Genomic DNA, 57,671 nt, shown 5'->3' on the forward strand with positions numbered 1-57,671 from the left:
CGGGCAGCAGGTAGCAGGCCAGCTTGTCCCCGGCGAACCAGGGAATCTCATCGAGCAGGCGCTGGCCGTCGCTGGCACTGGCCACGATCACGGTCAGCATCTGGCTCCTGGCCTTCAGGGCCAGCGCCGCGGTGGCAAGCGCATAGGCGTCGCTCGAGCCGTGCAGGCTCGGCAAGGCAAAACGGTTTCCTGGTTTGGGCAGGGTTTTGGTGAGATCGAGGGGCATTGAGCGCGCGTGGACGTTTGCAGGAAGTTCGCAAAAAGGTTCGCAAAAAGGGTGGTCCATTATAGACGAAGGCGCCTGTGGCCGCCGGGCGCCGCTGCTGTCTGCGTGTGCCGCGCGCGGCCTAGGGCAGGGCCGGTTGCGGCGCGCCGGGGCGGCGGTTGGCGACCCCGAAAGGCACGTGTACCATCGGAATGGTACCGCCCGGTCCGGACTGCAGGTGGGTCAGCTGGTCGTCGAAGAAGATATGGGGCCGGAAGACCGACAGCACGCGCGCCTTGTCCATCCCGCCCAGGAAAAAGGTTTCGTCGGCCGACACGCCCCAACTGCGCAGCGTGGTGACCACCCGTTCGTGCGACGGGGCGCTGCGCGCGGTAATGATCGCAATGCGCACGATCCGGCGGTAGCTTGGATCGCGTCGCTGCGCCTGGTCTTCCAGGCGCTGCATCATGGCCAGCTTTTGGAACAGGTCAGCCAATGGGCCTGGCTGGTGCGGCCGCGCCATGTGCAATCGTTCGTGCGCATGGAATCCGCTCAGGCCGTCCTGCTTGAAGACGGTTTCCGATTCGTCGTCGGCCAGCACGCCGTCGAAGTCGAAGGCAACGCGCAGCTCGACGTCGTCCTCGTCGTCCGCGATGCGCGAGGGCAGCACCAGCCCGGCCGGATAGTCGATGGCGATGGCGCTTTTCACGTCTTCCTCGTGTGCGCTCAGGAACAGCGAAGCATTAAAGGCCGGCAGGTAGGAGTAGGGCGAGCCACCGTTCATGAAGGCCGCGCGCGAAATATCCAGCCCGTAATGGGCGATCGAGCGCATCACGCGCAGGCCGGTTTCAGGCGAATTGCGCGACAAGAGCACGACTTCGACCGGCGCCTCTTGCGGGAAGCAGCGGTTGATGTTCAGGAAGCGGCGGATGAACGAAAACGCCACGCCCTTGCCCAGGATAAGGTCGAGATTGCGCTCCTGGTAGCCGCGGTAGGCATCGGGGCCCTGGTCGATATACACCTGGTGCGATTCGGACAGGTCGAACAGTGCGCTCGAGGCGACCGCGATGACCAGTTTCTGCTCGATCTGGAAACCCATCAATCGTCCCCGCTGCGAAGTTTATCGAAGATCTGGCGCTGTTCGGCGCCGAGCGTTGCGGCCAGCGCCGCGGCGCCCTCGATGCCATTGTCGACCAGCATGCGCAGCTTGGCGAGGCGGTCGCCCCCGTGCAGCGCCCGGGCCAGCGCCAGGGCGTCCGGCTGACCTGCCTGCATGATTGCCGCCGCCACCGGCGGCGGTAACTCCCACAAGTAGGCGATGCGGGCCGACAGCGTGCGGGCGCTGCCCAGCAGGCCATGGGCAAAAGCGTCCGAGCGTGGCAGTGCACTGGCGCCAGCAACCTGGTCGACCAGGCGGAAGGCCACGATCAGGCCAACGTTCTGCATCAGCCCCGCGAGATAGGCCTCGAACGGGTCGGCGCCGAGCGCGGGCGCCGCCATGCCGGCGGCCAGTGCGCATTGTTCCGACTGGGCCCAGAGTTGCGGCGCGACCTGGCGCGCCAGGCGGCCGGTCTGGGCGCTGATCACGGGGCGAAAGGCCACCCGTGCCAGCAGCATGCGCAGACCGTTCTGGCCCAACAGCATGAGCGCGCCCTCGATCGTGCGTACCGGCGCGGTCGGCCGGTAGTACGGGCTGTTTACTTCGCGGATGACCTCCGCGACCAGGGTTACGTCCTGCGACACCTGGCGCGCCAGGTCGGTGGCCGACACCCCCTCGTCGCGCAGGCTGCGCAAGAGTTGCGGAATCACGGCAGGCACGCGCGGCACCAGCCCGGCCGCAGCTTCCGGCTGGCGCACGAGACGCTCCAGCTCATCGAGTATTAATTGCTCCGGCGCTTCGCCTGCGTGGGAAGCCGCGCCGGCAAGCCAGCGATAGTAGACCAGGTCCAGATCGATGGCAGGTGGCGCCGCATCTGGCTGCGCGCCGGCCTCACCGGTCACGGCCGGCGCGGCCGGCGCGCTCGCGCTGGCTGGCTGTACAGGAGAAGCAGCCTGGCCGGGACGGAACGATCCGCCCAGCCAGCGCGTGAACCAATTTTTCATAAGGGGAGCAAGTAAAGCCAGCGGGCAGGACGATTCTACCTGAGGGGGCGGCGGCGTGGGCAGCCGCGCGCAGATCACCGGGGCAGGCATTGCAGCGGCGCCCACCCGGTTACCCGGGCACACTCAGGCCTGCGCGGCCCGGTGGCTGGCCAGCCAGGCCAGCAAGTCGGGGGCCGCCAGCGGACGGCTGAAGAAATAGCCCTGGCCCTTGCCGCAGCACTGGGCCCGTACCACATCGGCTTGCGACTGGGTTTCGATTCCTTCGGCCACGGTCTTCATGCCCAGGCTCTGCGCTACCTTGACGGTGGCCTCGATCAGTACCCGGTGATGCTCGCTGGTATCGGCCTGGCTGACGAAGGAGCGGTCGATTTTGACAGTGTCGACCGGCAGCAGGTGCAGGCTCGAGAGCGACGAATAACCGGTGCCGAAATCGTCGAGCGCGAGTTCGATGCCGAGGGCCTTGAGCTCATGCAGGCGTTGCTGGATGCCCTGATCCTGGGCAGCCAGGCTTTCTGTTACTTCAAGCTGCAGTTGCCCTGCCGGCATGCCGGTCAGCTCGAGGATGCGGCGCACGTTGTCGATCCAGCCGGGCTGGCCCAGCTGGGCGCGCGACAAATTGACTGCGACCAGGCGCGGCGCGTCCTGGCCCAGGCGCGCGCGCCAGTCCATGAAGTCACGGCAGGAGCGTTCCAGCACGAAGTCGCCCAGCGCGCCAATCAGGCCGCATTCCTCGGCCACCGTGATGAATTCGATCGGCCCCACGACACCGCGCAGCGGGTGGCGCCAGCGCACCAGCGCCTCGACCCCGGCCGAGTAGTCGGTGCCGCCATCGGGCAGCAGGCCGACCACCGGCTGGTAGACGACGAACAGCTGTTCTTCGGCGATGGCCTGGCGCAGCTCGGCCTCGATGCCAGCGCGCTGCGTGGCGCGTTCGCGCATGGTCGACTCGAACACGAGGTGGCGTGCACCGCCGGCCCGTTTGGCCTCGGCCATCGCGATGCTGGCGTCGCGCAGGATTTCATCGGCGTCGCGCGCGCTGTCCTGGCCCCAGGCCAGTCCCAGGCTGGTGCCGCAGACCACTTCGTGTCCCTGCACGCGAAAGGGCAGCGACAGCGAGTCGAGCAGGCGCCCGGCAACGCGCTCGGCATCTTCGCGCGAGCGGATGCCGTCCAGCACGACGACGAATTCGTCGCCGCCGACGCGTGCGGCCAGCTGGCCGCTTCCGCCACGGGTGTCGATGCGGTCGCTCGGAGGTCGCAGGGCGCCACGGATGCGCTCGCCGATCTGCACCAGCAAGGCGTCGCCTGCGGCCTGGCCGAGCGTGTCGTTGATGCGGCGGAAGCGGTCGCAGTTCATGAACAGTACGGCAAAGCTGGCGCCCGACGGTTCTGCGCCCGGAGCGGTGCGTGCGATCAGGCGCTCGAGCTGTTCGCGCACCGCCTCGCGGTTGGGCATGCGAGTGAGCGCATCGGTGCGGGCGGCGCTGCGCAGGCGGCGCGTGAGCGTCTCCTGTTCGCGCTGGACCTCGAGTGTGGCGTCGGCCACCACCGCCATCAAGCGTTCGCCGTCGAGCTTCATGAGGCTGATCGCCAATACCTGGGGGGCGCCCGCTGCAGTCATTTCCGGCGGCAGGGTGGCGCGCAGGCCCTCGCAAATCACGCCGGCGCTATCGGTAAAGTCGCGCGCGAGCTGCGCCAACTGGGGTGCGATCGGCGCCAATACCGCGAACAGGTTGTCCAGGCCGCTGTAGTGTCCATCCGCCGTCGCCAGCGGCATCAACAGGCTCGAGGCCATCGGGTTGAGCATGTCGACGGTGCCGTCGACGCTCAATTGCGCCAGTCCGATCGGAGCCCGGTACAGAAACTGCACCAGGGCTTCGTAGGCTTGGCTAGGGTCAGACTGCAAGACTTCCTCCTTCAGGTTGCGGCAGGTTGGCCGGGTTGGCCGCCAGCGCCGGATGCCAGCGTTCGACCCGATTGCCGCCGGCGCGCGCGGCAGCGCGCAAGGCCTGGTCGGCGCGCCTGAGCAGCGCGTCGATTCCGCCCGGCGCGCCTTCGCCGGGTTCGAAACAGGCGACGCCGGCGCTGACGGTATAGCGGGTCGGACTGCCTTCGACGTCCAGCGCTTGCGAGGCCACCGCGGCGCGCAGGCGCTCGGCCTCCAACACCGCGCGCTTGAGGTCGGTGGACGGCAGCAGCACGGCAAACTGCTCGCCCCCGATGCGCGCCACGAGGTCGACCGCGCGGAAGGTCTCGGACAGGATCGCGGCCAGGTGCTGCAATACCTGATCGGTGCCGGCCTGGCCGTGGCGGTCGTGGATGCCCTCGACGAGGTCGGCGTTAATGCTGATGACGGAGGTGGCGCGCGGCGCTGACTGGCCGCGCGCGAGTTCTACTCCGGCCGCGTCGACAAAGGCGCGGCGCTCGGCCAGGCCGCTCAGGTAGTCGCTGAAAATATCGCCCCGGCGCCGTTCGCTCGCTTCGCGCTTGTCGCTGATGTCGCGCAGGATCAGGCAATAGGCTGGACCGTCGGCCTCGCGCTCCGGCAGCGGGGCGATCAGGGCGCTGCCCCAGAATCTGCTGCCATCGGCGCGCAGGCACTCGCCTTCGTCCAGGCTCCAGCCATCGCCGTCGGCATTGCCCAGGCGCTCAAGCAGGCGCTCGGGCGTCAGCGCGCCGGGCGGATAGAAGATCGAACAGGGTTGCCCCACCGCTTCACTGCCATGACCGGTGACGCGTCCGATACTCGGATTCCATTTGGTGATGGCACCACGAACATCGATTTCAGCCAGCGCGTAATCGGTAATCCCGGTGAGAATGGCATCGCGCCAGGCGTCGTTCTGGCGCAGCTGGCGCTCGCGGCGTACTTGCACGGTGATGTCGTCGATGACCGCCATCAGGCGTTGATCGTCGAGTTTGAGCAAGGTAATCGCCAGGATTTGCGGTGCGTCCTTGGCCGACGGGCCCGGGTTCAGGCGCACGCGCATGCCGTCGCAGATCTTGCCGCTCGGGCGGTCGAAGCTGGCGCACAGGTGCCGCAGCTCCGGTGCGATGCTTTCCAGCGCGGTAAACAGGTTATCGAGCCCGCCGTCACGCGATAGCGGCATCAGCAGCTGGGCCGAAATCGGGTTCATCATGGCGATGACGCCATCGAGGTCGGCCTGCACCAAGCCCACCGGTGCCAGGTAGAGAAATTGAATCAGCGCTTCGTGCTCGGCGCGCAGCTGCGCTGTCTCATCGACCAAGTCGTGTTCCGAACCGTCCAGGTGGGAGCGCATGGGGCTTAGCGCACTTGGCGCTGCACGAGTACGTAGCTGGTGCTGCTGCCGGGCGCGGCCAGCAAGCGCAGCTTGACTTTCACCGGGCGCATGCGCAGGGTCAGCACGTAATCGATGGTGTCGTCCAGCGTCGCGCCATCGTCGGCGGCGTCTTCGAAGCGCTGCGCGACCATGAAATTATTCAGGCAGGGCGCGACATTGGTAAACAAGGGCTGGCCCAGCACACGTTGCGGCGAGAGCCCCGCGGCCTCCGATTCAAAGGCGTTATAACGCTGAACATTGGTGTCGGCATCGAAGCCAATCACGCCAAAATCGAGCTGATCGAGCTGTTCAGATGTGCATTTTTCGAGCTGCAGGGCCAGGTCCGCGGCCGAAAACGACGTGGTCGCTGGATTCATTGCAAGCTCCAGTGAGATTGTTGATTTGAGGAAATTGATGATGGCACAGTGCATGCTCCTTGTCAATAAAAGGGCCGGGTACTGACACGGTGCATTGTCTGTTTTCACATTGCCAGCCAGACCAGCGACCCAGTTAGCAGGCCGGGGCAGGGTGCACGCGCGTCAGCCTTCGACTACCATGTGCGCCATGATACCAATTACCGAGATCAATGCACTGGATGCCATTCCTGCGCCGTGGTGGCGCGACCGTGCTACTTTGCTACGGGTGGTCGCCGACCTGCTGGCCGCCGAGCTGGCCTTGATGCGGCCCGGCCTGCCCCGCCGCCGCATGCCCTGGTCCGCCGATCTCGACCTGGCCTCCGATCTCGGTGCAGATTCGCTCGAGCTGCTGGGACTGGCCAGCGTCTTGGAGCAGATGCTCTCGATCGGCTGCATTGGCCAGGAGCGCGTGCTGGCGCATCCGCGCCTGGGGGCCTGGGCCGACGCCGTTGCGGCCGGGCTCGAGGGTGGGGCCGAGCTTGTCAATTTCCGCACTTCCGGCAGTTCGGGGGCGCCCAAGACCTGTCGCCATGCGCTCGCCGAGTTATGGCAGGAGAGCGTCGCACTGGCGCGCCTGTTTCCCGGGACGCGCCGCATATTGAGTATGGTGCCGTCGCACCATATTTACGGTTTTCTATTTTCGGTCTTGCTGCCGCGTGCACTCGGACTGGAACCCGGGCTCGACGGCGACATCGAGTTGGCCACCGTGGCCGACCTGCGCGCCGAGTCGCCCGGGGCCGTGGCCCGGCAGCTGCGCCCGGGAGACCTGGTGATCGGCCATCCCGATTTCTGGCGTGCCTTTGCGGCGGCAGCCACCCACCTGCCCGACGACGTGGTGGGCGTGAGCTCGACCGCGCCGTGCCCGGCCGACGTGGCCAACGCGGTCGCGGCGGCGGGCGTCGCGCGCCTGGTTCAGGTGTATGGCAGTTCGGAGACGGCTGGCGTCGGCTGGCGCGACAGCCCGGACGAGGATTACCGATTGTTTCCCTACTGGGAAGCCGGAGCGGAGCCCAAACGAGCAGCGGGCGCCTCGCCGGGCCCTGCCGTACTGACGCGCCGCTGCGCCGACGGCAGCCGCCGCTCTTATCCGCTGCAGGACAGCCTGGTCTGGTCCACGCCCGGGCGCTTTCGTCCAGCCGGCCGGATCGATCATGCGGTGCAGGTGGGCGGCACCAATGTCTACCCGGGCTATGTGGCAGAGGTGCTGGGCATGCATCCGCAGGTCGCGCAAGCGGCCGTGCGCCTGATGCGTGCGGACGAAGGCCAGCGGCTGAAGGCCTTTGTGGTGACGCATGCCAGCTCGACGGGCGACATGGCCAGCCTGCGTGCCGGACTGGGCGAATGGATGGCCCAGCGGCTGTCCACGCCCGAATGCCCGGCAGCGTATTCGTTTGGCCCAGCGCTGCCGCGCCAGGCCAACGGCAAGCTGTGCGACTGGATCATCGAGGCCTGGGAATAACAAGCTATCGGGCCAAGCCAGCCTCACTAAGCTTAGAACAGCGGTGACGGCGCCGGCGGTGGCGGCACCGCAACAGGAGCGTGCGGTGCCCACGCCGCGTCCGGCTCGTCGGCCTCGTCGGCGTCCCCGGAAAGCGCCGTGTCTTCTGGCGCCGGCTCGATGTCGATGACGCGCAGGTCGGGGCGTTGCGCGAACTCGGCATAGATCCAGTCGTCGTCTTCGCGCATCACGCCCGCGGGTTCCACTGGTGCGGCTGCTGGCGGCCGTGGCGCCAGCGCGACGCGCATATAGTCGATCCAGATCGGCAGCGCCAGGGTGGCGCCGAACTCGCGCCGCCCCAGCGAACGCGGTTCGTCATAGCCCATCCAGGCCACCGCCACCACCTTGCCGCCATAGCCGGCGAACCAGCCATCGAAGGCGTCGCTGGTGGTGCCGGTCTTGCCGGCGATATCGTTGCGACCCAGTTTCTGCACCGAGGCGGCGCCGGTGCCGTAGCGGGTCACGTCGCGCAGCATGGTGTCGATGATAAAGGCATTGCGCGCGTCCAGCACCCGCTCGCTGTCCTGACTGGCCGGCTGCGGCCGGTGTTCCAGGATGACGCTGCCGTTGCCGTCGCGAATCTGCGCAATCAGGTAGGGCTTGACCCGGTAGCCGCCGTTGGCGAACACCGCATAGGCGCCTGCCAGCTGCAGCGGAGTCACCGCTCCGGTGCCCAGGGCCAGGGTCAGGTTGCTGGCGTGGCGCGCCGGATCGAAGCCGAAGCGGCCCAGGAAATCGTGCGTGTAGTGCACCCCGATGGCGCGCTGCAGGCGCACGGTGGTGACGTTCTTGGAATGGGCCAGCGAATGGCGCATGGTAATTGGCCCGCTATAGACGCCATCGTCATTCTGCGGCGACCAAGTGGCGCCGGCATTTTCGCCCGGCATGTCGAGCGGTGCGTCGAGGATGCGGGTGCCCGGCGAATACCCCTTGTCGAGCGCTGCCGCGTACACGAAGGGCTTGATCGCGGAACCTGGCTGGCGCCAGGCCTGGGTCACATGGTTGAACTTTTGCAGGTTGTAGTCGAAACCGCCGACCAGCGCATGGTAGGCGCCGGTGTCGGCATCGATGGCGACAAACGCGGCGGCCACCTGCGGCACCTGGACGATTGCCCAGGCATGCTGTGCGCGCCTGCTGATGCGAATCACCGCGCCCGGGGTGAGAGCAAGGGCTTGCCTGGCCCCCGGCGCCAGCGCGCGTGCCGCGAACTTCAGGCCGGCGCCCTCGATCGTGATCTCCTCGCCGGCCAGGGTTGCGACGCGCACCGTTGTGGCGGAAGCAGCCAACACCAATGCCGGCACCAGGCCGTCGCTGGCCGGGCGTTTCTGCAGCGCGTCGGCGATGGCCTGGTTGCGTTCGGCCGGCTGCTGCGGCAGGTCGATGCGCGCCTCCGGGCCGCGGTAGCCGTGGCGCTGGTCGTAGTCGAGCACATTGCGGCGCACCGCCTCGTAGGCCGCATCCTGCTGTGCCTTGAAGATGGTGGTGATCACGACAAGGCCGCGCTCGTAGGCCTGCTCGCCGAACTGGGCGAACACGGCCTGGCGCGCCAGTTCGGCCACATAGTCGGCCCTGGTGTCTAAATCCGGGCGGCCGCGCCGGATGCGCAGGGGTTCGTCGAGCGCCTTGCGGTAACTGCTTTCGGTAATGTCGCCCAGTAGGTATAGACGTTCCAGCACCGCATGCTGGCGCAAGCGCGCGCGTTCCGGGTTGACCACCGGGTTCTGGCGCGACGGGTTCTGCGGCAGGCCGGCCAGCATGGCCATCTCGGCCAGGCTCAATTCGTCCAGCGATTTGCCGAAATAGCTGCGCGCCGCGCTCGAAAACCCGTAGGAGCGGTTACCCAGGAAGACCTGGTTCATGTACAGCTCGAGGATCTGGTCCTTGGTGAGGGCGTCCTCGATCCGGTAGGCGAGGGCGATTTCGGTGAGCTTGCGCGAGATGCGCTTCTCGCGCGACAGGAAAAAATTGCGCGCCACCTGCATGGTGATGGTCGAGGCCCCCTGGCGGAAGCCGCCGCGCAGGTTCGATCTGGCCGCGCCGGCCGCACGCCTCCAGTCGATGCCACCGTGCTCGTAGAAGCGCGCGTCCTCGATTGCCAGCAGCGCTGTTTTCATCATGGGAGGGATATTCGCGATCGGCACGAACTCACGGTGCTCGACGCCGAACTCACCGATCAGGACCTGGTCGGCGGTGTAGATACGCAAGGGAATCTTGGGCCGGTAGTCGGTGACGGCGTCGATTCGGGGCAGCTTCGGCAAGATCGCCGACATCAGGTAGACCAGGGCGCCGGCGCCGAACAGCACGATCGCAGCCAGGAGCATGAGAAAAGCCTGGCGCACGAAACCGCGGGCAGGGTGGCGCCGGCTTGCGCGATGCGGGGTCGGATGCTTGCTCACTGCTTTGCTCTCATGATAAGGCCGATACTGCCAATGGCCGCGAATGCCGATTCTACCCCTGCATTCGGGCGATGCCGCGCTTTCATTCCATTTCGGCATGTGCGATAGTCACGGATTCAGCCCCTCCCAAGACTGTATTCCGAAGGAAGCCCATGCCTTACGATCCACCGCCCGATCACGCAACAGCCACATTCAAACCCTATATTCCAGCCGACGCGCAACTGCCCGAAATGACGCTGCGCGCCCTGCTCATGGGCGTGGTGCTTGGCATGATATTCGGCGCTTCGTCGCTCTACCTGGTACTGAAGGTCGGCCTGACCGTCAGCGCCTCGATTCCGGTGGCCGTCATCGCGATCACGCTGTTCCACACCGCCAGGAAATTTGGCGCGCGCGAGTCGACCATCCTGGAAAACAGCATCACCCAGACCGCCGGTTCCGCCGGCGAATCGCTTGCCTTTGGCCTGGGGGTGACAATGCCGGCGATCCTGATCCTTGGCTTCGACCTGGAGATTTCGCGCGTGATGCTGGTGGGCGTGCTCGGTGGCCTGCTGGGCATCCTGATGATGATCCCGATGCGCCGCACCATGATCGTGGACGCCCACCGCGAGCTGAAATATCCGGAAGGTACCGCCTGCGCCGAAGTGCTCAAGGCCGCCGCCACCGAAACCTCGCGCGCAGCCGCCGGCGAAGTGCGCGAAGCCGGCTCGGACGCCGCGCGCGACGCCAAGCGGCGCGCCATGATCATCTTCGGCGGCTTCGGCATCGGCCTGCTGTACAAGACGCTGAGCGTGTCGTTCAAGGGCTGGCGCGACTACGTCAACTTTGAATTTTCCGCGCCGCTGCGGGGCGGGTCGGCCGGCGCCGAAGTCTCGCCGGAACTGCTGGGCGTCGGCTACATCATCGGCCCACGCATCGCCTTCACCATGGCGGCAGGCGGCGTGCTGTCCTATCTCCTGATGATACCGATGATCAGATTCTTCGGCGAGCTGCTGACCGTGCCGCTGTCGCCGGGAACGATCCTGATCCGCGACATGGGCCCGGACGACATTCGTAACGCCTATGTACTGTACATCGGTGCCGGCGCGGTGGCAGCGGGCGGCCTGATCTCGCTGGCGCGCTCGATGCCGACCATCTGGAAAGGCCTCACCGGCGGCCTGGCTGGCCTGGGTCGGGGCAAGGTCGCCGCCGCGGCCAGCGGCCCATCCCTGCGCACCGACCAGGATATTCCACTCAAATGGGTAGTCATCGGCTGCCTGGCCATCATCGCCATCATCACGGTGGCTACTCCCCTGCATATGAACCTGCTCGGCGCGCTGCTGATCCTGGTGTTCGGCTTCCTGTTCGCTACCGTGTCCTCGCGCCTGACCGGCGAGGTCGGCTCGTCGTCGAACCCGATCTCGGGGATGGCGGTGGCAACGCTGCTGTTTACCTGCCTGATCTTTCTGCTGATGGGATGGACCGGCGGCCAGTATTACGTCACCGCGCTGTCGGTCGGCGCGATCGTCTGCATCGCCGCCAGCAATGCCGGCACCACCTCGCAAGACCTCAAGACCGGCTACCTGGTCGGCTCCACGCCACGCATGCAGCAATACGCGATCCTGTGCGGCGCATTTGCCTCGGCATTGGTACTGGGGCCGATCCTGCTCAAGCTCAATGACGCGGGCACGGTCTATGTGCCGGCGGCCCAGGTCGCACCTGGGCTGAGCGTCGACGCATCGACGCTGACCGAGACCGCTCAGCTGCAAGGCCCGCAGGCGGCAACCGACGCCAATACCTACAAGGTCTGGCAAAAACGCGACACCGTCGGCGGCCCGGCTGGCAAATACCTGGTAACTAACGAGGGACAGCTGGCCTACCTGGTCGACCCGGGCATCAACGGCACCCACAAGACCCGTCCGGACGGTACCGAGGTAAAGAAATACGATGCGCCGAAGGCGGTGCTGATGTCGTACATCATCAAGGGCATTCTCGACCAGGAATTGCCATGGACGCTGGTGCTGTTCGGCGTGATGATCTCGGTGGTGCTGGAGATGGCCGGCGTGCATGCGCTGGCGTTTTCGGTCGGCGTCTACCTGCCGCTGATCTCGACGCTGCCGATCGCGGTCGGCGGCACGGTGCGCTGGCTGGCCGACCGCGGCAACCGCAAGCTGCCGCAATACCAGAAATTCAATGAAGAAGAACGGCAGGCCGCGGGCGACCGCAGCTCCGGCACGCTGCTGGCGTCGGGCTATATCGCCGGCGGCGCGCTGGCTGGCATCATTATCGCCATCACGGCCGGCGTGCTGACCGACTTCGACAGCACCATGGTCGAGTGGGCCGAGGCATCCAACCCGTTCTTCGCGGGAGACAGCGCGAACGTGCTGACCTTGATTCCGTATGCGCTGATTATCATTGTGCTGTATTGGGTAGCGCGCGAGAAAGCCAGGCGTTAAGTGAAAATGGCCCGGATCTCCGGGCCATTTTTTCATCGCGCCCTCGCCCCAGGCGGCGCCTCGCGGTGCGGCGCAAGCTGGCGCAGTGCCTGTCAGGCGTTGCAGCCGCGTGGCAAGGACGGCCCGCCCGATACCGGGAGCGTACGCCTAACGCACCCGTAACGCACCAATAAAAAACGGCGGCCCCAAAGGACCGCCGTTTTGATTGGTGCGCGAGACGCTTATTTCACGCCGTGCATCAGTTTCTGGATCAGCGGTGCGAGCAGGAACAGCAGCACGCCGCCCACCAGCAGAATCCAGAAGCCCGAGGTGTAGCCGTCCAGCGCCGAGGCTACTGACATGCCGGAGCTGCCCGAGACGTGCGAGGCGAAGATGCCCGACAGGTTGTTGCCGATACCGGTCGACAGGAACCAGCCGCCCATGCCCAGGCCGACCAGGCGGGTTGGTGCCAGCTTGGTGACCATCGACAGGCCGATCGGCGACAGGCACAGCTCACCGATCGACTGGATCGTGTACACCGCCAGCAGGGTCCACGCCGGGATCTGGCCGATCGGGTCGATCAGCTGCGACAGCGCGTACATCAGCAGGCCGAAAGCCAGGCCGTTGATGATGATGCCCAGGCCGAATTTGCGCGGAATCGATGGATTGACGTTGCGCCGGCCCAGCATGACCCAGACGGCAGCGATAATCGGTGCGAACACGATGATGGCTACCGCATTCACCGACTGGAAATACGCGACTGGCATTTCCCAGCCGAAGATATTGCGGTTGACGATCTGGTCGGCCAGGAAGGTGAACGAGCTGCCGGCCTGCTCGAAGAAGCACCAGAACAGAATGTTAAAGAAGAAGATGATCATCATTGCGATGGTCTTGTCGCGCGATACCTTGCCTTCGCGCACGCCCTCGATGATCAGCATCAGCGCCAGGATCACGAACATGACCGACAGCAGGATCTGCAGCGTGCCCGCGCCCAGGCGCAGCAGCAGGTACACAATCGGGATCACGACCAGCGAGCCGACGATCACGCCGATCAGGCGCTTCGGGCTGGCCAGTTCGCCGACCGGCGCGCCGATACCCTTGAGCTGCTTGCGGCCAACATAGAACCACACCAGCGCCAGCAGCATGCCGATGCCGGCGGCGAAGAACACGGCCTTGTAGGCCGGGACCGCGCCATCGCTGAGGCGCTCGGCCAGTTCGCCGGTGATGATCGGCGCAAAGAAGGCGCCGGCGTTGATGCCCATGTAGAAGATGGTGAAGCCGGAATCGCGGCGGGTATCGTGCAGCGAATACAGCTGGCCCACCATGGCCGAGATGTTCGGCTTGAACATGCCGTTGCCGACGATGATCGTGGCCAGGCCGAGCTTGAAGATCTCCTGGTCTGGCAGGGTAATCATGAACAGGCCGGCGGCCATGAAGACCGCGCCGACAATGATCGAGCGCTGGTAGCCGATGACGCGGTCGGCGACATAGCCGCCAAAGACGGCGCCGGCATACACCAGCGCGAGGTAGGAACCATAGGTCAGGTTGGCGTCGGCCTGGCCGACCGAGTCGCCGCCATAGAACTGGGCAACGATGTAGAGCACGAGGGCCCAACGGATGCCGTAGAACGCGAAGCGCTCCCAGAACTCCGTCATGAACAGCATCCACAATGGCGCCGGATGGCCCATGATCTGTTTGAACTCTGGAATGGCCTTGTCGCCAGGTGTCGCAGCTGCACCGCTCATGCGGGTCCTCCCGAAATGGTTATCTGAATAGACTGTTTTTTTACTGGAGCGATCGGATGTCCGAAAATTCCAACTGGCACGCATTCTAGTGTAAATCGGTCATCGCCAGCGAACTTTTTGCCGATGTGGTATTGACAGTGTCGGCAGGCGCGGCCAGCCCCGCCGGGCTCCGTGCGCATGCCTGTAGCGGGGCGCATAACCCCCGACTTTGGCGTATATTGGTAACAGGCCACACCGTCACACCGCTAGATAGGGAAAATAAAACCATGACCCATGAAGTAGTCGATATTCTTATTTCGCCGGAAGGCCGCCTCGAAGTATTGTCGAAAGCCGAAGTCAGCAAGCTTTTGGATACCAGCAAGGCAGGCCTGTACGACATTTTCCGCAAATGCGCCCTCGCGGTGCTCAATAGCGGCAGCTCGATCGACGACGGCAAGGAGTTGATGGAGCGCTATCGCGATTTCGAGATCAGCATCCTGCAACGCGAACGCGGCATCAAGCTCGACCTGCGCGGCGCGCCCGGCCTGGCCTTCGTCGATGGCAAGATGATCCGCGGTATCCACGAACACCTGTTCGCGGTGCTGCGCGATATCGTGTATGTCCATTTCGAAGTCACCGAGAGCCCGCGCTTCGACCTGAATAATCCGGAAGGCATCACCGATGCCGTGTTCCATATCCTGCGCAATGCGAATATCCTGCAGCCGCAGCGCAGTCCGAACCTGGTCGTATGCTGGGGCGGCCATTCGATCAGCCGCACCGAATACAACTACACCAAGGAAGTCGGCTATGCGCTCGGCTTGCGCGAGCTCGATATCTGCACCGGCTGTGGCCCGGGCGCCATGAAAGGCCCCATGAAGGGCGCGGCTATCGGTCACTCCAAGCAGCGCATGAAAGGTGGCCGTTACCTGGGTATTTCCGAGCCGGGGATTATCGCGGCCGAATCGCCCAATCCGATCGTCAACGACCTGGTCATCATGCCGGATATCGAGAAACGTCTCGAAGCCTTCGTGCGCACCGGGCATGGCATCATCGTGTTCCCGGGCGGCGCCGGTACCGCCGAAGAAATTCTCTATATCCTAGGTATCCTGCTGCATCCGGACAACGCCGAAATGCCGTTCCCACTGATTTTTACCGGTCCTGCAACTTCGCGTGCCTATTTCGACCAGATCGACCAGTTCATCGGCCTGACGCTGGGAGCGGCGGCGCAGCGGCGCTACAAGATCATCATCGACGATCCGGATATGGTGGCGCGGGAGATGGCGGCCGGGATCGGGCAAGTGCGCGCCTTCCGCAAAGACCACAGCGATGCCTATTATTTCAACTGGCGTCTCAAGATCGATGCCGAATTCCAGAAGCCGTTCCGGCCGACCCACGAGAACATGCGCAACCTGAAGCTGCACCGCGACCAGGATGCACACGTCCTGGCCGCCAATCTGCGGCGCGCGTTCTCCGGCATCGTTGCCGGCAACGTCAAGGAAGAGGGCATCCGCGCGATCGAACAGCACGGCAAGTACGAGATCCAGGGAGAAAGCGCGATCATGGGGCCGATGGACGCGCTGCTGACGTCGTTCGTGGAGCAGAGCCGCATGAAGTTGCCGGGCAAGGCGTACACGCCGTGCTACACGGTCGTGCAGTAGGCATCCCGAACCGCGCCTGACAGGCGCGAAACAAGAAAGGCGGCCACGCTTGCGCGAGGCCGCCTTTCTTGTACCGTCAAGCCGCGTGCGCGGCTCGACGCTTAGTCTTCCTTGCGCAGATGCGGGAACAGCAGCACGTCGCGGATGTTCGGCGAATCGGTGATCAGCATCATCAGGCGGTCGATCCCGATGCCGCAGCCACCGGCCGGCGGCATGCCGTATTCGAGCGCGCGGATGTAGTCGGCATCGTAGAACATCGCTTCTTCGTCGCCCGCGTCCTTGGCGGCCACCTGCGACAGGAAGCGCGCAGCCTGGTCTTCAGGGTCGTTCAGCTCCGAGAAGCCATTGGCGATTTCGCGGCCGACCATGAACAGCTCGAAGCGTTCGGTGATCCCTTCACGTGCATCCGAGGCGCGCGCCAGCGGCGAGACTTCGACCGGGTAGTCGATGATGAAGGTCGGTTCCCACAGCAGGGCTTCGGCGGTTTCCTCGAACAGCGACAGCTGCAGCGATCCCAGGCCGGCAGTGGCGAAGGGCTTGACGCCGAACTTCTTGAGCTCGAGCTTGATGAACTCGGGATCGTTGAGCTGCTCCGGGGTGTAGCCCGGCGCGTACTTGTCGATCGCTTCGACGATGGTCAGGCGCTGGAAAGGCTTGGACAGGTCGAGTTCGCGGCCACCGTAACTGAGCACCGCGCTGCCGTTGGAATCGATGGCGGCCTGGCGGATCACCTGTTCGGTGAAATTCATGATCCACTTGTAGTCGGTATAGGCCGCATAGAATTCCATCATCGTGAATTCTGGATTGTGACGGACCGAGACACCTTCGTTGCGGAAGTTGCGGTTGACTTCGAACACCCGATCGAAGCCGCCCACCACCAGCCGCTTGAGGTAGAGCTCAGGCGCGATGCGCAGGTACATTTCCATGTCGAGCGCATTGTGGTGGGTAACGAAAGGCTTGGCCGCGGCGCCGCCCGGGATCGGGTGCAGCATCGGGGTTTCGACTTCCATGAAGCCGTGTTCTTCCATGAAGCGGCGCATCGAGGACATCGCGGCGGTACGCGCCTTGAAGGTGCGGCGCGTGTCTTCGTTCATGATCAGGTCGACGTAGCGCTGGCGGTACTTGGTTTCCTGGTCGGCCAGGCCGTGGAACTTGTCCGGCAGCGGGCGCAGCGACTTGGCGACCAGGCGCAGCTTGCTGACCTTGACGGTGAGTTCGTCGACCTTGGTCTTGAACAGCGTGCCTTCGATACCCAGGATGTCACCCAGGTCGTAGCTGCGCAGCGCGTCCATGGCATCGATGCCGGCGGAGTCGAGCGTGACATAGATCTGGATCCGGCCGCTGGCCGTCGGCCCCGAGCTGTCCTGCAGGGTTGCGAAGGCGGCCTTCTTGCCGGCTTCGCGGCGCAGCATCATGCGCCCGGCCAGCACCACCGGCACCGGCTCGGCTTCGAGCTCTTCGCGGGTCTTGTCCTGGTAGCTGGCCACCAGGTCGGCAGCCTTGTGCTGCGGAACAAAGTCGTTCGGGAAGGCGATGCCTTGCTGGCGGATGGCGGCCAGTTTGGCGCGGCGCTCGGCCATGATCTTGTTCTCGTCAAACGCCGATGCCGGCGCCTGTTCTTGGTTTTCCGTAGTCATGATGGGAGTGTAGTTCTTGTTGAAAAGCCGAGCAGTTCGGGAGACAGCTCGGAAAAATCGTTGGCGATCGCAATGACGTTGTCGAATCCGGCGAAGCTCGCTGCCGGCAAGGTAGTTGTCAGCACCACGCAGCGCATGCCTGCGCGGCGCGCCGCTTCCACGCCCAGCGGCGCGTCCTCAAACACGATGCAGTGTTCCGGCGCGACGCCGCACAGTTCGGCCGCCTTCAGGAACACGTCCGGATGCGGCTTGCCGCGGGCGACATCGGCGGCGCCGACGACCACCCCGAAATGGCGCCGCAAGTCCAGGCCATCGAGGGTGAACTCGATGTTGGCCGGGGGCGCCGCAGTAGCTACTGCCAGCGCGATCCCGTCTGCCTGCGCGCGCACGACCAGCGCGTCAAAGCCGCCTACCGTCTTGCGATGCGGGGCATAGATCTCGCGGTAGACCGACTCCTTCTCGTGGTTGAGCAGCGCGACTTCGTCGTCGCCCAGGTGCTCGCCCAGGGCCGCGCGGATGATCTCCTGGCCCTGGCGGCCGGCGGTGGTGCGGAAGAACTCGTCCGCATCGATCGCCTGGCCGCGCCGCTCGAAGAAGGTGATCCACGACTTCGTATGAAAGTCCATGTTGTCGACGATGGTGCCGTCCATGTCGAACACGAAGGCGCGTCTGGCCTGGGTCATGCGCCGACGCCCTGCTTGAGCGAGGCCGAAATGAAGTCGTCCAGGTCGCCGTCGAGCACGTTCTTGGTGTTGCCGGTCTCGAAACCGGTACGCAAGTCCTTGATGCGCGACTGGTCCAGCACGTACGAGCGGATCTGGTGGCCCCAGCCGACGTCGGTCTTGGAGTCTTCCAGTTTCTGTTGCTCGCTCATGCGGTTGCGCATCTCCAGTTCGTACAGCTTGGCACGCAGCATGTCCCAGGCTTCGGCCTTGTTGCGGTGCTGCGAACGGTCATTCTGGCACTGCACCACGATGCCTGACGGAGCGTGCGTCAGGCGCACCGCGGAGTCGGTCTTGTTGATGTGCTGGCCACCGGCGCCGGACGCGCGGTAGGTGTCGATGCGCACATCGGCCGGATTGATCTCGATCTCGATCGAATCGTCCACTTCCGGATACACGAACAGCGAGGTAAACGAGGTGTGGCGGCCGTTGGCCGAGTCGAACGGCGACTTGCGCACCAGGCGATGCACGCCGGTCTCGGTACGCAGGTGGCCATAGGCATATTCGCCATCGACCTTGATGGTCGCGGTCTTGATGCCGGCGATTTCACCGTCGGACTGCTCCAGGATCTCGGCCTTGAAGCCCTTGCGCTCGCAATAGCGCAAGTACTGGCGCAGCAGCATCGACGCCCAATCCTGGGCCTCGGTGCCGCCGGCGCCGGCCTGGATGTCGATGAAGCAGTTCGCATGGTCCATCGGGTTGCCGAACATGCGGCGAAATTCCATCTGCTCGATGACAGCCGCGATCGCATCGACATCGCTGCTCACCGCTTCGATGGTGTCGTCGTCGCCTTCTTCGCGCGCCATGCCAAACAGATCCAGCGCGTCGGCGAGGTCGGCCCTGGCTTTTTCAAGCGTGTGCACGACGCCTTCGAGGGCTTTTTTCTCTTTGCCGAGATCCAGTGCCCGCTTCTGGTCGTTCCAGACGGTTGGATCTTCGAGTTCTTCGTTGACTTGCTCTAGCTTCTCGGACTTCCGATCGAAGTCAAAGATACCTCCGAAGTTCGTCCTCACGACCGGTCAGGTCGTTGAGGAGGGCGGAAATGGCGTTGATGCGTTCAGCTTCCATGATCTTGGCAGTCTCGTGAGTGGTTTGAATCGAACCTTCGATTATACCCCAGGACCTGCACCCTGCTGCGCCGCCGGCCGCACTGCTTGCCCTGCGGGGCAGCGCTGCCTTATCATCGCCGCATCATTCCAATGTTTCCGCCCACATTCCGACATGGCCAAGCTCCTGCGTTATCAAATCTGCCTCGCCTGCCTCGGGTATACCGCGATGCTCATCGGCGCCCCGGCTGTCGCGGCCCGGCCTGCCGCCGGCACTAGCGCGACACTGGCCTTGCTCGAGACTACCGACCTGCACGCCAACGTGGTTGGCTACGACTATTACAAGCTGGTGGCCGAGCCTTCGCTTGGCATGGACCGCACCGCCACGCTGATTCACCAGGCGCGCAGGGAATTCGCCAACACGCTATTGCTCGACAACGGCGACACGATCCAGGGCAACGCGCTGGCCGACTACCAGGCGCTGGTCAAGCCGCTGGGCTGTGGCGAGACGCTGGGCATCTACAAGATCATGAACCGGCTGCGCTACGACGGGGCGGGGGTGGGTAACCATGAATTCAATTACGGGCTAAGTTTCCTCAACCAGGTGACCGGCAGCCGCTTCCAGGTGGCCGGCGTGCAGCCGGCGAAACGCTGCGCTGGTCCCGGCTTTCCCATGGTGCTGGCCAATGTCTACAGCCTGCAAACCAAGAAGCCCTTGTTCAGTCCCTACGCCATCATCGACAAGCAGCTCAGCGGCATCGATGCGAACGGCAAGCCGGTGAAGGCCCTGGCGCGGGTGGGGATCATTGGCTTTACGCCGCCGTCCATCATGTCCTGGGACAAGCGCTGGCTGGAAGGCCGCGTCTACACCACCGGGGTGCGCGAGGCGGCCCGGAAGTACATTCCCGAGATGCGCCGCAAGGGCGCCGACCTGGTGGTGGCCATCTCGCACGGCGGCCTCGACGCCGGCCCATACACGCCGGCGATGGAAAACGCCAACTGGCACCTGGCGCAGGTAGGCGGCATCGACGCCATGCTGCTCGGGCATGCACATCAGTTGTTCCCGAACCCCGCCAGCACAGTGCCGCAATTTGACCTGCCGGGCGTGGACAAGGCCAGGGGCCTGGTACATGGCGTGCCGACGGTGATGGCCAGCCTGTGGGGCAAACACCTGGGCGTGATCCAGCTGCACCTGAAGCATGACGGCAAGCGCTGGTCCGTCGAAAAAGAGAAAACCGTGGTCCAGGCGCGCGCGGCGCAGCTTGGGGGCAAGGCTTTCGTCGACCCCGACCCCACGCTGATGGCATTGGTAAGAAAAGAACACGAGGCGACCATCGACTATGTACAGACGCCGGTGGGCACGACCGATTTTCGCATGTCGAGCTATTTCGCCGACGTTGGCGACGGTTCGGCGATCGAGGTGGTCAACCAGGCGCAGGCCGCCTACGTCGCCAGCTTCGTCGCCGCCAACCTGCCGCAATACAAGCACTTGCCGGTGCTGTCGGTGTCGGCGCCGTTCAAGAGTGGCGTGGCCGGCGCGCTCGACTACACCGACGTCAAACCGGGCAACCTGGCGCTGAACAACGCGGCCGACCTGTACCTGTATCCGAACGCGCTGTATGCCGTGAAGGTCAATGGCGCCGAGCTCACCGCCTGGCTGGAAAAGGCGGCGCAGCGTTTCAATACCATCGATCCCACCAAGCCCGAAGCGCAGCTGCTGGTCAATTTGGCGGTGCCAAGCTATAACTTCGATACGATTACCTCGCACGAGGTGTCGTACGAGATCGACGTGACCCGCGCGCCAGGCCAGCGCATTGGCAAGCTGACCTGGCGCGGCAAGCCGGTGGCGGCCGGGCAGGAATTCCTGGTCGCGACCAATAACTACCGGGCCAGCGGCGGCGGCAATTTTCCCGGCCTCGATGGCAGCCGTACCGTGATCGCCTCGCCCGACAACAACCGCGAGGTGTTGATCAATTATGTGCGCAGCGTGAAAAAGCTCACGCGCGCGGCCAACGGTTCCGCGCGCAGCTGGCGCTTTGCCCGGGTGCAGACGGCAGGTCCGGTGGTGTTTCACGCGGCGCCGGGGATGCTCAAGCTGGCGCACGAGGCCGGGCTGCAGCATGTGTCGCAGCTGGCGGCGGACGACGGCCGCGGCAAGGGCACGGCGCTGTACGCGCTGGACCTGTCGAAATGAAGCGGATACTGGTAATGACGCTGGCGGCCGCGCTGCTGGTGCATCCCGCGATGGCGCAGCATGGCGACGAGGTCGATATCGCTTTCCAGCGTGCTTTGGTGCACCGCAGCGGCGATCCGGCGCTGGCGCTGCATTGGCTGGGCGTGGCGGCGGCGCGCGGCATGCCCGAAGCGATGTTCTTGCTGGCCAACATGCTGCTCGAGGGCGAAGGCAAGGGCGGCGTGCGCGACGAAGCGGCGGCGCGGCGCTGGCTCGAGGCAGCGGCCGAGCTGGATTATCCGGAAGCCTGGCAGCAGCTGGCCCTGCTGGAACCCGACCCGCAGCGTGCGGCTCAATTGATGCGCAGGGCTGCGCATGCATTGACGCATCGCTCGGAAGGCAAGCGTTAGGCACTCTGCTGCACGACTGCATGACTGCATGACTGCGCGACAGGCCGATACTGCTGGTCGTCGAGCCGGCAATTCGGTTAATGCAGCGCCGTCTTCTCGGCCTGCACCAGCACGAACGGGCTCACCACCGAGGCCCACACGGTAGCGTCGGAATCGGTCCAGGCCTGCGCCTGCTGGTCGCTTACCTTGGCCACCGTGCCGGCCTGCATCCACGCCAGGATGCTCGCCTTGTCGTCATGCGCCACCCGTAGCGCTACCTCGATCAGGTCCAGCGCCTGGCTCACGTAGATCACCGAGCCGCTGGCAAAATGGCGATCGAGCTCGCGCCATTTCACGCGGCCGGTTTCGCGATTGATCTTGTCGTGCAGCTCGGTGTCTTTGTCTGGGTTCGTCTTCATGCGTTCTTGCTTTGTCAGGTAATCTGGACCGCCGGTTGCGGTGTACCCGTCCATGTTAACCGATAGGTCTGCGCCTTGCGTACATTGCCCACCAATGCCGGGCGAAAGCACGCCAGGTTGGTGCCACCCGGATGGCGCACGCTCGGGTAGATGATGCCCATCGAGCCGCCGTCGAGCAGGCGGTTGGCCAGGGCTTGCGAAGCAATATAGCTGTTCGGGTCGAGGCAGGCACGGTAGGTATCGGCATCGCGCAAGTCGTGAAAGCCCGCGCTGAAGTCGGCCAGCAGGCACTGGTAACTGACACTGTCGTCGAACCGTCCGATCTCGTGGTATTCGACCGTCTTGTGGAAGATGACTTCGGCCAGCGCCGTCTCGGCTGCGAACGCGCAGTACCAGGCGCCGCGCTCGCCGTCATTGAAGCGGCTGCCTTCGGGACGCGCATAGGTATAGGCCGCATTGATGATGCGAAAGTTCGGAACGCCAAATACCAGCTCGTCCATTCCGATGCCGGGCAGTAGTCCGGATTCGCCGCGCAGGCGTTCGTTGGTGGCGTTGTCGAGGTCGAACAGGTCGCGCAGGATGGCGTCGTCCTCGGCCAGTGGCGCCAGCACGGAGTCTTCGACATCGGCAAAGCGCGATGGAATCAGGCGGCAGGTATCGTTCTGGCGTAGCTGGGTCAGCTTATGCGGCGGCAAGATCAGAGGCCTCCGCGGCGTGCGTCGAGCAATTTGCGCACGGTCTGCATGGCCACCAGGCCGCCGCCGAGCATGTAGGCCAGCGGTGTGCGGCCGGCGAAGACAGGGTTGGTATTCGGAAGGTGCACCCATTCGTCGGCGAGCTTGTCGCCATAGAGGATATGCAAGGCCTTGTAGATGCCAAGCAGGTAGGACACGCGGGTGATGCGGTCGACTTCGAGCACCCGGTCGGGGTTCTTCTTCCATTCGTAATACGAGGACGATGCCAGGCCGCCGAGCAGCTCGCGCGCGTCGTCGTCGCGTACTCCCCAGGCGGCAGCGAGCTTGAAAAAGCCCTTGAGTGCCGAGCGCGACAGCCGTTCGCGCTCGGGGCGCGAGTTCAGGTCGACCAGTACCGCTGTCTCGAACCGGCTCTTGGGGTAGCAGTAGGCTAGGCTCATGAAGTCCTCCGTAATTGGACCTTTTATACTCCGATTCCAAATCAATTGCAACCGGCAGTCGTCATGCGTGCGCCTGCCAGCGCGCCGCGTCAGGCCGATTCCGCGTGCTCGACCAGTAGCTGGACCTTGGTGACGCCGTTGTATTCGTTCGCATCGAGCCGGAATGCCACCCGCGCGCGATCGGCCAGGCTGGCGGTATGCCCGAACCAGATCGCGTCGTAACGGCGGCCGTTCTTTTCCAGCTGCAGCTTCAGGTGCCGCTCCTTCAGGATGCGCTGGCTGAGCACGCGGAACTCGTCGCAAAATACCGGTGGTGCAAAGCCCTGGCCCCATACCTGAGCATCGAGCTGTTCGATGAACTGGGTCGAGTAATACTCGTCTTCGAGCGGGCCGTCGGTCTCGACGATGCGCTCGAGCTGGGCCTGGGTCAGCCAGGCGCTGCCGACCGCTTCGAAGGCCTGCGAAAAGGTGTCGAAGTGTTCGGCGCGGATGCTCAGGCCGGCCGCCATGGCGTGCCCGCCGAACTTGTCGATCAGCCCCGGCACGCGTTTGGACACCAGGTCGAGCGCGTCGCGCAGGTGAAAGCCCGGGATCGAGCGGCCCGAGCCCTTGATCCAGCCCTCGTTGCCGGGCGCGAAAGTGATGGTCGGCCGGAAGAACTTTTCTTTCAGGCGCGAGGCGACGATGCCGATCACGCCCTGGTGCCAGCCCGCGTCGAACACGCTGATGGTGCTCGAGCTGGCCGGTTCGAAGCTGTCCAGGTGGAGCAGCGCAGTATCTTGCATGTCGGCTTCGATCTCGCGCCGCTTGAGATTGATGTCGTTGAGCTGCTGCGCGATCGCCCAGGCGCGGCCCGGGTCGTCGGTGAGCAGGCATTCGATACCGAGCGACATGTCGTCGAGCCGGCCGGCGGCGTTCAGGCGCGGGCCGAGCGCAAAGCCCAGGTCAAACGGCGACGCCGAGCGCCCTTCGCGCCCCGCCACGCGAAACAGCGCCGCCACGCCCGGATGCATGCGCCCCGCGCGCATGCGCTTGATGCCCTGTGCGACCAGGATGCGGTTGTTGGCGTCGAGCCGCACCACGTCGGCCACCGTGCCCAGCGCCACCAGGTCGAGCAGGCTGTCGAGTTTCGGCTGGGTCTGGGCATCGAACACGCCGCGCCGGCGTAGTTCGGCGCGCAGCGCCAGCAGCACGTAGAACACCACGCCGACGCCGGCCAGGTGCTTGCTCGGGAAGCCGCACTCGGGTTGGTTCGGGTTGACGATCACGCGCGCCGGCGGCAGCAGGTCGCCCGGCAGGTGATGGTCGGTGACCACCACGTCGATGCCGCGCCGGTTGGCTTCGATCACGCCCTCGACGCTGGCGATGCCGTTGTCGACCGTGACGATGATGTCGGGCGACTTTTCGCGCGCCGCCAGATCGACGATTTCGGGAGTCAGGCCATAGCCGTGCACCACCCGGTCGGGCACGATGTAGTCGACGTTCGCGCCCATCATGCGCAGGCCGCGCAGTGCGGTGGCGCAGGCGGTGGCGCCGTCGCAGTCGTAGTCGGCGACGATGGTCATGCGCTTGCCGGCGGCGATGGCGTCGGCCAAAAAGCTGGCGGCCGCGTCGATGTGGCGCAGGCCGCCCGGTGGAATGAGAGCGGCCAGCTCGCTCGAGAGCTCGCGCACGTCGAGCAGGCCGCGCGCGGCATAGATGCGCGCGAGCACCGGGTGCACGCCGCCCTGGCGCAGCATCTCGGAAGTGCGCAGCGGACAGGGGCGGGTAGTGATGCGGGTCATGGTAGGGCTGCGGTCAATGCCGGAGCCAGGCGATGGGGCGTTCAAATCAAGCGTTCCAGGGTCGGCCGGCACCAGAATTTGCGCTGGGCCATGGCGGTGGTGGTGAATTCGGCAAGGCCGTCGCGGCTGCTCGCGACCAGGTGCAGGCGCGTGACGCGACCCTGCATCAGCGCCGCGTGCAAGGGGGCGAACAGCTTGTCTTCCAGGTTTAGCACGTGCTGCAGCCACACGCCCCAGTCGGCGGCAATCGCCGCCTCGGCCAGGTGGCCCACCACCAGCAGGCCATCCTGCGCCAGCACGCTCTCGAGCTGGTCGAACGAGTCGAGGCGGCGCTCGGCCAGCGCCGCGATCCAGCCCGGCGTGCCGATGCTGGCCATCTTGCCGTTCATGGGCGCCTTGTCTTGCGCCGCGCCCCACAGCCAGAAGGCATTCACGCCCGGCAGGCGCCTGGCTTCGCGCGCGGCGTTCACAGGATGGGTGTGCCAGGCCATCTGGACTTCGTTCTGCAGCTTGCGGTAGGCCAGGGCGCGCGCGCCGCGCGGCACGAAATCGGTCAGGTCCATGCCGGCCACGGTGTCCGGGGTAGCGCTGTCGATATGCGCCCAGTCGTCGGCGCGCAGGAACCAGGTCTGGGCGTCGCCGTAGCGCAGCGGACGGTCGATCTCCTGGCACAGGGCACGCGCGGTCTCGAACAGCGCGCGGCTTTCGTCCTCGTCCAGGTCGAGCTGGCGCAGGTCGGCCATCATCGAATGGCTGCGGGCGATCTGGACGTGGGCCGGGTTGACAATGAACCAGGTGCCGTGTTCCGGGTCGAGCCCGAAGCCGCGCATGGCGGCGGCGGCAAAGGCTGGCTGCCCATCGGGCGCCAGGCCGAGCGCGCGCGCCAGCCATTGCTCGTGCGGCAAGGCGCGCGCGGTATCCACCGTCGCAAGGCGTCGGTGGGCGACGGTGCGGGCCAGCAGCGTGGCCAGCATCGGGGTCTGCGGCGCGGGCGTGGTCAAGGCCCGTACCAGGTCGGGCGCGAATTCGGGGAGCGGGAGCAGGTGCGGAACAACGAGCGTGATCTGGGACATGCCGCCATTTTACGGCATATGCGCGCCCACCGAATGGACCGGTGCCGCCCTGGCGGGCGGGCTGCTACAGGTTTTTGCGACATGATGGCCCGATGTCTGGCAAACTGTCGGGTTGGCAAACCAACAACCGGATTTCATGAGCATCACCCACAAGCTGCCCTACGAGTGGCAGGTCGGCCTGCGTTACACCCGCGCGGGCAAGCGCAGCGGGCGCAACAGCTTTATTTCCTTCATTTCGATGGCATCGGTGGCGGGCATTGCGCTGGGCGCGGCCGCGCTGATCATCGTGCTGTCGGTGATGAATGGTTTTCAGAAAGAAGTCACCGCCCGCATGCTCTCGGTGCTGGCCCATGTGGAAGTATTCGACGCCAGCGGCGCGATGCCGCAGTGGCAGGCGTCGCGCCAGCAAGCGCTGCGCAATCCCGAAGTACGCGCCGCCGCGCCTTTCGTCGAGACCCAGGCCATGCTGCTCAGCGATGGCGTGATGAAGCCGGTGCTTCTGCGCGGGGTTGACCCGGGCCAGGAGGCGAGCGTCTCGGATGTGCCGGAGCACATGCGCGAAGGCCGCTTCGACGTGATTGCGCCGGGCTCTTACAACATCATCATCGGGCGCGCCCTGGCAACTTCGCTGGATGTCGGCGTGGGTGAGCGCATCACGCTCCTGATGTCATCGGCTGCCGATGGCCAGGGAGTCGGCGCAGGCACCATGCCGCGCACCCGGCCCTTGACCGTGGCGGGCATCTTCGAGGCGGGTCATTTCGAATTCGATTCGACGCTCGCCTTTGCCCATATCGACGATGCCAGCGAGCTGGCGGGCTTGAGCGCCCCGTCCGGATTGCGCCTGCGCCTGGCCGACATGCAGCGCGCGCCCGCGGTTGCGGCCCAGCTGCAGGCGAGCATGTCGGGCGAGCTGTTCATCCGCGACTGGTCGAAGGTCAATGCGATGTGGTTCGCGGCCGTGCAGTCGCAAAAGCGCATGATGTTCATCATCCTGACCATGATCGTCGCGGTAGCGGCGTTCAACCTGGTGTCGACGCTGGTCATGACGGTGCGCGACAAGCAGTCGGACATCGCGATCCTGCGCACGCTGGGGGCCTCGCCGCGCTCGGTCATGACCATCTTCATGGTGCAGGGCACCCTGGTTGGCGTGCTCGGCGCACTGCTGGGCGTCGGGCTGGGTGTGCTGGTCGCGCTCAACATCGATATCATCGTGCCTTTCATCGAACGCAGCTTCCAGGTGCAATTCTTGTCGCAGGAGGTGTACCTGATCAGCGAGATTCCGTCCGAGCTGCGCTGGGCCGACGTCGGCTGGATCGGTGGGGTAGCGGTACTGCTGGCCTTCCTGGCGACGCTTTACCCGAGCTGGTCGGCTTCGCGCGTGAAACCGGCAGAGGCGCTACGCTATGAATAACCGCGTCACCGCCCCTGTCGCCAGCACGCCTTGTATGGCACACTGCGGCCCTGAAAAACAAGGCCGTACACCATGAGCATCACCCAGAAACTGCCCTACGAATGGCTGGTCGGCCTGCGCTATACGCGCGGCGGCAAGCGCAGCGGCCGTAACGGCTTCATTTCATTCATTTCCCTCATTTCCGTATCCGGCATTGCGCTCGGCGTGGCTGCGCTGATCATCGTGCTGTCGGTAATGAACGGTTTTCAAAAAGAGGTGACCGACCGCATGCTGTCGGTGCTGGCGCATATCGAAGTGTTCGACAACCGTGGCAGCATGCCGGACTGGCGCGAAGCGGCCACGGCTGCCGCGCGCAATCCAGCGGTGCGCGGCGCCGCGCCCTTTGTGGAAACCCAGGGCATGCTGGTGGGCGTGGGCGTGATGCGTCCGTCGGTCATCCGCGGCATCCTGCCCGGCCAGGAGCAGCAGGTGTCCAGCATCGCCACCCAGGTCAAGGCCGGCAGCCTGCAGCAGCTGGCGCCGGGCTCGTTCAATATCGTGCTGGGCTATGCGCTGGCGCGCTCGCTCAACGTCGGCATCGGCGACAAGGTCACCATGCTGCTGGCGAAAGGCCAGGTCACACCGGCCGGCCTGCTGCCGCGCAGCCGCAGCTTTACCGTCGCCGGCATTTTCGAAGCCGGCCATTTCGAGTTCGACGCCGCGCTTTCCTTCATTCATATCGAGGATGCCCAGCGCATGGAGCGCCTGGATGCGCCGATGGGCCTGCGGCTGCGGGTGGCGGACATGCACGAGGCGCCGATCGTGGCCGCGCAACTAAAGAAAAGCATGCCGGGCGACCTGGAAATGCGCGACTGGTCCAAGCTCAACGCCAACTGGTTCGCTGCCGTACAGACCGAAAAGAAGATGATGTTCATCATCCTTACCTTGATCATCGCGGTGGCCGCCTTCAACCTGGTGTCGACCCTGGTGATGACCGTGACCGACAAGCAGGCCGACATCGCCATCTTGCGTACCCTGGGCGCCTCGCCGCGCTCGGTCATGAAGATCTTCATGGTGCAGGGCGCCCTGGTGGGCGTTCTCGGCACGCTGCTGGGGGTCGGCGGCGGCGTGCTGGTCGCCCTGAACATCGATACCATCGTCCCGTTTATTGAACATTTGTTGGGAGTGCAGTTCTTGTCGAAAGATATCTACCTGATCAGTGCCGTGCCGTCCGACCTGCGCTGGCCGGACGTTTTCAAGATCGGCGGCATTTCGGTGCTACTGGCGTTCGCGGCGACCATCTATCCGAGCTGGTCGGCATCGCGGGTGAAACCGGCGGAGGCGCTGCGCTATGAATGAACCACGCGACCTGGCACCGGTGCTGTCCTGCCGCGGCCTGGGTAAAACCTTTGTCCAGGGCGACTACACGGTCAAGGTCCTGGACGCCATCGACTTCGCCATTTACCGCGGCGAGCGCGTGGCGATCGTCGGGGCCTCGGGCTCGGGCAAGTCGACCCTGTTGCACCTGCTGGGCGGGCTCGATACACCGTCGAGCGGCGCGGTTACACTGCTGGGCGAAGACTTCGCCACCTTGTCCGAGACACGGCGTGGCGAGCTGCGCAATTCTTCGCTCGGCTTCGTCTATCAGTTCCACCACTTGCTGCCCGAATTTTCGGCACTCGACAACGTCATGATGCCGCTGATGATACGCCGCGAAGATCGCGCATCGGCGCAGCGCCAGGCGAGCGCGATCCTGGAGCGCGTTGGCCTGGGCAAGCGCGTGGTGCACCGGCCGGGCGAACTGTCCGGCGGCGAGCGCCAGCGGGTCGCACTGGCGCGTGCGCTGGTGACGCAACCGGCCTGCGTGCTGGCCGACGAACCGACCGGCAACCTCGACCACAGCACGGCCCAGGCGATCTTCGACCTGATGCTGGAGCTCTCGCGCACCCTCGGCACGGCCTTTGTCATCGTCACCCACGACATGGAACTGGCGCGCCGCTGCGACCGCGTGCTGCGCCTAACCGAGCACGGATTGCAGCCGGCCGAAAGCTGACCATGTGGATCGACACCCACTGCCACCTCGATGCCCCGGAATTTGGCGCGCAGTCGCTTGAGGTCGCGGCGCAGGCGGCGCGGGCAGGGGTGTCGGTGATCATGGCAATGGCGGTCGAGCGCGGCAATTTCGGCGCGGTGGCCGCGCTGGCGGCGCAGGCGCCGAACGTGGTCTATGCGCTCGGCATCCACCCGATCTGCGTGCCCCAGGCCCAGGACCAGGATCTCGAGGTTCTGCGCGGCGCGGTGGCGGCGGCGCTGCATGACCCCAACTTTGTCGGCATCGGCGAAATCGGGCTCGATTATTTCATTCCGCTGCTGTGCGAGCCGGACATGCGCACCAAGCAGGAGCATTTCTTTCGCGCGCAGTTGCGTATCGCGCGCGACTTCGAGCTGCCCGTGATGACGCATGTACGGCGCTCGCAAGACCAGGTGCTCAAGCACCTGCGCCAGATCCGCCCGCCGGGCGGCATCGCCCATGCCTTCAATGGCAGCTTCCAGCAGGCGCAAACCTTTATCGACCTGGGCCTGCACCTGGGCTTCGGCGGCGCCATGACGTTTACCCGGGCGCTCCAGATCCGGCGCCTGGCCGCGCAACTGCCGCTGGACGCGATCGTGCTGGAGACCGATTCGCCAGACATTGCCCCAAGCTGGATCCACCCCGGCCGCAATACCCCCGACCAGCTGCCGCGCATCGGCGCCGCCCTGGCCGAACTGCGCGGGATCAGCGTAGACGAAGTCCGGGCCGCCGTCCATCGCAATGCGCTGGCCGCGATCCCGCGTCTGGCAGCCTGCCTGGGCGGCCAGGTGGACGACTAAGCTGGCGGCCGATCGAGGCCGACCGTCGCTTCTGCGCGAAGTTCGTTTTCGCTAATGATGGGCCGCAAGGCCGCGCTCGAGCCGTTCTGCCACTATGCATTCTTCGCTGCGATCGCAGCCACGAATGCGGGAGGCGGACTTGGACAGCGCGAGCGAATTTTTGCGGATGCTCAGGCACGAGAAATCGCTGACCACCGCCCACCGTCCGATCCGCCTGCGCCTTGGCCACGCAGACCATCTCTCCCAAGACCTGCTGCTGCCGCAGCGGGTGCAGGGACACGAATCGGTCTGCGGCGGGTTCGACTACGTCATCACCTGCGTGGCCGATACGCCACGGCTACCGCTCAAGGAACTCATCGCGCTGCCCGCCGAACTCCAGCTGGTGACCGACCGCGGCCAGCTGCGCAGCATTTGCGGCATCGTCGCCGAGGCGCGCGCGGGCGACCACGATGGCGGCCTGGCGGTCTACCAGCTGGTGCTGCGCGACGCGCTGGCCATCATGGAAAAGCGCACCAATAGCCGTGTGTTTCGCTACCAGAACGAACTCGAGATCGTGCAGGTGCTGTTCGACGAATGGCGCCAGTCCAACAGCGTCATGGCCAGCGCCTTCGACTACGAGCTCGACCCGCTGTTCGACATGCGCCAGTTTCCCCCGCGCGAACAGACCATGCAATACAACGAATCCGACGCCGCGTTCGTCCGGCGCCTGCTCAAGCGGCGCGGCATCGCCTGGACCTTCCGTCCGGGACGCGCCCGCGCCAGCGCTGCCGAGCACGACGCCGACGACACCCCGGTGCATACGCTGGTGCTGTTCTCAAATAGCGCTTCGCTTCCGCGCAGCGCCGCCGGCAGCGTGCGTTACCACCGCGACGACGCCACCGAGCAGCGCGACACAGTGGTCTCGTGGTGCGCCGCGCGGCGCCTGCAACCGGGAAGCATCACCCGCCACAGCTGGGACTACCGCAACCCCCTGGGCACCCAGTTCATGACCACCACGGCGCGCGGCATGGCCGACCAGGGCCGCAGCGGCAATGCGCTGGCGGCGACGCTCGACGACTACCTGGTCGAGATTCCGCATGCCGGCAACGATGTCGAAGACCACTGGCGTCTCGGGCAACTACGCATGAACCGCCACGAATTCGACACCAAGTGCTTCCATGGCGAAGGCAGCGTGCGCGACCTGTGCGCGGGCGAATACTTCAGCTTGTCGGGCCACCCCGAAATCGACACCCATCCCGAAGCCGAACGCGATTTCGTGGTTACCGCGCTCTGGATGGAAGCCGAGAATAACCTTCCGGCCGACCTCTCGCGCCGGGTGCGCCGCTTGATGGGGCCGTATGGCCCGGAGCGCGCCATGCTCGCGCCCAACGAGCATCCAGTGGCCGGTGACGGCGTGCGGGTACGCATGCGCTTCGACGCGGTGCGGCGTGGCATCGCGCTGGCGCCGGCCTTCGATCCGCGCATCGACCTGCCGCACCCGCAGCTGCAAAGCGCGATCGTCACCGGCCCACCCGGCGAAGAAGTGCACTGCGACGCGCTGGGGCGGGTCAAGATCCGGTTTCCCGGCATGCGCACGACCGATCACAAACACGCGCACGGCGCCGGTGCATCTGACACGCCGGCCGATTCGGCATGGGTGCGGGTGTCCTCGAGCTGGGCCGGCAACGGGCCCGGCAGCCGCCAGCAATGCGGCGCGCTGGGATTGCCGCGGGTTGGCACCGAGGTGCTGGTGGCCTTCCTGGGCGGCGACCCCGATCGTCCCGTGATCATGTCGCAATTGTTCAACCAGCGTGCGCAAGCACCCGCGCTCGGTGGCGAGGGCGAATTGCCGGGCAACCGCTATCTGTCGGGATTGCGCAGCCGCGAGATCGGCGGCGGGCGTGCCGGCCAGCTGATGTTCGACGATACCCCCGGTGAGATCGGCGTGCAGCTGGCCAGCGAACACGGGACATCGAGCTTGAATCTCGGCTGGCTGGCGCAAGCGCGCACCAATGGCCAGGCCGGCGCGCGCGGCGAGGGCGCCGAGCTGCGCAGCGACGAAGCGCTGGCCCTGCGCGGCGGCAAGGGGGTCTTGATCAGCGCCGGCGGTACAGACAACGAAGCGGCCGGGCAAATGGAGCGCGAGGGCCTGGTCGGCATCGGTGAGCTCATGCAAGGTGTACTCGACGAACTGAGCCGGCTGGCCAGCGAGCATGGCGAAGACGAGCAGGCCAAACCGCGGCTGGCCGAACTGAATGACAAGTTGCGGCGCTGGCACGCCGGATCGAACGTGGCGCCCGCCAGTGGCGGTGGCGGCGCCGCGCTGGTGGCGGCCACCGGTCCGGCTGGGATCATCCTCGGCAGCGAAGACAGCATCGCCCTCGGCGCCCAGCAAAAGATCGACGTGATCTCGGCCGGCGACACCGAACTGGCGGCCGGCCGCAGCCTGTTCCTGCGGGCTGCGCGCGCGGTCAGCGTGTTCGCCTACGAACTTGGCCTGCGCCTGATCGCAGGGCGCGGCAACGTCGTGGTCCAGACCCACCAGGGCGACATCGAGATCAAGTCAGCCGGCCGCATCAGCCTGATCGCGGCCGGCGGCATCGAACTCGAAGCACCGAGCGTCAAGGTGGTGTCGCAAGGCACGCAGACCAACTGGGACGCCGGCACCATCACCCACCAGTCGACCCGCCACGTGGTCAAGGCCGCGACCATCGAACACCTGGCCGGTGCCGGCAGCACCCCGGTCGGGCTGCACCTGCCTACCACCGAACTCGAGACCGACGAACGTATCATCGTCCTCGATCGCCAGACCGGCATGCCCGCCAAGGGCCGGCGCTACGTTGCGCGCCATGAAGACGGCACCACGATAGAAGGCGTGACCGACGAAGAAGGTCGCACCGACGTCCTGCACACGTATGCCATGGGCGACATCGAACTACGTCTGTTGCCCGACGACGAGACCGATCCGCCGGCCGCAGGCGCGGCATGAGCGAGCCGACGCGTCCCATCCACCAGCCGCGGGTCGACCCCGATGGCAGCCTGGTGGCGCACACGGTTGCGACGCCAACCTCGTTCAAGGTGCGGGCGCGCATGACGGTGGGCTCGCGCAAGGTGATCCCAGTAATTTTTGTTCCGGGAATCATGGGATCGAACCTACGAGTCCGCCGCGATAGCCAACCCGGCAAGAATGCCGAACTGAAGCCGGGCGAGGCAGCCTGGCGTCCGCCCAACGGTGCGCTTGATGGGTACATGGAAGCGCGTAAATGGTCGAGTCGCAATCCGGCGCAACGGCAACGGATTCTCGACCTAGGCATTCTCGAGGTCGACGACGATGGCGACCTCGACTACCCTGCCTGCGCGCTCGATGACTCCGTGATGCGCGAGCGAGGATGGGGAGAAGTGCATGCCGCGTCGTACGGCAAGCTTCTCAGTGGCTTGCAGCGCCATCTCGATAAAACCTATTGGCGCTCGCCACAAGGCGTGTATGAAGTGCGGCCATCATGGCGCCAGGTGATGCAGTTTGATCCGGCGCGCTGGGGTGTGCGCAATGTAGAACGCGTCACGGAACGCGAACTCGAAAAATACGCCGGCTATCAATACCCGGTCTATGCCTTCGGTTACAACTGGCTGGAGTCGTGCGAAATGTCAGCCGTGCAGCTTCGTCATCGCATCGACAGGATAAAGAAGTTCTGGATCGATCGTAAGCATGAGTGTCGCCAGGTCATCCTGGTGACGCACTCCATGGGGGGGCTGGTCGCACGCGCGTGTGCCCGGCTCAGCCCCCCAGGAGATGGGAGTGCGCCGGATATCGCCGGCATTGTTCATGGGGTGATGCCGGCATTGGGTGCGCCTGTCGCCTATCGCCGCATCGCATGCGGCACAGAAGGGGGACATTTCACGAATGGACTCACCGACAATATCAAGGCAAGCAAATTTGCCGAGATCGCTGGCGTCACGAGTGCTGAAACGACGCCGGTCATGGCCTTGTCCAGCGGCGTTCTACAGTTGTTGCCGAATCATCTGTATCCGGCGCCCTGGCTGTCGATCAAAACCGTACGAACAGTCAACAAGAATGATGAAATTCGCGACCTGGTGTCGCTTCCTGACGGTAATCCGTATGACTTCTATCGTGACATGCAGTCATGGTATCGCATGATCGACCCTTCGCTTGCCGACCCTGCCGGCAAGTACGGCAAAGCCAAGGGCGGGGTCCGACAAGCGATCCTCAATTCAATCGATCAGGCAGAGCGATTCCACACCCAGATACTGACTGTCAGAAGCGGTAGCACAGATGGGGCGACCCCGTATTACCACAAGAATTCGTATTCGTTCCACGGGGCGGACAGGTCGCTCAAAACCTATGGCCAGATTTGCTGGATTGCACGGGAGGCGCGGCTTAGTCCGATTGCGCTGACGCGGGGCAGCGTACGCTCGGGCCGGCTAAGCGCCGTGCGAGAAGACGGATCGCGCGAAGTCGAGATCGATCGAGGACTGAAGCTACGGTTCGTGGTCAGGCCGCAAGATGCGCCCGGCGATGAAACCGTGCCGGTGCAGTCGGGAGCAGGTCCGCAAGCGCATGTGCGTCAAGTCTTCTCTGCCGACGGTTTCCGGCACCAGGAAAGCTTCGATGATCAAGACATGCTCGTGCTGACTCGGCACCTTATCGTCAAGATTGTGCAGGATGTGCAATGAAGTGGCCTTGCAGGCGGCGAATACGGTGGCTTGCAGGAATTCTGGCGCTGACAACGGCACTTGCCTCGGTACTTGCCAATTCCGTGCAGACGGACCAGGACATGCAAAAGGTGGCGCGGATGACCGACAAGATGAAAACGGTATGCGTAGGGCGGTTCCTGATCGATCTTCCTGCCGATGCCAGGGTCAGTATCGGTCGCGGTTACGCTGGCGGTTACGAGATTTCGACCACGGCCGATGAGACGGACGAGCAATTTGCGGCACGGCTTCGCCTTGCCGAAGCGGAGCTGAAAGAACTGCCAAACCGGGATGGCCGCCCCAGCCTCGAATCCAGCAAAGAGTTGATCATCGGAAAGGCGCACGGGAAGCTGCTCGTTCATAACCGCCAGCGCACCAAGGTCCCCGAAGGAGACCGCATGACGATGAGCGAAACCGTCAGCGTCCGAAGCTTGCTGCGGCTGCCGGGCGTGAGCATAACCGCCAATGTCGACTGGATCGATCCGGACGAGGTAGGTGATCTTGAACGCCTGTTGGCACAGCTCATGCCACTCGAAGAGATGCAGATTCCGCGGCAACCTGGATTCTGTTTTGACCGCGCGTTCGTGAAAGACCCCTACGACCATCTGGGCACTGAGGGCGTCGTACTCTTTGCCGGCCTGCCAGGACATTCTGATGTCAATATTGTGTTTTCTTCCATGTCCGGCACGAGTGCCGCTCCCGGTCTATTGGAACGCAACACACGAGCCTCTGAACGGGAACCGATGCTCATGCGGCTTGCGTTCTCTACCTTGCGTCAGGCAGCACGCGCGATAAACGGCCTGGAGGGCGAGGAACTGGTCTTGCGGGTCCGTGAACCGAATCTCACTACAGGCTATTCATTTCAATGGGAAATGCCTGGCAAGCAAAAAGATATTTACGCTCCGCTGTTAACGCTCGAACTCGACTCTGGCACGAATCCGGTTACCGGCGGCAAACCGGTGCAGTCGACCCTGTCGGAGGGGGCGTTGTTCGAATTATGGGAGCGTATTGCTAACAGTATTCGGCTCAGACCGACGCAAGACGTCCAGGCAGCCATCGCGGAGCCGGTCACGACCCCTTTGGGAACGACAGCATTTTCAGGCGAGGCTTGCCCGCATACCGGATGGTGGCAATGCTGCGATGGCGGGAGCGGTATCGGTGTCCTGGGCGGACAACGACAATATCTGCGGGGCGGGCAGCAAATGCCGCAGGCGCTGCTGCTTCCTGCCCAGACATTGTGGGAGCGTCTGCGGGGCGTGCAACCGAGTTTCGAAAGCAGTAGTCCAAGCTTGTGGAAGCTCGCCGACAAGCGCGCTACCGCGCGTGTCCCCCCATCTTCTATGCTGGCCCACGCCACGACACTATCGGAAGCCGACAATGCGCCTGCAGCAGCGCCGCTGCATGGCGTGGCGCAGACCCTTATCGGTAGCGAGGCGAAAACCGGCACGCCCTGTCCGGCGTCCGGATGGTGGCGATGCGACGACAGCCACGCACTCGACGGAACCCGCTGGTTTGCCGCTGGCAGCTTGCTGCCGCCAGCAACTTTTCGCGCGCCATTAAGCTTGCGCGGATCCGCGCACCCGGAAATCATCCATCGGCGCAGTGCCTGGCAACTCGTGCGGCTGGCGCACGGCGCGCAAGACAACGTCGACTCTGGCCCTGGACCGCGCCATGGCTGAGAAAGCGCCGGTGAACTCGCCGCGCTTGCTCCGCGACCGGACCTTGCTCTGGCTTGCCGCTGTGCTTGTCGTGGGATTCGTCATCGCCGTCGTCACCCGATCGGTCGAAGCGATCCAGCTCGAGCGCCGGGTCGCGCAAATGACGGGGCAGATGAAGCCCGTATGCGTCGGCAGGTTGCTGTTCGACCTGCCCGAAGGGGCCAGGCACGAGTTCTCGCAAGCACGCTACGCTGGGGTCAAGCTTGCCACCACCGAGGAGACGTTCGCGCAGTTCAAGGCGCGCCTCGACGAGCGCCAGGCAGCGCTGATGCGCACAGCGGCAGGGCCGCCCAAGGCCAGCAATCCTGGATTGGTCAGGGCGGTAAAGAACGCGCACGGCATCGCAGGACAGATCTTTCTGCACGGCCGACGCTTCGTCACCAGCCAGTCGGCCGGCGGCGCGACCGCACAGCGCCTGCGCCGGAGCCCTGGCCAGGAATTGCTCAGTATCGAAGCGCTGGTGCATGGCAATGGCGTCAGCATCGACCTGAGCGCGGACTTGACAGCCGGCTTGTCCGAGTCGGAAGCAGTTGGCCGGCTATCGAGGGTGATCGCAGCGCTGGTTCCCAATCCAAGGAACATCATTCCGTTCGAGCCGGGCTTTTGCATGGACAAGGCTTACCTACGCGGTCCGCAGGCGCCCGGCCGGGACGAGGACCTGATAATGACGGCCTGGATGGGCGAGCGTCTCGAGATCGCGTTCACACTGATACATTCACGCGCAACAGGTGCGGATCGGGCGGCACTGCTCACGCGCAGCACAGGGCCTAACGCGCGCATGGCGTCAGATACGGGCGAGCGCGTGTCAGTCCAGTCGGCTCGCCTGCGTAGTATTGGTGGGTTTGCCGGCGCAGAGCTGGTAGAAAATTATGCCCAGGAAGGCACTGCCAGTTTTTACAACTTCTGGTGGGAGAGCAGCGGTAGCAAGGACAAGGAGCTGGCCCCCCATGTCGCCCTGACGATGTTCACCGGAGGCAGCCCGCAAGATCCCGGACGGCTCCCACTTTCGCGGGACCTGGCTTACGGGCTGTGGGAAAAACTCGTGCCCGGCGTCCGGCTGCGCCTTGACGGTAGTGCAAACCGCACGCAGGCCGGGCGGGCGCAGGCCGCTTCACCCAGGCTTGCGCTCGCCGTCGCAGGTCGTGCCGGGAGCGGCGCGTCGCAATGCGCTGTGCGATCCTCGCGTTTCTGAGCGGCGTAGCCTGGCTCCAGACGCTCGCCGCGCTGCCCGCGCCGCCGACGATCTTCGGCGCGGCCGTCATTGCGCTGCTCTTGTGCGCGTTCAAGCGCCGCGCGGCGACCCTGCTTGCCAGCGCGCTGCTCGGCGCCGCGTGGGCGGCGCTCAGTGCGACGCTGGCACTGGCCGAAGCGCTGCCGCGCGAGCTCGAAGGCAGGGACCTTGCCATCATTGGTACGGTCGACAGCCTGCCGCATGAGTTCGAGGGTGGCACCCGCTTTAACTTTCGTGTCGAGCAGGTGCTAGAGCCAGGCGCGACGGTCCCGGCCCGCGTTGCGCTGTCGTGGTATGGGCGCATCACGGGGCAGGCCAATGCGCTGACAGTCGCGCCGGGCGAGCGCTGGCAGCTGGTAGTGCGCCTGCAGCGTCCGCACGGCAACGCCAACCCGCACGGCTTCGACTACGAAGGCTGGCTGCTGGAGCAGGGCGTGCGCGCCACCGGCTATGTGCGTCCCGCCGGCAGCGGCAACCAGCGCCTGGCTGCCTTCGTCCCGGGCGTGGGCCATGCCGTCGAGCGCGCCCGTGCGGCGCTGCGCCGCCATATCCTTGCTCAGCTCGAAGGCAAGCCTTACGCCGGCGTGATCGTCGCCCTGGTGATAGGCGACCAGCGCGGCATCGACCAGCCTGACTGGGACGTCTTCAATCGCACCGGCATCAGTCACCTGGTGTCGATCTCCGGCCTGCACGTGACCATGCTCGCTGGCCTGGCGGCGTGGGCGATGTCGGCCCTGTGGCGGCGTTCCTTCTTCGTCGAAGGCGCCGCGCTGCCGCTGCTGCTGCCGGCGCAAAAGGCCGCCGCCGTGGCCGGCGCGCTGACCGCGCTGCTGTATGTCCTGCTGGCCGGTTTCGGGGTGCCGGCCCAGCGCACCCTCTACATGCTCGCTGCCGGCGCGCTGGCGCTCTGGTGCGGGCGCGTCGTCACGCTGTCGCAGGTGCTGTGCCTGGCGCTTGGGGTGGTGGTGATCATCGATCCCTGGGCCGTGCTCAGCGCGGGATTCTGGCTTTCGTTCGGGGCGGTCGCCGTGATCCTGTATGCAAACCTCGGTCGGGTCGATTTTGCCACTGGCTGGCGCCGTACGCTGCGCACGGCGGTGCAGACGCAATACGCGATCACGGTCGGACTGGTGCCGCTCACGCTGATGCTGTTTTCGCAGGTCTCGATCGTCAGCCCACTGGCCAACGCGGTGGCGATTCCAGTCGTTAGCCTGTTGGTCACGCCGCTTGCGCTGGCCGGCGCGCTGCTGCCGGCCCCGCTGGCGGCTTGGGTGCTCGGCCTGGCGCATGCACTGGTCGCGCTGCTGGCCGAGGGCCTGGCCTGGCTGGCGGCGCGGCCGTACGCGGCCGGGAGCGCACCGGCGCCGCAGCCATGGGGGCTGGCCCTGGCGCTGGCCGGTACCGCGTGGATGCTGGCACCGCGCGGCTGGCCGCACCGGTGGGCGGGGTTGACCGCCTGGCTGCCGATGCTGACCCAGCTGCCCAGCGCACCCGAGGATGGCAGCTTCACGGTTACCGCCTTCGACGTTGGCCAAGGCATGGCACTGCTGGTCGAGACGCACCGGCACCGGTTGCTGTACGACGCTGGTCCGCAGTATGCGCCAGGATCCGACGCCGCCGGGCGCATCCTGCTGCCTTACCTGCGCGGGCGCGGCATCGGCAAGCTCGATGCGCTGGTGGTGTCGCACAGCGACACCGACCATGCCGGCGGCGCCCGCGCGCTGCTGGCAGGGGTGCCGGTGGCGCAGGTGCGCTCTTCGCTCGCCCCGGCTCATGCGGTGGTGCGGGCGGCGCGCAGCCATACACGTTGCGCGGCGGGCCAGGCTTGGAACTGGGACGGTGTGCGCTTTGACATGCTCGGGCCGGCGCCGGAGTCGTATGCGAATGCGGGCCTGAAGGCAAACGGGCGCAGCTGCGTACTGCGGGTCAGTAGTGGTGGACGGGCCATCCTGCTGGCGGGAGACATCGAAGCGGCGCAGGAAGCGCAGCTGGTGGCGCAGGCGCCCGGGGCCCTGCGCGCCGACGTGCTGCTGGCCCCGCACCATGGAAGCGGCACCTCGTCGACGGTCGGCTTCCTGGCGGCTGTGAAACCGACGGTCGTCATTTTCCAGGTCGGCTACCGCAATCGCTACCGCCATCCGAAGCCCGCCGTGCTCGCGCGCTACCAGGCACTGGGAATTGGCAGCCTTCGCACCGACGAAGCTGGCGCCGTCACCATCGGCTTTGGCCAGTCCATCGGGTTGTCGGCTTATCGCCTGAGCCATCGGCGCTACTGGCATGGCCGCTAGGGGCGACTACTATAGGCGTTTCCTTCTAATTCGGGTCCGCGCCACGATGTCTTTGACTACAATGGACCGGTTGTCAATCAAGCCACTGCGCGTCCATGAGCAAACCCCTGCTGCATTTCTCTCACGGGAACAGCTATCCCGCCGGCACCTACAACCGCCTGTTCCAGGCCCTGGGCACGCACTACGAGGTGCGCTCCCATGACATGTACGGGCACGATCCACGCTACCCGGTGACCGATGGCTGGCACGCACTGGTGGACGAACTCATCCATCAACTGGAGGGCTATGACAACCCGCCGATCCTGGTCGGCCATTCGCTGGGGGGCATGCTGAGCATGATGGCGGCCAAGCAGCGGCCAGAACTGGCGCGCTGCGTGGTGATGCTCGATTCGCCGGTGGTGGCCGGCTGGCGCGCCTTCATGTGGCGCCTGGTCAAGAGCCGGGGCATGGGGTCGCGCTTTTCGCCGGCGAAGTTCTCCGCGCGCCGGCGCACAGTCTGGCCCGACCGCGCCGCCGCCTACCAGCATTTTTACGCCAAACCGATGTTCCAGGCCTGGGCCCCGGGCGCGCTCGACGATTATCTCGATCACGGCCTGGTCGCGCATCCGGAGGGCGTGCAGTTGCGGTTCGACCGGGCCATTGAAACCCAGATCTACAATACCCTGCCGCATCATTTGGGCACGATTTTGCGCGAACCCTATCCATTGCCGATCGGCTTTATCGCCGGCACCATGTCGGAAGAACTGCGCCAGGCCGGACTCGATGCTACGCGCAAGCTGGTGGGCGACAAGCTGGTGATGATCGAGGGCGGCCACCTGTATCCGCTGGAAAAACCCGAAACCACCGCGCGCCTCACGCACGACATGATCGAGTGCCTGTTGTCTTCTCCGGGAAGGGCAGCCAGTGGCGCTGTGCCGGACTCGGTCAATTAGCGTAAAATCGCGGGATTGATTTCTTGGAATTTCGACAATGGCTATCAAAAGCGACAAATGGATCCGCCGCATGGCGGAATCGACCGGCATGATCGAACCGTTCGAGCCGCAGCAGGTGCGCGAGCAGGACGGCCGCAAGATCATCTCGTTTGGCACTTCTTCGTACGGCTACGACATCCGCTGCGCCGACGAATTCAAGATTTTTACTAACATCAACAGCACCATTGTCGATCCGAAGAATTTCGATTCGAATTCTTTCGTGGACGTCAAGAGCGATGTCTGCATCATCCCGCCGAACTCGTTCGCGCTGGCGCGCACCATCGAATACTTCCGCATCCCGCGCAACGTGCTCACGATCTGCCTGGGCAAGTCGACCTATGCGCGCTGCGGCATCATCGTCAACGTCACCCCGTTCGAACCGGAATGGGAAGGCTATGTCACGCTCGAGTTTTCCAATACCACGCCGCTCCCGGCCAAGATCTATGCGGGCGAGGGCTGCGCCCAGGTGCTGTTCTTCGAATCCGACGAAGTCTGCGAGACCTCGTACAAGGACCGGGGTGGCAAGTACCAGGGACAGAGCGGCGTCACACTGCCCAAGACCTGATTCGATTCAGTAACAACCGGCCTGCCCGGCTGTTACCGGGCACGCAAGAAAAAAGGGGCCGCGGCCCCTTTTGGTTTTTCTACACGGCGTCCATCTTGACGCAATCGACAAAGTACCCTCGCTTGCCATCGACCTCGCGCTTGACCAGGCCGTGCACGTCGGTTTCGAAGCCCGGGAAGCGCTCGTTGAAGTCGCGCGCAAAGCGCAGGTAGTCGACGATGGTGCGGTTGAAGCGTTCGCCCGGGATCAGCAGCGGAATGCCCGGCGGGTAGGGCGTGAGCAGGATGGCAGTGACGCGGCCTTCGAGCTCGTCGATCGCTACGCGCTCGATCTGGCGGTGCGCCATCTTGGCAAAAGCGTCCGACGGCTTCATGGCCGGCACCATGTCCGAGGTATACATCACGGTGGTCAGGCGCGCCACGTCGTGCTGCTTGTAGATCAGGTGGATCTCGGTGCACAGGTCGCGCAGGCCGCGGGTTTCGTAGCGCGGGTTGGCCGCGGCAAACTGCGGCATCGCGCGCCACATCGGCTGGTTGCGGTCGTAATCGTCCTTGAACTGCTGCAGCGCCGTCACCAGGGTGTTCCAGCGGCCCTTGGTAATGCCGATGGTGAACATGATGAAGAACGAGTACAGGCCGCATTTCTCGATGATCACGCCATGCTCGGCCAGGTATTTGGTCACGATCGAGGCCGGGATGCCGGTCTCGCCGAACTTGCCGTCCAGGCTCAGGCCCGGGGTGACCACGGTGGCCTTGATCGGGTCAAGCATGTTGAAGCCCTCGGCCAGCGGACCGAAGCCGTGCCAGTCGTCGTCGGCATGGATCATCCAGTCCTTCTGCTCGCCGATGCCTTCGTCGGACAGTACGTCCGGGCCCCACACCTTGAACCACCAGTCGTCGCCGAATTCGGCATCGACTTTCTTCATGGCGCGGCGGAAGTCGAGTGCTTCCAGGATCGATTCTTCGACCAGCGCGGTGCCGCCCGGCGCTTCCATCATGGCCGCGGCAACGTCGCACGAGGCGATGATCGAATACTGCGGCGAGGTCGAGGTGTGCATCAGGTAGGCCTCGTTGAAGGCATCCTGGTCGAGCTTGACCGATTGCGACTCGCGCACCAGCACCTGCGAGGCCTGCGACAGGCCGGCCAGCAGCTTGTGGGTGGACTGGGTCGAGAAGATCATGGACTCCTTGGCGCGCGGGCGGTCGCGGCCGATCGCGTGCATGTTCTTGTAGAAGTCGTGGAAGGTGGCGTGCGGCAGCCAGGCTTCGTCGAAGTGCAGCGTGTCAATTTTCCCATCGAGCATTTCGCGCAGGGTTTCGACGTTGTACACCACGCCGTCATAGGTCGACTGGGTGATGGTCAGGATGCGCGGCTTCTTGTTGACGGCTTCGCGCGCGAACGGATTGGCTTCGATCTTGCGCGCAATCGATTCGGCGGTGAATTCTTCCAGCGGAATCGGGCCGATGATGCCCAGGTTGTTCCGGGTCGGCATCAGGAATACGGGGATCGCACCGCACATGATGATCGAGTGCAGGATCGATTTGTGGCAGTTGCGGTCGACCACGACGATGTCGCCTGGCGCAACCGTGGAATGCCAGACCATCTTGTTCGAGGTCGAGGTGCCGTTGGTGACGAAGTAGCAGTGGTCGGCGCCGTAGATGCGCGCGGCGTTGCGCTCGGACTTGGCGACCGGCCCGGTATGGTCCAGCAGCTGGCCAAGTTCCTCCACCGCGTTGCACACGTCCGCGCGCAGCATGTTCTCGCCGAAGAACTGGTGGAACATCTGGCCGACCGGCGACTTCAGGAAGGCCACGCCGCCCGAGTGTCCCGGGCAGTGCCACGAGTAGGAGCCATCGTAGGCGTAGTTCACCAGCGCGCGGAAGAATGGCGGCGCCAGCCCGTCCAGGTAAGACTTGGCTTCGCGGATGATGTGGCGCGCGACGAATTCCGGGGTGTCCTCGAACATGTGGATGAAGCCGTGCAGCTCCTTCAGGACATCGTTCGGGATGTGGCGGCTGGTGCGGGTCTCGCCATAGATGTAGATCGGAATGTCCGAGTTCTTGTGGCGGATTTCCTTTACAAACGCGCGCAGGCGGGTCAGCGCCGTATCGGTTTCTTCAATCGAGCCGCTGCCGAATTCCTCGTCGTCGATCGACAGCACAAAGGCCGAGGCACGCGACTGCTGCTGGGCGAACTGGGACAGGTCGCCATAGCTGGTCAGGCCGAGTACTTCCATGCCTTCCTGCTCCATCGCGGCGGCCAGTGCGCGGATGCCGAGACCCGAGGTATTCTCGGAACGGAAATCCTCGTCGATGATGATGATGGGAAAACGAAATTTCATGGACAGCTCCAAAGCGAAGCGCCGTGGAAGCGGCCGGCCCGGCTGGGTCGATCCGCCGGCCACGGCACCGGAAAAAAGAGGAAACGGATTTTCGCAGAAATCGCGACACCGGTGCGATTATTTTTGCAAGATTGCCGACTAGACTACCGGCTGCGCCCAAATGCTGGCGCACACCACGGGCCGGTTCAAACGGCCAGCCTGCGTCCGAGGCGCCGGAACACTTCGGTCAGGCCCGCCGCGCCCAGCGCGGCCAGCACGGGTACCACCGAGAAGGGCACCGGATCGGCCTTGATCATGGCGAAAATCGCCAAGGTAATGCCAAAGGCGGCGACCGCACAGGTCAGGGTCAGCAGCCAGGTGCGGCGCGACAGTAGGGTAATGGCCGCCAGCGAGATCGCGATTTGCTGCGCCACCGAAGCCGCGGCCCACTGGCGATGGCGATGCAGTTCGGTTTCAGACAGCCGGTTCCACCTGCTTGACGCGGCCTCGAGGCCTTCCGCTTCCTTGCGGATGGCGTCTTTTTCGACGCCATAGCGGCGGATTTCGTCCTGGTAGTGGGCCGCGTTCAGGCCCGGCAGCTTGGACGCCAGTTCGGCCAGGTGCTGGCGGCTCGACTTGGCCTGGTAGTGGGCCCAGGCATTGGCGGCGCTGGTTTTCTCGATCGCCGCGTTGCTCTTGTAAAGCGCCGCATTGTTGTGCGAAGCGCTGCCGATGAAGCCGAACATCGTGCCGAGGGTCGCCAGGATTGCGATGAGCACGGCCACCTTGCCCGCGAAACCGTCGCCGCCCCGGGTGCCCGGGGTGCGGATAGCCTGTTGCGTCATTTAGCGCGGCTCCTTGCGTTGGTAAGTGACGAAGGCGTAGCCGTGGCCGGCTTGTTCGGCAAAATGGGTCTCGCGTGCGCTCTCGTGCCAGACGGCCGCATCGATCGGCGGAAAAAAAGTGTCGCAGCGAAAGCTATGCGCGATCTCGGTCACGATCATGGCGTCTGCCAGCGCCATCGCTTCGGCAAACACCTGGGCGCCGCCGATGATGCTGGCCGGTTCGCCCTGCAACAGCGCAATCGCCTCGTGCAGCGAGGCCGCCGTCTCCACGCCTTCGTGCGCCCAGGCCGGGTTGCGCGTAATGACGATGTTGCGACGCTTGGGCAGCGGGCGGCCGATCGAATCGAAGGTCTTGCGGCCCATGATGATCGGCTTGCCCAGCGTGACGCGTTTGAAATGCGCCAGGTCTTCGGGCAGATGCCACGGCAGCTGGTTGTCGACGCCGATGCCACGCTGGGCATCGATTGCCACCACCAGGGTCAGGTGCGGTTTCGACGGCGCGCTCATCGGTCCAACAGAGAAATGCAAGGTTCGTTAGCGTCGCTGCGCATGGTAGTCGCCGGTCGGGCAGGCGTTGAAATTTTGGGTGTCAAATATTGTCATTTTGCAAGCAAAATGTCAAGCGCCCTGTAAGGCTGGCCCGCTAGTTTTTCTCGAGGCGCGGCGCCAGTGCGCCAAGGTCGTAGCCGGCCTGCGAGGCCGCCTCGAGCAGTTCGGCTGGCGACTGCTTGCCCGCACGCGACAGTGCCCACATCGACGTCGAGCGCCGCCCGGTGCGGCAATACCCGACTATCGGCTTGGGCAATTCGTCCATCAGTTGCCCGAATTCGGCGACGTGGGCGTCGGTGATGTTGTCCGGTGCTGCAGGCAGATAGCGCGCTGTCATGCCGAAGCGCGCCGCTTCCTGCTCGATCTGGCTGAACGACGGATGGTCCGGGCCTTCTTCGTCCGGCCTGTTGCAGATAATCGAAAGAACACCGTCCCGCGCCAGGGCAGGAATGTCCTCGAGTTGCAGTTGCTGCGAGACCGCGAGGTCGGGGCTGAGCTGTTTGGTTTGCATGGGTTCTCCTGGGTGGTCATTATTCGTTGTTACTGTACTTTCCGGGCGGCCATACCGATCGAGAAAGTTCGAGAAAGCTCATTAGTTGCTACGATGGTAACGTGCGTCAGCAAATGGTGTCGCTGGCTAGCAATACAATATACTTGTTAATAGTTATTGATGCGATATACTATTGAAAGATATTTTCTTCGATGGAGGTGCGATGAAGGATCAAGAAGTGGGTCTGTGTCCCTTTGACGGCATCGATATCGAATCGATGCGCCGCGCTGCGGAGCAGGCCTGCGGCCTGCTCAAGGCGCTGGGCAATCCCGACCGCCTGCTGTTGCTGTGCCAGTTGACGCAAGGAGAGTTTCGTGTCGGCGAACTTGAAGCCTTGAGCGGCATACGCCAGCCGACGCTATCGCAGCAGCTCGGTGTGCTGCGCGAAGAGAAGTTGGTGCATACGCGGCGCGAGGGTAAGCAGATCTATTACAGCATGGCAAGCAGCGAAGCGATGGCGGTCATGGAAGTCTTGTACGAGCTGTACTGTAAAACGATAAAGGAAAACACATCATGATGATCAACTGGAGTGAATTTACGCCGTGGGCCTCGCTGTTTGGCGGCTTGCTGATCGGTCTGGCGGCAGCGCTGTTTATTTTGTTTAACGGCAGGATCGCCGGCATCAGCGGCGTGCTCGGCGGCCTGTTGCGCCCCAAGCAGGGCGAGCTCGGCTGGCGCGTCGCCTTCCTGGCCGGATTGCTCGGCGCGCCTTTGGTGTACGGGCTATTTGCTACGTTGCCAGAGGCCCGGATCGAGGCCGGAACCGGAACCCTGATCATCGCCGGCTTGCTGGTCGGGCTGGGCACGCGCTACGGGTCCGGCTGCACCAGCGGCCACGGCGTGTGCGGGCTGTCGCGGGGCTCGCCCCGATCGCTGGTTGCCACGGTGAGCTTCATGCTGGCCGGCTTTGTCACCGTGTACGTTGTGCGCCACTTGATGGCTTAAGGAGAAACCTCATGCAAATCTTTATGGCATTGATCGTCGGGCTCGTTTTTGGTATCGGGCTGCTGATCTCGGGTATGGCCGACCCGGCGAAAGTCCTGAATTTCCTCGACCTGGCCGGCAACTGGGATCCGTCGCTGGCACTGGTGATGGGCGGCGCAATCCTGGTCGGCGTGCTTGCCTTTCGTGTCGCTGCCGGGCGCAACAAGTCGCTGCTCGGCGAACCGATGCGCTTGCCGACCGCCACCAACATCGATCGCCGGCTGGTTGTGGGCGGCTTGAGTTTCGGGGTGGGCTGGGGTCTGGCGGGCTACTGCCCGGGGCCGGCGCTAGTGTCCCTGGTCGGCGGTGGCGAAAAACCGCTGATCTTCACCGCCGCACTGCTGGCCGGAATGGCGATCTTCGAACTGCTCGAGCGCCTGCCCAGGGCGACCGGCGAGCAGCGTGCGTAAGCGCAGCATCCGGGCATGGGTGACGCCATGCTGATCAGTGCAGGGCTGGGCCTGGTGGTCGGCGTGGTGCTGGCGCTCACCGGTGCCGGCGGCGGCATCCTCGCCGTGCCGCTGCTGGTGTTCGGCATGCAGATGGGGGTGGCCCAGGCCGGTCCGATCGGCCTGCTGGCCGTTGGCATGGCCGCGGCGCTCGGCGCCGTTCTGGGCTTGAAAGCCGGAACCGTACGCTATCGGGCCGCGGTGCTGATTTCGGTGACCGGCATGCTGCTCGCGCCGGTCGGTTTATGGCTGGCGCACCGTATCGACAACCGCTGGCTGAGCGTACTGTTCGCGCTGGTCCTGTTGTTCGTGGCCTTTAAAACCTACCGGCGCGCAAACAGCAAGCCAGCAGAGCGTGAGGACGCCACCGACGGCCGCACCAAGCCATGCATGCTCGACAGCGAAACCGGGCGGTTCTCGTGGAACGCGCGCTGTGCCCGTTCGCTGGCGCTGTCGGGCACGCTCGCCGGCCTGCTCTCGGGCCTGCTCGGTGTCGGCGGCGGCTTCGTGATGGTGCCTGCGCTGCAGCGCTACACCAATCTGGATATGAAGTCCACCGTGGCGACCTCGCTGGCGGTAATCGCCCTGGTGTCGGTGACCGGCGTTGCTTCAAGCGCGTTTGCCGGTTCGATGACCTGGTCGGTGGCCATGCCGTTTGCCGCGGGGGCACTGGCCGGCATGCTGGGCGGGCGCGTCGTATCGGACCGGCTGGCCGGCCCGCAGTTGCAAATTGGCTTTGCCGCCGTCTCGGCGCTGGTGGCAGTGGGCATGATCGCCAAGGTGCTGTATCGATAATCCGAGCCGCCAGAGTGCGCTCATCGAATTTCAAGGAGAACTGCCATGCATCTGAGCCCGATTCAGCTGTTCGACAGCGAGTCGTCGACCTTTACCTATATCCTGGCTGCGCAGGGCGGCGCCGAAGCAGTGCTGATCGATCCGGTCGACGAGCACTGGGCGCGCGACCTGGCGCACTTGCGGCGCCTGAACCTGAAGCTGACCTACATCCTCGAGACGCACGCGCATGCAGACCATGTCACGTCGGCCGGAAAATTGCGTGAGCTGACCGGCGCCAAGGCGGCGGTCCCGAGCGGCTGCGGGATTCCGCCTGCCGACGTTCAACTCAATGACGGCGATGTGATTCGTTTCGGCGGCGAAGAAATCCTGGTTCTGCATACGCCTGGCCACACTGCGGGGAGCATGAGCTACGTCTGGCGCAACAACGTGTTCACCGGCGACACGCTCCTGATCGGCGGCTGCGGCCGCACCGATTTCCAGAGCGGTAGTGCCGATGCCTTGTTCGACAGCGTCACCAAAAAGCTGTTTGCGCTGGCGGACGACACCCTGATGTGGCCGGGCCACGATTACAAGGGGCAGGTGGTATCTACGATCGGCTGGGAGAAAGAGCACAACGCACGCCTGGCCAAGCGCACCCGCGAGGAATTCGTGCAGTTGATGAGTGAGCTGGTTCTGCCCAAGCCAAAGCGCATCGACGTTGCGGTGCCGGCGAACCAGAACCTGGGTTTGCCGCACGGCGTCTGACGCAAATGGTCGATGCGCGCCTTACTTGGCGACCTGCGCCGGAATATGCGGATGCGGGTCGTAATCGACGATCTCGAAATCGTCGAACTGGTAATCGAAGATCGATACCGGGCGGCGCTTGATGACCAGCCTGGGCAGCGCGCGCGGCGTGCGCGTGAGCTGCAGGCGCGCCTGCTCCAGATGATTCGAGTACAGGTGCAAATCGCCAATGGAATGGACGATCTCTCCCACTTCGAGGTCGCACTGTTGAGCGACCATGTGGGTCAGGAATGCCAGTGAATTGGCATTGAACGGAACGCCAAGGTAAAGGTCGCCCGAGCGCTGGGTCAGGTGGGCCGACAGACGCCCGTTGGCCACGTAGAACTGGTACAGGATGTGGCAGGGCGGAAGCGCCATCTTGCCTTCGGCTGCGTTTTGCTCGGGTGATTTGGTTTCGTCCGGCAGATAGGCGACATTCCACGCATTGATGATATGGCGGCGGCTGTCCGGACGTTTCTTGATGCCGTCGATGAGCGCCGCTACCTGGTCATGGGTCTCCCCGTTGGGCCCTTGCCAGTAGCGCCACTGCGCACCGTAGACCGGTCCGAGTTCCCCGTCGGCCGTGGCCCACTCGTTCCAGATCGACACCCCGTTGTCTTGCAAGTACTTGATGTTGGTGTCACCGCGCAAGAACCACAACAATTCGTGCAGAATCGACTTGATGTGTAATTTTTTCGTGGTGAGAAGGGGAAAGCCATCTTGCAGGTCGTGGCGAACCATGCGGCCAAAGACCGACAAGGTGCCGGTTCCGGTACGATCGCCCTTTGCCACGCCATTCTCGAGGACGTCCCGGAGTAGGCCCAAGTACTGTTGATCCATGGTGCAGTTCTTTCCTGGTCTTGCTGAAGGTCTTAGAAATTCGAGGCCGGCGCCGTCTGCGCGGTGCTCCAGCGGCGCCGGTCCAATATTGTATCGTACCCGCGCCTTGCAATCAGGCTGCCAGTGCGCCAGCAAAGCGGGCCAGGGCTATGTGCACCTGCTCGTCCGATGCGGCGAGCAGGTGGTCGCCCACATACAGTTCGAATGCACTGGTGCCGGGTAGCGCGGTGCTGGCGATGCGGTTGAACATCCAGATGCCATGCTGCTCGGCGAGCTCGCGCCGGATCGCCAGCGCGCGCTCGGCGCTTACCGGAAGATGCAGGTGCAGCATGTTGACCTGGGGCGCCGCCGGATTGACGCGGATCTGCGGGTAGGCCGCGAGCGCATCGTACAAAAAATGGGTGCGGCGCAGGCAATCGGGCAGCGCCGCCAGGCGCTGGTCGAACTGCATCGCCGCGGCCACCGCATACGGGCTGCGTTGGAAGACATTGCCGCCCTCGCGCCGGAACCACTCGGCGGCCCGCTCCACGAACTCGCGCGAGCCCGCCAGCATGGCGCCACCCAGGCCGCCGATACCCTTGTATAGCGACACATAGACCGAGTCGAACCCAGCGGCGACTTCTTGCACGGATTTGCCGTAGCCGCAAGCGGCCTCCCACAGGCGCGCACCGTCCATGTGCAGGTGGGCGCCGCGTATCTTGCAGTGAGCCTTGATGGCCTCCAGTTCGTCCCAGGCGGGCAGCTGGCCGCCAATCTCGCGCAGCGGCAGCTCCAGGCCGACGGCGCCGATCCGGTCGGGGATGGCGGCCAGGTCGGCCGTGGTCCAGGGGCGATGAGGGTCGCCCGCCTGCAGCGCCTTGAAGTGGCCGAGCAGCTGGTAGTTGGAGCGTTCGTGCAGGAAGATATGCGAGGTCGGATGCAGCGCCACCAGATCGCGTGCGCGGTCCTGGCAGGCCAGGCGCAGCGCGGTTGCCGAGGCCATGGTGCCGCTGATGCAGAACACGGCAGCCTCGAAGCCGAGCAGGCGTGCCAGCTTGGCTTCGAATGCCTGCAGAAAGCTGCCGCTGCCGTAATTGTCGTGCTCGATGCTATGGCGTTCGCACCACGCCGCCATCGCCGCGAACAGTTCGGCCGGTGGGCGCGCCCGGTGGCCGGGAAACACGGTGTGGCAGCGGCGCAGCAGGTCACGCAGCAGGTCATTGTCGTTCACGGCGGGCTCGTCTACTTGTCAAGTGAGCCCGTAACTCTACACCGAAGCCTGCGCGCCGGGAAGGCCGCGGCTGGCCAGCTGCCAGCCCCGCTTTAACCGTGCATCATCCGTGCGTCAGCGCCGCGCGCTGCGGCGCCGCCAGCTGGGTCGCCGCTGGCGCTTCACCGTTGAGGCGGAACAGGCGTACCGCGCGCGCCAGTTCGGCCGCTTGGTCTTGCATGGCCTGGGCCGCGGCGCTGGCTTGCTCGACCAGGGCGGCGTTCTGCTGGGTCGCCTCGTCCATCGCATTGACCGAGCGGTTGACATGCTCGATGCCGCTGGTCTGCTCCTGGCTCGCCGCGGTAATCTCCGACATGATGTCGGTCACGCGCGCGACGCTGTCGAGCACGTCGTTCATCGTCACGCCCGCTTCGCTCACCAGCTTGCTGCCAGCAACGACTTCGCCATTCGAGGTGTCGATCAAGGCCTTGATTTCCTTGGCCGCCGCAGCGCTGCGCTGGGCCAGGTTGCGCACCTCGCTGGCCACCACGGCGAAGCCGCGTCCCTGTTCGCCGGCGCGCGCGGCTTCCACCGCTGCGTTCAAGGCCAGGATATTGGTCTGGAAGGCAATGCCGTCGATGACGCTGGTGATGTCCGAGATCTTGCGCGACGAGTGATTGATCGAGTCCATGCGTTCGATGACTTGCGCCACCGTGGCGCCGCCTTTTTGCGCCACCGCCGAGGCGTTCATCGCCAGCTGGTTGGCCTGGCGGGCATTGTCGGCATTCTGGCGCACGGTTGCGGTCAGTTCGTCCATCGACGAGGCAGTGCCGGCCAGGTTCACGGCCTGTTGCTCGGTGCGCCGGCACAGGTCCATGTTGCCGGCCGAGATCTGCTCGGATGCGCTGGCGATCTGCTCAGCGCCGTCGCGCACCTTGCCCACCACGTTCGACAGGCTGGCGCCCACCATGTTGATCGATTCGGTCAGCAGGCCGATCTCGTCGCGGCGGGTATGCTGGACGCGTGCGCCAAGGTCGCCCTCGGCGATGCGTTTGGCAACGTCGCGCACTTCGGCCAGCGGACGCGAGACGGTGCGGTTCACCACCGCGTACAGGATCGCCGCCAGCACTGCCAGTGCCAGCATGCCGAGGCCGATGAAGCGGTTGCGCAGCTGCGTGGCCGCGGCCGTGATCTCGTCGCGGTAGGTGCCGCCGGCGATGATCCAGTTCCAGCCCTTGACCTGGGTATAGGCCACGAATTTCTCGCGCGCCGACGCTTCACCTGGATTTTGCCAGCCGTAGCTGATCGTGCCTTCTTTCTTCTCGAGGATTTCCTTGATGTACAGGCGGCCGTCGGCATCCTTGCTGTCGAGGATATTCGTGCCTTCCTTGGCCGGATGAACGATCAGCTCGCCATAGGTCTTGCCTGGCGCTGCGCTGAGCACGTAGAAATAGCCGGTTTCGCCGACCTTGATCTCTCGGATGCGGTCCTTGAGCGCCTTCAGGTCTTCGGTGATGTCGACGCCCACGTAGAGCACGGCGACCAGCTTGCCGGCCGCGTCGCGCACCGGCTCGTATTGCGTGATGTACTGCTTGCCGAACAGTGTGACCAGGCCGACATAGGTCTGTCCCGCGCGCAGTGCGGCATAGGCCGGGCTGTTACGGTCGAGCGTGGTGCCAACCGCGCGTTCGCCATTTTCTTTCTTTACCGAGGTGGTCACCCGCACGAAATCGTCGCCGTCGGTGGCGAAGATGGTGGCGTTGCCGCCGGTCTCGGCGGTGAAACTGTCGGGCGTCGCAAAGTCGAGGTTCAGGGCTTTGCCGTCGAGCATGAGCGTCGGCGTCGCCTTGCCGCCGATGTCGACGCTCGTTGCGGTATCGAGCTCGAAGGCACCGGGCAGGGTGCCCCGGAAGATGCGGCCAAAGCTCTTGGCCGTACTGCTGACGCTCTTGTTGAACAGCTCAACCGTATTGGCGACGCTGCGCAGTTCGTTGCGCACGCTCAGTGCGGCGCGTTCTTCCAGCATCGACGAGGTCGACCAGGTGACCGCCGCAATCAGTACGGCGATGATGACCGCCGTCAGGGCAAAGGTCACGGCGCTGATGCGGGTGCCAACGTTCCAGTGGGCGGGGTGGTAAGTGCTGCCAGACATGACGACTCCAGAGGGGTAAGTTCGTCAGATGATACCGGGCAACGTTTTTCTACTGCAACCAAAAAGGACTAAGCGGGCAAGTAATGCCGTTACGAAACAACAGCTTGCCAAGAGTTCAATCCATTCCTGGATCTTCTGCCAATGGGCGAAACGACAAGAACATGCAGCGCTTCAGCCCAACTGTTCCACCGGTGCGGCGGGCTGAAACTGCAGCGCCGCCAGGTTGGCATACACGCCGCCGTGCGCGACCAGCGACGCATGCGTGCCGCTCTCTACCACCCGGCCGTCGTCAAGCACCACGATCCGGTCCGCCCGCTGGACGGTGGCGAGGCGGTGCGCGATGATGATGGTGGTGCGGCCCAGCATGGCCGCTTCCAGGGCGCGCTGCACCAGGCGTTCGGACTCGGCGTCGAGCGCGCTGGTGGCTTCGTCAAGCAGCAGCAGCGGAGGATTCTTGAGCAGGGCGCGCGCAATCGCGATGCGCTGGCGCTGCCCGCCAGACAGGCGCACCCCGCGCTCGCCCAGGAAGGCGCCGTAACCGTCGGGCAGGCGCTCGATGAATTCGTGGGCCGCGGCCATCTTGGCCACCGCAATGACTTGCTCGTCGCTGGCGTCGGGACGGCCGTAGCGGATGTTTTCCATGGCATTGGCCGAAAAGATGATGGTGTCCTGGGGGACGATGCCGATCGCGTCGCGCAGCGTGTGCAGCGGCAAATCGCGGATGTCGACGCCGTCCAGGCGCACCGCGCCGGCCTGTGGGTCGTAAAAGCGCAGCAGCAGCTGGAACAGTGTGGTCTTGCCGGCGCCCGAGGGGCCGACCAGGGCCACCGTTTCGCCGGCACGGATGTCGAGCTTCAGATGCGACAGCGCCGCCGACTGCGGGCGCGACGGATAGCTGAAGCTGACGTCGTCGAGCGTGACGCGGGCGCCGTTCGCGGTGCGCGGTGGCAGCGCCTTTGGATCGGCCGGGTCCTGGATGTCCGAGCGCGCGGCCAGCAGTTCCAGCAGGCGTTCGGTGGCGCCGGCTGCGCGCTGGGCTTCGCCCATCACTTCGGACAGCGCGCCGACCGAGCCGGCCACGATCGCCGCATACAGGATGAACTGCCCCAGTTCGCCGCCGGTGGCGGTACCGGCCAGCACCGCATGGGCACCGAGCCAGAGCACGAACACGATCGATCCGAACACCAGCACGATGGCTAGCATGGTCAGGGTTGCGCGTGCGCGGATGCGCCGGATCGCGGTGGCAAAGGCACTGTCGACCGAGACCTGGAAGCGCCCGGCTTCGATGGCTTCGTGGGTAAACGCTTGCACGGTCGGCATTGCATTGAGGATTTCGCCGGCCATGGCCGAGGCGTCGGCGATGCGGTCCTGCGAGTCGCGCGAGAGCTTGCGCACGCGGCGGCCGTACAGCACGATCGGCAGCACCACCAGCACCAGCATGCCCAGGATGATGGCGCTCAGTTTCGGGTTGGTCACGAACAGCATCACCAGTCCGCCCGAAAACAGCAGCGTATTGCGCAGGGCCAGCGAAATGCTGGTGCCGACCACGCTCTGGATCAGGGTGGTGTCGGTGGTCAGGCGCGACAGCACTTCGCCGGTGCGGGTGGTCTCGAAGAATTCGGGGCTCTGGCGCACCACGTGGCGGTAGACGGCGGCGCGGATGTCGGCAGTGACGCGTTCGCCCAGCCACGACACCATGTAAAAGCGTGCGGCGGTAGCCAGCGCCAGCACCGAGGCCACGCCGAACAGCGCCAGGAAGGTGGCGTCGACGTTCTCGATGCTGGTGACCGACGATCCGGCGCCAGCCGCGGCGCCGAAACCGAGGTCGATCATGCGCTTGAAGGCGGCCGGAATGGCCAGCGTGGCGGCTGCCGCGAACAGCAGCGCGACGCCGGCCAGGGCGAACTGGCGGCGGTAGGGACGCAAGAAGGGCAGCAGGCCCTTGAGAGCGGCCAGGCTGCCTTTGCGGGAGGTGTCGGTATCAATATCTTTGGTGCTGCCGGTGGAGCGTGAGGTCATTGTCTGCTTGCGTGTTCTTGTTCGAGTATGCGGTCGTCTACAGCTTCATGTGGCCTGCGTAGCCGGTCATTTCCAGGTAGCCGCGGCCGACGCGCTTGCCATTGCGGCCTACCGTCACCGCGCCTTCCCAGTACACCGCGCCGGTCGAGCGGCGCGAATCGAGTTCCTGGTCAGGCTGGAGGGGCCGCAACTGCCAGCGCGCGCCCCTGATCGTGATATCCATCGACACCGGATACACGGCCTTGGTGCGCGGGGAGGTCCAGAGCGCGACGGGAGTGAACACGACTTCGTCGGGTGCATAGCGGGTGATCTTGCCGGCGGCGTCGCGATGGGTAGCGTGCGCCCATAGTTTACCACCTCCTTCCTTGCGGATCTGGAAAGCCATCAGCGCGCCGCCGTCGTCGAGGTTGGCGCCGACCCAGTCCCAGCCGGTCGCCTCGGGTTGCAGCGCCTGGCTCGACCATTCGTGATCGAGCCAGGCGCTGCCCGTCACCGTTACCGGCGCGCCGCCCGCGCGGCCTACGCTGCCGCTGACCTTCAGGTGGGGCTCGCTGTAATAATGGCTGGCGTGCTGCGGGCTGGCGCCCTTGCGCGAATAGCCGCCTTCGCCCTGCACCAGCACCGCCTGGGTCGGCTCAAGACGCAGTTGCAGCGTCAGTTCGTTGGCGCGTATGGTGACGCGGTAGCTGCCAGAACTTTCCCTGACCATGCGCCAGTCGTCCAGCTTCAGGTCGGTGTTGCCGGTGCGCGCCCAGGCCAGGCCGAAGCCTTCGCGCGCGCTGCGCTGGGTGTGTACCAGCCGGCCCAGCGCCGGGTCCGACAGCGCGGCATGGCCAATGACAAGCTGGCGCGGCGCGAACGAACTCGGATTGCTCGGATCGTGCTCGGTGCGGCTGCGAAAGAACGTCACCTGGAACCCGAGCGGCTTGCCGTCCGGCGTTTCCAGCCAGCCGGTGGCATACCACCACTCGGTACGAAACTCCGGATGGGCGCCGTAGTCGCGCGGGAACGAGAGCGTAGCGCCCGGCGCCACTGGCGCGAACGACGGTGGTGCGGCGTGCGACAGCCCGCACCAGTGACAGAACAACAGCAGCAATCCAAGCAGCGCAGCGCGCATTACCAATCCTCCCTGACCGCGCGCACCGGACCGCCCGACAGCGCATAACGTCCCGACACCAGCGCCGTCGCCACCGACGCCGCGACCAGCACCGCCGCCACGCTGCCCAGCAAGGGCCAGGGCAGGTGCAACTGCATCGTCCAGTGGAAGGACTGCGGGTTGACAACATAAACCAGGATCAGGCTGATGACCAGCCCTAATACGAAACCGCTGGCCACGCCCAGCAGCGCCAGGCAGCCGCCTTCGAAGGCCAGGATCTGCAGCACCTGGCCGCGGGTGACGCCGACATGGCGCAGCATGCCGAACTCTTTCGAGCGCGCCAGGGTCTGCGCCGAGAAGCTGGCCGCCACTCCGGACAGCCCGATGGCGATCGCGATCGCCTCCAGCAGATAGGTGACAGCGAAGCTGCGATCGAAGATCTTCAGGCTCATGGTGCGGATCTCGCCGGCCGACATGGTCTGCAGCGCCGCGCCGAAGGGCAAGCCACGTAGCGACTGCTCCAGCGTCTCCACGCTGCTGCCGCGCGCGGCGTACAGGGCGGCGTCGGTGACCTCGGCTTCGCCGGTCAGGGCGCGGTAGTCGGACAAGCGGATCACCACCGAGCCGGCCTGGTTGGCATAGTCGCGCCAGACGCCGGCCACGAAGAATTCGGCCTGGCCGCCGCCCAGCGGCAGCGCCAGCACCTGGCCGACGCGCGCGCCGTACAGGTCGAGCAGCGCTTCCGATACCCAGGCCGGCCGCGCCCCCGGCGGCGGCGCCGCCGATTCGCCGACCAGGGCCAGCAGGCGGCCAGGGTCGCGCAGGTCGATGTCACGCGCGATCACGACCACGTTCGGGCGTTCGGGCGCCAGCGATACCGGCCGGGTGCGCAGAAATTCGACCTCGGCGACGCCGGGGAGGGCGCGCAGCGCTGCCTGTTGCGGCGGCGTCAGGAAGCCGGTATTGCCGCCGCTGGCGGTGCGCACGTACAGGTCGGCCGGCAGTATCTGCCCCATCCAGTTGTCCACCGAGACGCGAAAGCTCGACACCATGATCCCCATCGCCACCATCAGGCTGAAGCTGGCAAGCACGCCGCCCAGCGCGATCGAGGCCTGGCCGGGCGCATTGGCCAGCCGCGCCAGTGCCAGCGACAGTACCGGCGGCAGGCCCGGGCGGCGCGCGCGCAGGCGGTGTTCGAGTGCTTCCAGGCGGCGGAAGGTGCTGGCGGCCAGGCGCGGCATCAGGCCGATGCCGCCGATGAGCAGCAGGGCGATCGCCAGGTAGCCCAGCAAGGGCAGCTCGAGCACCGGC

Annotated in this window: 47 protein-coding genes (2 of these 47 running past the window's edge); 21 read left to right on the top strand and 26 right to left on the bottom strand. The window is 65.0% G+C overall.

The genetic code is table 11. From position 1 onward, the window contains the following. The 6 genes from mfd to NRS07_RS10265 all read right to left on the bottom strand — a co-directional run. Positions 1 to 226, bottom strand: partial view of a transcription-repair coupling factor gene (gene mfd, locus NRS07_RS10240; RefSeq protein WP_259205985.1) — the start only. 3,221 nt of this gene lie to the left of the window's left edge; 226 of the gene's 3,447 nt are visible here — the first part of the coding sequence; the start codon lies at positions 224 to 226; the stop codon falls past the left edge of the window. Positions 227 to 347: 121 nt separating this feature from the next. Then, entirely contained in the window at positions 348 to 1,304 is a 957-nt protein-coding gene (locus NRS07_RS10245) for a 5'-nucleotidase (protein WP_259205990.1), read from the bottom strand. Next, on the bottom strand, positions 1,304 to 2,308 hold the full coding sequence (locus NRS07_RS10250) for an HDOD domain-containing protein (protein WP_259205993.1): 1,005 nt from the start codon (positions 2,306 to 2,308) through the stop codon (positions 1,304 to 1,306). Before NRS07_RS10250 ends, NRS07_RS10245 begins: the two co-directional genes overlap by 1 nt. A gap of 123 nt (positions 2,309 to 2,431) precedes the next feature. Next, entirely contained in the window at positions 2,432 to 4,213 is a 1,782-nt protein-coding gene (locus NRS07_RS10255; RefSeq protein ID WP_259205995.1) for a bifunctional diguanylate cyclase/phosphodiesterase, read from the bottom strand. Then, on the bottom strand, positions 4,203 to 5,585 hold the full coding sequence (locus tag NRS07_RS10260; RefSeq protein ID WP_259205996.1) for a diguanylate cyclase: 1,383 nt from the start codon (positions 5,583 to 5,585) through the stop codon (positions 4,203 to 4,205). Before NRS07_RS10260 ends, NRS07_RS10255 begins: the two co-directional genes overlap by 11 nt. Positions 5,586 to 5,590: 5 nt before the next feature. Next, positions 5,591 to 5,983 carry a PAS domain-containing protein gene (locus NRS07_RS10265; protein ID WP_259206000.1) on the bottom strand — a complete coding sequence of 131 codons (393 nt, stop codon included), beginning with the start codon at positions 5,981 to 5,983 and terminating at the stop codon, positions 5,591 to 5,593. Positions 5,984 to 6,170: 187 nt separating this feature from the next. Here NRS07_RS10265 and NRS07_RS10270 point away from each other — a divergent pair, with 187 nt between their 5' ends. Then, positions 6,171 to 7,481, top strand: a complete 1,311-nt coding sequence (locus NRS07_RS10270) for an AMP-binding protein (RefSeq protein ID WP_259206004.1) — start codon at positions 6,171 to 6,173, stop codon at positions 7,479 to 7,481. A gap of 32 nt (positions 7,482 to 7,513) precedes the next feature. On the opposite strand, the gene NRS07_RS10275 is transcribed toward NRS07_RS10270, so the two are convergent. Beyond that, positions 7,514 to 9,841 (bottom strand): penicillin-binding protein 1A, encoded by a 2,328-nt coding sequence (locus tag NRS07_RS10275; protein WP_259213140.1) that lies wholly within the window; start codon positions 9,839 to 9,841, stop codon positions 7,514 to 7,516. A gap of 227 nt (positions 9,842 to 10,068) precedes the next feature. Here NRS07_RS10275 and NRS07_RS10280 point away from each other — a divergent pair, with 227 nt between their 5' ends. Next, on the top strand, positions 10,069 to 12,348 hold the full coding sequence (locus NRS07_RS10280; RefSeq protein WP_259206005.1) for an OPT family oligopeptide transporter: 2,280 nt from the start codon (positions 10,069 to 10,071) through the stop codon (positions 12,346 to 12,348). Positions 12,349 to 12,569: 221 nt separating this feature from the next. On the opposite strand, the gene NRS07_RS10285 is transcribed toward NRS07_RS10280, so the two are convergent. Beyond that, complete coding sequence (locus NRS07_RS10285; protein ID WP_259206008.1) at positions 12,570 to 14,072, bottom strand: peptide MFS transporter; 1,503 nt, start codon at positions 14,070 to 14,072, stop codon at positions 12,570 to 12,572. 266 nt (positions 14,073 to 14,338) lie between these two features. Here NRS07_RS10285 and ppnN point away from each other — a divergent pair, with 266 nt between their 5' ends. Beyond that, positions 14,339 to 15,709: a nucleotide 5'-monophosphate nucleosidase PpnN gene (ppnN, locus tag NRS07_RS10290; RefSeq protein ID WP_259206015.1), complete on the top strand. Its 1,371-nt coding sequence runs from the start codon at positions 14,339 to 14,341 to the stop codon at positions 15,707 to 15,709. A 101-nt stretch (positions 15,710 to 15,810) separates the two neighbouring features. Here ppnN and lysS read toward each other — a convergent pair whose 3' ends face one another. The 3 genes from lysS to prfB all read right to left on the bottom strand — a co-directional run bounded on the left by lysS (position 15,811) and on the right by prfB (position 19,136). Then, positions 15,811 to 17,346 (bottom strand): lysine--tRNA ligase, encoded by a 1,536-nt coding sequence (gene lysS / locus NRS07_RS10295; protein ID WP_259206016.1) that lies wholly within the window; start codon positions 17,344 to 17,346, stop codon positions 15,811 to 15,813. Continuing rightward, on the bottom strand, positions 17,343 to 18,029 hold the full coding sequence (locus tag NRS07_RS10300; protein WP_259206017.1) for an HAD family phosphatase: 687 nt from the start codon (positions 18,027 to 18,029) through the stop codon (positions 17,343 to 17,345). The genes lysS and NRS07_RS10300 overlap by 4 nt, the downstream gene beginning before the upstream one ends. Next, positions 18,026 to 19,136, bottom strand: a protein-coding gene (gene prfB, locus NRS07_RS10305) for a peptide chain release factor 2 (RefSeq protein ID WP_259206018.1) whose coding sequence is annotated in 2 segments (ribosomal slippage) — positions 18,026 to 19,054 and positions 19,056 to 19,136 — 1,110 coding nt in all. Because the reading frame shifts where the segments join, the coding sequence is not laid out codon by codon here. Before prfB ends, NRS07_RS10300 begins: the two co-directional genes overlap by 4 nt. 153 nt (positions 19,137 to 19,289) lie before the next feature. Here prfB and NRS07_RS10310 point away from each other — a divergent pair. Both NRS07_RS10310 and NRS07_RS10315 read left to right on the top strand, forming a co-directional pair. Further along, on the top strand, positions 19,290 to 21,308 hold the full coding sequence (locus tag NRS07_RS10310; RefSeq protein WP_373889821.1) for a bifunctional 2',3'-cyclic-nucleotide 2'-phosphodiesterase/3'-nucleotidase: 2,019 nt from the start codon (positions 19,290 to 19,292) through the stop codon (positions 21,306 to 21,308). Next, positions 21,305 to 21,697: a tetratricopeptide repeat protein gene (locus tag NRS07_RS10315; protein ID WP_259206019.1), complete on the top strand. Its 393-nt coding sequence runs from the start codon at positions 21,305 to 21,307 to the stop codon at positions 21,695 to 21,697. The genes NRS07_RS10310 and NRS07_RS10315 overlap by 4 nt, the downstream gene beginning before the upstream one ends. A 77-nt stretch (positions 21,698 to 21,774) precedes the next feature. Here NRS07_RS10315 and NRS07_RS10320 read toward each other — a convergent pair whose 3' ends face one another. The 5 genes from NRS07_RS10320 to NRS07_RS10340 form a co-directional block, all read right to left on the bottom strand. Continuing rightward, positions 21,775 to 22,095, bottom strand: coding sequence for a DUF2288 domain-containing protein (locus tag NRS07_RS10320; protein WP_259206022.1), 321 nt, complete (start codon positions 22,093 to 22,095; stop codon positions 21,775 to 21,777). A gap of 14 nt (positions 22,096 to 22,109) precedes the next feature. Continuing rightward, positions 22,110 to 22,793 (bottom strand): RES family NAD+ phosphorylase, encoded by a 684-nt coding sequence (locus NRS07_RS10325; protein WP_373889872.1) that lies wholly within the window; start codon positions 22,791 to 22,793, stop codon positions 22,110 to 22,112. Next, positions 22,793 to 23,230, bottom strand: a complete 438-nt coding sequence (locus NRS07_RS10330) for an MbcA/ParS/Xre antitoxin family protein (RefSeq protein WP_259206024.1) — start codon at positions 23,228 to 23,230, stop codon at positions 22,793 to 22,795. The genes NRS07_RS10325 and NRS07_RS10330 overlap by 1 nt, the downstream gene beginning before the upstream one ends. An 89-nt stretch (positions 23,231 to 23,319) precedes the next feature. Further along, positions 23,320 to 25,014, bottom strand: a complete 1,695-nt coding sequence (gene recJ, locus NRS07_RS10335) for a single-stranded-DNA-specific exonuclease RecJ (protein WP_259206036.1) — start codon at positions 25,012 to 25,014, stop codon at positions 23,320 to 23,322. 41 nt (positions 25,015 to 25,055) lie between these two features. Further along, positions 25,056 to 26,087 carry a hypothetical protein gene (locus tag NRS07_RS10340; protein ID WP_259206039.1) on the bottom strand — a complete coding sequence of 344 codons (1,032 nt, stop codon included), beginning with the start codon at positions 26,085 to 26,087 and terminating at the stop codon, positions 25,056 to 25,058. A gap of 136 nt (positions 26,088 to 26,223) precedes the next feature. On the opposite strand from NRS07_RS10340, the gene NRS07_RS10345 reads away from it, so the two are divergent. The 11 genes from NRS07_RS10345 (at position 26,224) to dcd (ending at position 41,810) form a co-directional block, all read left to right on the top strand. Then, positions 26,224 to 27,498, top strand: coding sequence for a lipoprotein-releasing ABC transporter permease subunit (locus NRS07_RS10345; protein WP_259206042.1), 1,275 nt, complete (start codon positions 26,224 to 26,226; stop codon positions 27,496 to 27,498). A gap of 72 nt (positions 27,499 to 27,570) precedes the next feature. Then, complete coding sequence (locus tag NRS07_RS10350) at positions 27,571 to 28,836, top strand: lipoprotein-releasing ABC transporter permease subunit (protein ID WP_259206049.1); 1,266 nt, start codon at positions 27,571 to 27,573, stop codon at positions 28,834 to 28,836. After that, on the top strand, positions 28,829 to 29,530 hold the full coding sequence (gene lolD, locus NRS07_RS10355; RefSeq protein WP_259206050.1) for a lipoprotein-releasing ABC transporter ATP-binding protein LolD: 702 nt from the start codon (positions 28,829 to 28,831) through the stop codon (positions 29,528 to 29,530). The genes NRS07_RS10350 and lolD overlap by 8 nt, the downstream gene beginning before the upstream one ends. Positions 29,531 to 29,532: 2 nt before the next feature. Further along, entirely contained in the window at positions 29,533 to 30,348 is an 816-nt protein-coding gene (locus NRS07_RS10360) for a TatD family hydrolase (RefSeq protein WP_259206051.1), read from the top strand. Positions 30,349 to 30,487: 139 nt separating this feature from the next. Beyond that, positions 30,488 to 33,316, top strand: coding sequence for a type VI secretion system Vgr family protein (locus tag NRS07_RS10365; protein WP_259206054.1), 2,829 nt, complete (start codon positions 30,488 to 30,490; stop codon positions 33,314 to 33,316). Then, entirely contained in the window at positions 33,313 to 35,019 is a 1,707-nt protein-coding gene (locus tag NRS07_RS10370; RefSeq protein WP_259206056.1) for a triacylglycerol lipase, read from the top strand. The genes NRS07_RS10365 and NRS07_RS10370 overlap by 4 nt, the downstream gene beginning before the upstream one ends. A 119-nt stretch (positions 35,020 to 35,138) precedes the next feature. Then, positions 35,139 to 36,716: a T6SS immunity protein Tli4 family protein gene (locus NRS07_RS10375; RefSeq protein WP_259206059.1), complete on the top strand. Its 1,578-nt coding sequence runs from the start codon at positions 35,139 to 35,141 to the stop codon at positions 36,714 to 36,716. After that, a complete protein-coding gene (locus NRS07_RS10380) occupies positions 36,709 to 37,947 on the top strand; it encodes a T6SS immunity protein Tli4 family protein (protein ID WP_259206072.1) in 1,239 nt (412 codons plus the stop codon). The genes NRS07_RS10375 and NRS07_RS10380 overlap by 8 nt, the downstream gene beginning before the upstream one ends. Then, positions 37,920 to 40,274 carry a DNA internalization-related competence protein ComEC/Rec2 gene (locus NRS07_RS10385; RefSeq protein ID WP_259206075.1) on the top strand — a complete coding sequence of 785 codons (2,355 nt, stop codon included), beginning with the start codon at positions 37,920 to 37,922 and terminating at the stop codon, positions 40,272 to 40,274. Before NRS07_RS10380 ends, NRS07_RS10385 begins: the two co-directional genes overlap by 28 nt. Before the next feature lie 95 nt (positions 40,275 to 40,369). Then, positions 40,370 to 41,206 carry an alpha/beta fold hydrolase gene (locus tag NRS07_RS10390; RefSeq protein ID WP_259206076.1) on the top strand — a complete coding sequence of 279 codons (837 nt, stop codon included), beginning with the start codon at positions 40,370 to 40,372 and terminating at the stop codon, positions 41,204 to 41,206. 37 nt (positions 41,207 to 41,243) lie between these two features. Beyond that, on the top strand, positions 41,244 to 41,810 hold the full coding sequence (dcd, locus tag NRS07_RS10395) for a dCTP deaminase (RefSeq protein ID WP_259206078.1): 567 nt from the start codon (positions 41,244 to 41,246) through the stop codon (positions 41,808 to 41,810). A 79-nt stretch (positions 41,811 to 41,889) separates the two neighbouring features. Here the strand turns inward: dcd and NRS07_RS10400 are convergent, their stop codons facing one another. From NRS07_RS10400 to NRS07_RS10415, 4 genes are all read right to left on the bottom strand, one after another. Beyond that, positions 41,890 to 44,151: an arginine/lysine/ornithine decarboxylase gene (locus NRS07_RS10400; protein WP_259206080.1), complete on the bottom strand. Its 2,262-nt coding sequence runs from the start codon at positions 44,149 to 44,151 to the stop codon at positions 41,890 to 41,892. 185 nt (positions 44,152 to 44,336) lie between these two features. Further along, entirely contained in the window at positions 44,337 to 44,975 is a 639-nt protein-coding gene (locus NRS07_RS10405) for a DUF4337 domain-containing protein (protein WP_259206081.1), read from the bottom strand. Then, positions 44,976 to 45,482, bottom strand: coding sequence for a dihydrofolate reductase (locus tag NRS07_RS10410; protein ID WP_259206082.1), 507 nt, complete (start codon positions 45,480 to 45,482; stop codon positions 44,976 to 44,978). A 136-nt stretch (positions 45,483 to 45,618) separates the two neighbouring features. Next, entirely contained in the window at positions 45,619 to 46,035 is a 417-nt protein-coding gene (locus NRS07_RS10415; protein WP_259206091.1) for a TIGR01244 family sulfur transferase, read from the bottom strand. A gap of 202 nt (positions 46,036 to 46,237) precedes the next feature. On the opposite strand from NRS07_RS10415, the gene NRS07_RS10420 reads away from it, so the two are divergent. From NRS07_RS10420 to NRS07_RS10440, 5 genes are read left to right on the top strand one after another with little or no spacing between them, the layout of a single operon-like run. Then, positions 46,238 to 46,591: a helix-turn-helix transcriptional regulator gene (locus NRS07_RS10420; protein WP_259206093.1), complete on the top strand. Its 354-nt coding sequence runs from the start codon at positions 46,238 to 46,240 to the stop codon at positions 46,589 to 46,591. Further along, positions 46,588 to 47,019, top strand: a complete 432-nt coding sequence (locus tag NRS07_RS10425; RefSeq protein ID WP_259206097.1) for a YeeE/YedE family protein — start codon at positions 46,588 to 46,590, stop codon at positions 47,017 to 47,019. Before NRS07_RS10420 ends, NRS07_RS10425 begins: the two co-directional genes overlap by 4 nt. An 11-nt stretch (positions 47,020 to 47,030) precedes the next feature. Continuing rightward, a complete protein-coding gene (locus NRS07_RS10430; protein WP_259206098.1) occupies positions 47,031 to 47,468 on the top strand; it encodes a YeeE/YedE family protein in 438 nt (145 codons plus the stop codon). Between the two features lie 15 nt (positions 47,469 to 47,483). Then, a complete protein-coding gene (locus NRS07_RS10435) occupies positions 47,484 to 48,302 on the top strand; it encodes a sulfite exporter TauE/SafE family protein (protein ID WP_259206099.1) in 819 nt (272 codons plus the stop codon). Between the two features lie 45 nt (positions 48,303 to 48,347). Then, entirely contained in the window at positions 48,348 to 49,046 is a 699-nt protein-coding gene (locus NRS07_RS10440) for an MBL fold metallo-hydrolase (RefSeq protein ID WP_307729885.1), read from the top strand. A 21-nt stretch (positions 49,047 to 49,067) separates the two neighbouring features. On the opposite strand, the gene NRS07_RS10445 is transcribed toward NRS07_RS10440, so the two are convergent. The 6 genes from NRS07_RS10445 to NRS07_RS10470 all read right to left on the bottom strand — a co-directional run. Beyond that, positions 49,068 to 49,904 carry a thymidylate synthase gene (locus NRS07_RS10445; RefSeq protein ID WP_259206100.1) on the bottom strand — a complete coding sequence of 279 codons (837 nt, stop codon included), beginning with the start codon at positions 49,902 to 49,904 and terminating at the stop codon, positions 49,068 to 49,070. A gap of 112 nt (positions 49,905 to 50,016) precedes the next feature. Further along, complete coding sequence (locus tag NRS07_RS10450) at positions 50,017 to 51,114, bottom strand: low specificity L-threonine aldolase (protein ID WP_259206108.1); 1,098 nt, start codon at positions 51,112 to 51,114, stop codon at positions 50,017 to 50,019. Between the two features lie 103 nt (positions 51,115 to 51,217). Further along, on the bottom strand, positions 51,218 to 53,245 hold the full coding sequence (locus tag NRS07_RS10455; protein ID WP_259206111.1) for a methyl-accepting chemotaxis protein: 2,028 nt from the start codon (positions 53,243 to 53,245) through the stop codon (positions 51,218 to 51,220). A 171-nt stretch (positions 53,246 to 53,416) separates the two neighbouring features. Next, positions 53,417 to 55,264 (bottom strand): ABC transporter transmembrane domain-containing protein, encoded by a 1,848-nt coding sequence (locus NRS07_RS10460; protein WP_259206113.1) that lies wholly within the window; start codon positions 55,262 to 55,264, stop codon positions 53,417 to 53,419. A 37-nt stretch (positions 55,265 to 55,301) separates the two neighbouring features. Continuing rightward, the gene (locus NRS07_RS10465; RefSeq protein ID WP_259206115.1) at positions 55,302 to 56,381 is read right to left on the bottom strand and encodes a carotenoid 1,2-hydratase; all 1,080 of its coding nucleotides are present in this window, start codon (positions 56,379 to 56,381) and stop codon (positions 55,302 to 55,304) included. Beyond that, positions 56,381 to 57,671, bottom strand: partial view of an FtsX-like permease family protein gene (locus tag NRS07_RS10470; RefSeq protein ID WP_259206126.1) — the 3' portion only. The gene runs 1,280 nt beyond the window's last position; the window shows 1,291 of its 2,571 coding nt (coding positions 1,281-2,571); its start codon lies off the right edge, out of view — the gene reads right to left on this strand; it ends in the stop codon at positions 56,381 to 56,383. Before NRS07_RS10470 ends, NRS07_RS10465 begins: the two co-directional genes overlap by 1 nt.

The sequence above is a fragment of the Massilia sp. H6 genome (assembly GCF_024802625.1).
Classification (GTDB): Bacteria; Pseudomonadota; Gammaproteobacteria; order Burkholderiales; family Burkholderiaceae_D; genus Telluria.

Coding starts and splice junctions, on each gene's coding strand:
- NRS07_RS10245 (WP_259205990.1), bottom strand. CDS start 1,304: ATGGGTTTCCAGATCGAGCAGAAACTGGTCATCGCGGTCGCCTCGAGC.
- NRS07_RS10250 (WP_259205993.1), bottom strand. CDS start 2,308: ATGAAAAATTGGTTCACGCGCTGGCTGGGCGGATCGTTCCGTCCCGGC.
- NRS07_RS10260 (WP_259205996.1), bottom strand. CDS start 5,585: ATGCGCTCCCACCTGGACGGTTCGGAACACGACTTGGTCGATGAGACA.
- NRS07_RS10265 (WP_259206000.1), bottom strand. CDS start 5,983: ATGAATCCAGCGACCACGTCGTTTTCGGCCGCGGACCTGGCCCTGCAG.
- NRS07_RS10270 (WP_259206004.1), top strand. CDS start 6,171: ATGATACCAATTACCGAGATCAATGCACTGGATGCCATTCCTGCGCCG.
- NRS07_RS10275 (WP_259213140.1), bottom strand. CDS start 9,841: ATGCTCCTGGCTGCGATCGTGCTGTTCGGCGCCGGCGCCCTGGTCTAC.
- NRS07_RS10280 (WP_259206005.1), top strand. CDS start 10,069: ATGCCTTACGATCCACCGCCCGATCACGCAACAGCCACATTCAAACCC.
- NRS07_RS10285 (WP_259206008.1), bottom strand. CDS start 14,072: ATGAGCGGTGCAGCTGCGACACCTGGCGACAAGGCCATTCCAGAGTTC.
- ppnN (WP_259206015.1), top strand. CDS start 14,339: ATGACCCATGAAGTAGTCGATATTCTTATTTCGCCGGAAGGCCGCCTC.
- lysS (WP_259206016.1), bottom strand. CDS start 17,346: ATGACTACGGAAAACCAAGAACAGGCGCCGGCATCGGCGTTTGACGAG.
- NRS07_RS10300 (WP_259206017.1), bottom strand. CDS start 18,029: ATGACCCAGGCCAGACGCGCCTTCGTGTTCGACATGGACGGCACCATC.
- NRS07_RS10310 (WP_373889821.1), top strand. CDS start 19,290: ATGGCCAAGCTCCTGCGTTATCAAATCTGCCTCGCCTGCCTCGGGTAT.
- NRS07_RS10315 (WP_259206019.1), top strand. CDS start 21,305: ATGAAGCGGATACTGGTAATGACGCTGGCGGCCGCGCTGCTGGTGCAT.
- NRS07_RS10320 (WP_259206022.1), bottom strand. CDS start 22,095: ATGAAGACGAACCCAGACAAAGACACCGAGCTGCACGACAAGATCAAT.
- NRS07_RS10330 (WP_259206024.1), bottom strand. CDS start 23,230: ATGAGCCTAGCCTACTGCTACCCCAAGAGCCGGTTCGAGACAGCGGTA.
- recJ (WP_259206036.1), bottom strand. CDS start 25,014: ATGACCCGCATCACTACCCGCCCCTGTCCGCTGCGCACTTCCGAGATG.
- NRS07_RS10340 (WP_259206039.1), bottom strand. CDS start 26,087: ATGTCCCAGATCACGCTCGTTGTTCCGCACCTGCTCCCGCTCCCCGAA.
- NRS07_RS10345 (WP_259206042.1), top strand. CDS start 26,224: ATGAGCATCACCCACAAGCTGCCCTACGAGTGGCAGGTCGGCCTGCGT.
- NRS07_RS10350 (WP_259206049.1), top strand. CDS start 27,571: ATGAGCATCACCCAGAAACTGCCCTACGAATGGCTGGTCGGCCTGCGC.
- lolD (WP_259206050.1), top strand. CDS start 28,829: ATGAATGAACCACGCGACCTGGCACCGGTGCTGTCCTGCCGCGGCCTG.
- NRS07_RS10360 (WP_259206051.1), top strand. CDS start 29,533: ATGTGGATCGACACCCACTGCCACCTCGATGCCCCGGAATTTGGCGCG.
- NRS07_RS10370 (WP_259206056.1), top strand. CDS start 33,313: ATGAGCGAGCCGACGCGTCCCATCCACCAGCCGCGGGTCGACCCCGAT.
- NRS07_RS10375 (WP_259206059.1), top strand. CDS start 35,139: ATGACCGACAAGATGAAAACGGTATGCGTAGGGCGGTTCCTGATCGAT.
- NRS07_RS10380 (WP_259206072.1), top strand. CDS start 36,709: ATGGCTGAGAAAGCGCCGGTGAACTCGCCGCGCTTGCTCCGCGACCGG.
- NRS07_RS10385 (WP_259206075.1), top strand. CDS start 37,920: ATGCGCTGTGCGATCCTCGCGTTTCTGAGCGGCGTAGCCTGGCTCCAG.
- NRS07_RS10390 (WP_259206076.1), top strand. CDS start 40,370: ATGAGCAAACCCCTGCTGCATTTCTCTCACGGGAACAGCTATCCCGCC.
- dcd (WP_259206078.1), top strand. CDS start 41,244: ATGGCTATCAAAAGCGACAAATGGATCCGCCGCATGGCGGAATCGACC.
- NRS07_RS10400 (WP_259206080.1), bottom strand. CDS start 44,151: ATGAAATTTCGTTTTCCCATCATCATCATCGACGAGGATTTCCGTTCC.
- NRS07_RS10405 (WP_259206081.1), bottom strand. CDS start 44,975: ATGACGCAACAGGCTATCCGCACCCCGGGCACCCGGGGCGGCGACGGT.
- NRS07_RS10410 (WP_259206082.1), bottom strand. CDS start 45,482: ATGAGCGCGCCGTCGAAACCGCACCTGACCCTGGTGGTGGCAATCGAT.
- NRS07_RS10415 (WP_259206091.1), bottom strand. CDS start 46,035: ATGCAAACCAAACAGCTCAGCCCCGACCTCGCGGTCTCGCAGCAACTG.
- NRS07_RS10420 (WP_259206093.1), top strand. CDS start 46,238: ATGAAGGATCAAGAAGTGGGTCTGTGTCCCTTTGACGGCATCGATATC.
- NRS07_RS10425 (WP_259206097.1), top strand. CDS start 46,588: ATGATGATCAACTGGAGTGAATTTACGCCGTGGGCCTCGCTGTTTGGC.
- NRS07_RS10430 (WP_259206098.1), top strand. CDS start 47,031: ATGCAAATCTTTATGGCATTGATCGTCGGGCTCGTTTTTGGTATCGGG.
- NRS07_RS10435 (WP_259206099.1), top strand. CDS start 47,484: ATGGGTGACGCCATGCTGATCAGTGCAGGGCTGGGCCTGGTGGTCGGC.
- NRS07_RS10440 (WP_307729885.1), top strand. CDS start 48,348: ATGCATCTGAGCCCGATTCAGCTGTTCGACAGCGAGTCGTCGACCTTT.
- NRS07_RS10445 (WP_259206100.1), bottom strand. CDS start 49,904: ATGGATCAACAGTACTTGGGCCTACTCCGGGACGTCCTCGAGAATGGC.
- NRS07_RS10455 (WP_259206111.1), bottom strand. CDS start 53,245: ATGTCTGGCAGCACTTACCACCCCGCCCACTGGAACGTTGGCACCCGC.
- NRS07_RS10460 (WP_259206113.1), bottom strand. CDS start 55,264: ATGACCTCACGCTCCACCGGCAGCACCAAAGATATTGATACCGACACC.
- NRS07_RS10465 (WP_259206115.1), bottom strand. CDS start 56,381: ATGCGCGCTGCGCTGCTTGGATTGCTGCTGTTGTTCTGTCACTGGTGC.